Source organism: Qipengyuania zhejiangensis (assembly GCF_035607565.1).
GTDB lineage: Bacteria > Pseudomonadota > Alphaproteobacteria > Sphingomonadales > Sphingomonadaceae > Qipengyuania > Qipengyuania zhejiangensis.
On the sequence record NZ_JAYKGO010000001.1, the window covers coordinates 1141597 to 1197535 of the forward strand.

The 55939-nt window shown below is 61.9% G+C and carries 55 protein-coding genes and 1 tRNA gene (2 of these 56 running past the window's edge); 35 read left to right on the forward strand and 21 right to left on the reverse strand.

Annotated features, from left to right (window positions below; all coding sequences use genetic code 11):
- Positions 1-233, forward strand: the 3' portion of a protein-coding gene (gene rph, locus VR863_RS05460) for a ribonuclease PH (protein ID WP_324827420.1). The gene continues 484 nt to the left of window position 1, outside the view; only the last 233 of its 717 coding nucleotides appear in the window; its start codon lies off the left edge, out of view; the stop codon is at positions 231-233.
- Positions 230-856 (forward strand): RdgB/HAM1 family non-canonical purine NTP pyrophosphatase, encoded by a 627-nt coding sequence (gene rdgB, locus VR863_RS05465; RefSeq protein ID WP_324827421.1) that lies wholly within the window; start codon positions 230-232, stop codon positions 854-856. The genes rph and rdgB overlap by 4 nt, the downstream gene beginning before the upstream one ends.
- Before the next feature lie 4 nt (positions 857-860).
- Here rdgB and VR863_RS05470 read toward each other — a convergent pair whose 3' ends face one another.
- A complete protein-coding gene (locus tag VR863_RS05470) occupies positions 861-1409 on the reverse strand; it encodes a CAP domain-containing protein (protein ID WP_324827422.1) in 549 nt (182 codons plus the stop codon).
- Between the two features lie 46 nt (positions 1410-1455).
- Here VR863_RS05470 and hemW point away from each other — a divergent pair, with 46 nt between their 5' ends.
- Together hemW and VR863_RS05480 are read left to right on the forward strand one after the other, a co-directional pair.
- Entirely contained in the window at positions 1456-2613 is a 1158-nt protein-coding gene (hemW, locus tag VR863_RS05475) for a radical SAM family heme chaperone HemW (protein WP_324827423.1), read from the forward strand.
- The gene (locus tag VR863_RS05480; RefSeq protein WP_324827424.1) at positions 2610-3506 is read left to right on the forward strand and encodes a tyrosine recombinase XerC; all 897 of its coding nucleotides are present in this window, start codon (positions 2610-2612) and stop codon (positions 3504-3506) included. Before hemW ends, VR863_RS05480 begins: the two co-directional genes overlap by 4 nt.
- On the opposite strand, the gene gshB is transcribed toward VR863_RS05480, so the two are convergent.
- The 3 genes from gshB to rsmI are packed head-to-tail and all read right to left on the reverse strand — an operon-like array spanning position 3507 to position 5702.
- Positions 3507-4475 carry a glutathione synthase gene (gene gshB, locus VR863_RS05485; RefSeq protein ID WP_324827425.1) on the reverse strand — a complete coding sequence of 323 codons (969 nt, stop codon included), beginning with the start codon at positions 4473-4475 and terminating at the stop codon, positions 3507-3509.
- A 10-nt stretch (positions 4476-4485) separates the two neighbouring features.
- A complete protein-coding gene (locus VR863_RS05490; RefSeq protein ID WP_324827426.1) occupies positions 4486-4836 on the reverse strand; it encodes a YraN family protein in 351 nt (116 codons plus the stop codon).
- Positions 4833-5702: a 16S rRNA (cytidine(1402)-2'-O)-methyltransferase gene (gene rsmI, locus VR863_RS05495; RefSeq protein ID WP_324827427.1), complete on the reverse strand. Its 870-nt coding sequence runs from the start codon at positions 5700-5702 to the stop codon at positions 4833-4835. The genes VR863_RS05490 and rsmI overlap by 4 nt, the downstream gene beginning before the upstream one ends.
- Positions 5703-5721: 19 nt before the next feature.
- On the opposite strand from rsmI, the gene VR863_RS05500 reads away from it, so the two are divergent.
- Positions 5722-6882, forward strand: a complete 1161-nt coding sequence (locus VR863_RS05500; protein WP_324827428.1) for a penicillin-binding protein activator — start codon at positions 5722-5724, stop codon at positions 6880-6882.
- 64 nt (positions 6883-6946) lie between these two features.
- Positions 6947-8923, forward strand: a complete 1977-nt coding sequence (gene parE / locus VR863_RS05505) for a DNA topoisomerase IV subunit B (protein WP_324827429.1) — start codon at positions 6947-6949, stop codon at positions 8921-8923.
- Here the strand turns inward: parE and VR863_RS05510 are convergent.
- Both VR863_RS05510 and VR863_RS05515 read right to left on the reverse strand, forming a co-directional pair.
- On the reverse strand, positions 8920-9225 hold the full coding sequence (locus tag VR863_RS05510) for a putative quinol monooxygenase (protein WP_324827430.1): 306 nt from the start codon (positions 9223-9225) through the stop codon (positions 8920-8922). The two genes, parE and VR863_RS05510, sit on opposite strands and share 4 nt — an antisense overlap.
- Complete coding sequence (locus VR863_RS05515; RefSeq protein WP_324827431.1) at positions 9222-10442, reverse strand: bifunctional alpha/beta hydrolase/OsmC family protein; 1221 nt, start codon at positions 10440-10442, stop codon at positions 9222-9224. Before VR863_RS05515 ends, VR863_RS05510 begins: the two co-directional genes overlap by 4 nt.
- 66 nt (positions 10443-10508) lie before the next feature.
- Between VR863_RS05515 and VR863_RS05520 the strand changes: the two genes are divergently transcribed.
- From VR863_RS05520 to VR863_RS05530, 3 genes are all read left to right on the forward strand, one after another.
- Positions 10509-11036 carry an RNA polymerase sigma factor gene (locus VR863_RS05520; RefSeq protein WP_324827432.1) on the forward strand — a complete coding sequence of 176 codons (528 nt, stop codon included), beginning with the start codon at positions 10509-10511 and terminating at the stop codon, positions 11034-11036.
- Positions 11033-11605, forward strand: a complete 573-nt coding sequence (locus tag VR863_RS05525) for a hypothetical protein (protein WP_324827433.1) — start codon at positions 11033-11035, stop codon at positions 11603-11605. Before VR863_RS05520 ends, VR863_RS05525 begins: the two co-directional genes overlap by 4 nt.
- Before the next feature lie 99 nt (positions 11606-11704).
- A complete protein-coding gene (locus VR863_RS05530; protein WP_324827434.1) occupies positions 11705-12559 on the forward strand; it encodes an AAA family ATPase in 855 nt (284 codons plus the stop codon).
- A gap of 70 nt (positions 12560-12629) precedes the next feature.
- Here the strand turns inward: VR863_RS05530 and VR863_RS05535 are convergent, their stop codons facing one another.
- A complete protein-coding gene (locus VR863_RS05535) occupies positions 12630-14030 on the reverse strand; it encodes a methyl-accepting chemotaxis protein (protein ID WP_324827435.1) in 1401 nt (466 codons plus the stop codon).
- 129 nt (positions 14031-14159) lie between these two features.
- Here VR863_RS05535 and VR863_RS05540 point away from each other — a divergent pair, with 129 nt between their 5' ends.
- Together VR863_RS05540 and VR863_RS05545 are read left to right on the forward strand one after the other, a co-directional pair.
- Positions 14160-15341 (forward strand): vWA domain-containing protein, encoded by a 1182-nt coding sequence (locus VR863_RS05540; RefSeq protein ID WP_324827436.1) that lies wholly within the window; start codon positions 14160-14162, stop codon positions 15339-15341.
- 61 nt (positions 15342-15402) lie between these two features.
- Positions 15403-16287 carry a DUF817 domain-containing protein gene (locus tag VR863_RS05545; protein WP_324827437.1) on the forward strand — a complete coding sequence of 295 codons (885 nt, stop codon included), beginning with the start codon at positions 15403-15405 and terminating at the stop codon, positions 16285-16287.
- Here the strand turns inward: VR863_RS05545 and VR863_RS05550 are convergent.
- The 3 genes from VR863_RS05550 to VR863_RS05560 all read right to left on the reverse strand — a co-directional run bounded on the left by VR863_RS05550 (position 16284) and on the right by VR863_RS05560 (position 19436).
- Positions 16284-17573, reverse strand: a complete 1290-nt coding sequence (locus VR863_RS05550) for a spinster family MFS transporter (protein WP_324827438.1) — start codon at positions 17571-17573, stop codon at positions 16284-16286. The genes VR863_RS05545 and VR863_RS05550 overlap by 4 nt on opposite strands.
- 139 nt (positions 17574-17712) lie before the next feature.
- A complete protein-coding gene (locus tag VR863_RS05555; RefSeq protein WP_324827439.1) occupies positions 17713-18915 on the reverse strand; it encodes an exo-beta-N-acetylmuramidase NamZ family protein in 1203 nt (400 codons plus the stop codon).
- Between the two features lie 2 nt (positions 18916-18917).
- Positions 18918-19436 (reverse strand): DOMON domain-containing protein, encoded by a 519-nt coding sequence (locus VR863_RS05560; RefSeq protein WP_324827440.1) that lies wholly within the window; start codon positions 19434-19436, stop codon positions 18918-18920.
- 78 nt (positions 19437-19514) lie between these two features.
- Here VR863_RS05560 and tyrS point away from each other — a divergent pair, with 78 nt between their 5' ends.
- The 5 genes from tyrS (at position 19515) to VR863_RS05585 (ending at position 24187) form a co-directional block, all read left to right on the forward strand.
- The gene (tyrS, locus tag VR863_RS05565; RefSeq protein ID WP_324827441.1) at positions 19515-20744 is read left to right on the forward strand and encodes a tyrosine--tRNA ligase; all 1230 of its coding nucleotides are present in this window, start codon (positions 19515-19517) and stop codon (positions 20742-20744) included.
- A 112-nt stretch (positions 20745-20856) separates the two neighbouring features.
- Positions 20857-21195 carry a PilZ domain-containing protein gene (locus tag VR863_RS05570; protein ID WP_324827442.1) on the forward strand — a complete coding sequence of 113 codons (339 nt, stop codon included), beginning with the start codon at positions 20857-20859 and terminating at the stop codon, positions 21193-21195.
- A 63-nt stretch (positions 21196-21258) separates the two neighbouring features.
- Positions 21259-22578: an MFS transporter gene (locus tag VR863_RS05575; protein ID WP_324827443.1), complete on the forward strand. Its 1320-nt coding sequence runs from the start codon at positions 21259-21261 to the stop codon at positions 22576-22578.
- Positions 22575-23492 (forward strand): cysteine synthase A, encoded by a 918-nt coding sequence (gene cysK / locus VR863_RS05580; RefSeq protein WP_324827444.1) that lies wholly within the window; start codon positions 22575-22577, stop codon positions 23490-23492. The genes VR863_RS05575 and cysK overlap by 4 nt, the downstream gene beginning before the upstream one ends.
- Positions 23489-24187: a dienelactone hydrolase family protein gene (locus tag VR863_RS05585; protein ID WP_324827445.1), complete on the forward strand. Its 699-nt coding sequence runs from the start codon at positions 23489-23491 to the stop codon at positions 24185-24187. The genes cysK and VR863_RS05585 overlap by 4 nt, the downstream gene beginning before the upstream one ends.
- Before the next feature lie 93 nt (positions 24188-24280).
- On the opposite strand, the gene VR863_RS05590 is transcribed toward VR863_RS05585, so the two are convergent.
- From VR863_RS05590 to VR863_RS05605, 4 genes are all read right to left on the reverse strand, one after another.
- Positions 24281-26086: an acyl-CoA dehydrogenase C-terminal domain-containing protein gene (locus VR863_RS05590; protein WP_324827446.1), complete on the reverse strand. Its 1806-nt coding sequence runs from the start codon at positions 26084-26086 to the stop codon at positions 24281-24283.
- 46 nt (positions 26087-26132) lie between these two features.
- Positions 26133-26591 (reverse strand): MerR family transcriptional regulator, encoded by a 459-nt coding sequence (locus tag VR863_RS05595; protein WP_324827447.1) that lies wholly within the window; start codon positions 26589-26591, stop codon positions 26133-26135.
- A gap of 32 nt (positions 26592-26623) precedes the next feature.
- Complete coding sequence (gene hisI / locus VR863_RS05600; protein ID WP_324827448.1) at positions 26624-26995, reverse strand: phosphoribosyl-AMP cyclohydrolase; 372 nt, start codon at positions 26993-26995, stop codon at positions 26624-26626.
- A 351-nt stretch (positions 26996-27346) separates the two neighbouring features.
- Entirely contained in the window at positions 27347-28117 is a 771-nt protein-coding gene (locus VR863_RS05605) for a ComF family protein (RefSeq protein WP_324827449.1), read from the reverse strand.
- Positions 28118-28171: 54 nt separating this feature from the next.
- Here VR863_RS05605 and VR863_RS05610 point away from each other — a divergent pair, with 54 nt between their 5' ends.
- Positions 28172-28930: a class I SAM-dependent methyltransferase gene (locus tag VR863_RS05610; protein ID WP_324827450.1), complete on the forward strand. Its 759-nt coding sequence runs from the start codon at positions 28172-28174 to the stop codon at positions 28928-28930.
- On the opposite strand, the gene ppdK is transcribed toward VR863_RS05610, so the two are convergent.
- Genes ppdK through VR863_RS05625 form a run of 3 tightly spaced genes read right to left on the reverse strand, consistent with a single transcriptional unit; the run spans position 28927 to position 34729 of the window.
- Positions 28927-31593, reverse strand: coding sequence for a pyruvate, phosphate dikinase (ppdK, locus tag VR863_RS05615; RefSeq protein ID WP_324827451.1), 2667 nt, complete (start codon positions 31591-31593; stop codon positions 28927-28929). The two genes, VR863_RS05610 and ppdK, sit on opposite strands and share 4 nt — an antisense overlap.
- A 56-nt stretch (positions 31594-31649) precedes the next feature.
- On the reverse strand, positions 31650-33821 hold the full coding sequence (glyS, locus tag VR863_RS05620) for a glycine--tRNA ligase subunit beta (RefSeq protein WP_324827452.1): 2172 nt from the start codon (positions 33819-33821) through the stop codon (positions 31650-31652).
- Entirely contained in the window at positions 33818-34729 is a 912-nt protein-coding gene (locus VR863_RS05625) for a glycine--tRNA ligase subunit alpha (RefSeq protein ID WP_324827453.1), read from the reverse strand. The genes glyS and VR863_RS05625 overlap by 4 nt, the downstream gene beginning before the upstream one ends.
- Before the next feature lie 184 nt (positions 34730-34913).
- On the opposite strand from VR863_RS05625, the gene VR863_RS05630 reads away from it, so the two are divergent.
- The 5 genes from VR863_RS05630 to VR863_RS05650 all read left to right on the forward strand — a co-directional run bounded on the left by VR863_RS05630 (position 34914) and on the right by VR863_RS05650 (position 39138).
- Positions 34914-35840 (forward strand): TraB/GumN family protein, encoded by a 927-nt coding sequence (locus VR863_RS05630; protein ID WP_324827454.1) that lies wholly within the window; start codon positions 34914-34916, stop codon positions 35838-35840.
- A 70-nt stretch (positions 35841-35910) separates the two neighbouring features.
- Positions 35911-36786: a TraB/GumN family protein gene (locus VR863_RS05635; protein WP_324827456.1), complete on the forward strand. Its 876-nt coding sequence runs from the start codon at positions 35911-35913 to the stop codon at positions 36784-36786.
- A gap of 127 nt (positions 36787-36913) precedes the next feature.
- The gene (locus VR863_RS05640; RefSeq protein WP_324827457.1) at positions 36914-37609 is read left to right on the forward strand and encodes a 50S ribosomal protein L25/general stress protein Ctc; all 696 of its coding nucleotides are present in this window, start codon (positions 36914-36916) and stop codon (positions 37607-37609) included.
- Between the two features lie 90 nt (positions 37610-37699).
- Positions 37700-38269 (forward strand): aminoacyl-tRNA hydrolase, encoded by a 570-nt coding sequence (gene pth / locus VR863_RS05645; protein ID WP_324827458.1) that lies wholly within the window; start codon positions 37700-37702, stop codon positions 38267-38269.
- A gap of 149 nt (positions 38270-38418) precedes the next feature.
- Positions 38419-39138 (forward strand): cistern family PEP-CTERM protein, encoded by a 720-nt coding sequence (locus VR863_RS05650; RefSeq protein WP_324827459.1) that lies wholly within the window; start codon positions 38419-38421, stop codon positions 39136-39138.
- Positions 39139-39223: 85 nt separating this feature from the next.
- Here the strand turns inward: VR863_RS05650 and VR863_RS05655 are convergent, their stop codons facing one another.
- Positions 39224-40747, reverse strand: coding sequence for a tetratricopeptide repeat protein (locus VR863_RS05655; RefSeq protein ID WP_324827460.1), 1524 nt, complete (start codon positions 40745-40747; stop codon positions 39224-39226).
- Positions 40748-40872: 125 nt separating this feature from the next.
- Here VR863_RS05655 and VR863_RS05660 point away from each other — a divergent pair, with 125 nt between their 5' ends.
- From VR863_RS05660 to VR863_RS05680, 5 genes are all read left to right on the forward strand, one after another.
- Entirely contained in the window at positions 40873-41868 is a 996-nt protein-coding gene (locus tag VR863_RS05660; RefSeq protein WP_324827461.1) for an SDR family oxidoreductase, read from the forward strand.
- A 64-nt stretch (positions 41869-41932) separates the two neighbouring features.
- A complete protein-coding gene (gene ychF, locus VR863_RS05665) occupies positions 41933-43033 on the forward strand; it encodes a redox-regulated ATPase YchF (protein WP_324827462.1) in 1101 nt (366 codons plus the stop codon).
- A gap of 8 nt (positions 43034-43041) precedes the next feature.
- The gene (locus VR863_RS05670; RefSeq protein WP_324827463.1) at positions 43042-44304 is read left to right on the forward strand and encodes an alkaline phosphatase family protein; all 1263 of its coding nucleotides are present in this window, start codon (positions 43042-43044) and stop codon (positions 44302-44304) included.
- 59 nt (positions 44305-44363) lie between these two features.
- Complete coding sequence (locus VR863_RS05675) at positions 44364-45164, forward strand: DUF1206 domain-containing protein (protein WP_324827464.1); 801 nt, start codon at positions 44364-44366, stop codon at positions 45162-45164.
- Between the two features lie 51 nt (positions 45165-45215).
- Positions 45216-45680 (forward strand): MaoC family dehydratase, encoded by a 465-nt coding sequence (locus VR863_RS05680; RefSeq protein WP_324827465.1) that lies wholly within the window; start codon positions 45216-45218, stop codon positions 45678-45680.
- Between the two features lies 1 nt (position 45681).
- On the opposite strand, the gene VR863_RS05685 is transcribed toward VR863_RS05680, so the two are convergent.
- On the reverse strand, positions 45682-46167 hold the full coding sequence (locus VR863_RS05685) for a hypothetical protein (protein WP_324827466.1): 486 nt from the start codon (positions 46165-46167) through the stop codon (positions 45682-45684).
- Positions 46167-47969 (reverse strand): DNA mismatch repair endonuclease MutL, encoded by a 1803-nt coding sequence (mutL, locus tag VR863_RS05690; protein WP_324827467.1) that lies wholly within the window; start codon positions 47967-47969, stop codon positions 46167-46169. The genes VR863_RS05685 and mutL overlap by 1 nt, the downstream gene beginning before the upstream one ends.
- 194 nt (positions 47970-48163) lie before the next feature.
- Between mutL and VR863_RS05695 the strand changes: the two genes are divergently transcribed.
- The 5 genes from VR863_RS05695 to rodA are packed head-to-tail and all read left to right on the forward strand — an operon-like array spanning position 48164 to position 53910.
- Positions 48164-49207 carry a rod shape-determining protein gene (locus tag VR863_RS05695; RefSeq protein WP_324827469.1) on the forward strand — a complete coding sequence of 348 codons (1044 nt, stop codon included), beginning with the start codon at positions 48164-48166 and terminating at the stop codon, positions 49205-49207.
- Positions 49208-49221: 14 nt separating this feature from the next.
- Positions 49222-50112: a rod shape-determining protein MreC gene (locus tag VR863_RS05700; RefSeq protein WP_324827470.1), complete on the forward strand. Its 891-nt coding sequence runs from the start codon at positions 49222-49224 to the stop codon at positions 50110-50112.
- Between the two features lie 8 nt (positions 50113-50120).
- On the forward strand, positions 50121-50666 hold the full coding sequence (locus VR863_RS05705; protein WP_324827471.1) for a rod shape-determining protein MreD: 546 nt from the start codon (positions 50121-50123) through the stop codon (positions 50664-50666).
- The gene (gene mrdA, locus VR863_RS05710) at positions 50663-52795 is read left to right on the forward strand and encodes a penicillin-binding protein 2 (RefSeq protein ID WP_324827472.1); all 2133 of its coding nucleotides are present in this window, start codon (positions 50663-50665) and stop codon (positions 52793-52795) included. Before VR863_RS05705 ends, mrdA begins: the two co-directional genes overlap by 4 nt.
- Positions 52792-53910, forward strand: coding sequence for a rod shape-determining protein RodA (gene rodA / locus VR863_RS05715; RefSeq protein WP_324827473.1), 1119 nt, complete (start codon positions 52792-52794; stop codon positions 53908-53910). Before mrdA ends, rodA begins: the two co-directional genes overlap by 4 nt.
- A gap of 7 nt (positions 53911-53917) precedes the next feature.
- Here the strand turns inward: rodA and VR863_RS05720 are convergent, their stop codons facing one another.
- Positions 53918-54628, reverse strand: a complete 711-nt coding sequence (locus VR863_RS05720; RefSeq protein ID WP_324827474.1) for a helix-turn-helix transcriptional regulator — start codon at positions 54626-54628, stop codon at positions 53918-53920.
- 131 nt (positions 54629-54759) lie between these two features.
- Here VR863_RS05720 and VR863_RS05725 point away from each other — a divergent pair, with 131 nt between their 5' ends.
- The 3 genes from VR863_RS05725 to ribB all read left to right on the forward strand — a co-directional run.
- Positions 54760-55083 carry a hypothetical protein gene (locus tag VR863_RS05725; protein WP_324827475.1) on the forward strand — a complete coding sequence of 108 codons (324 nt, stop codon included), beginning with the start codon at positions 54760-54762 and terminating at the stop codon, positions 55081-55083.
- Positions 55084-55180: 97 nt separating this feature from the next.
- Positions 55181-55256: transfer RNA gene (locus tag VR863_RS05730), tRNA-Lys, on the forward strand.
- Between the two features lie 71 nt (positions 55257-55327).
- Positions 55328-55939: the 5' end (the start) of a 3,4-dihydroxy-2-butanone-4-phosphate synthase gene (ribB, locus tag VR863_RS05735; RefSeq protein ID WP_324827476.1), read on the forward strand. The gene runs 660 nt beyond the window's last position; 612 of the gene's 1272 nt are visible here — the first part of the coding sequence; the start codon lies at positions 55328-55330; its stop codon lies beyond the right edge, outside the window.

Sequence of the window (55939 nt, forward strand, 5' to 3'; positions counted from 1 at the left end):
TTTCCTGCGGTATCTACAAGGGCTCGCCAGTGCTCGACCTCGATTACCCGGAAGATTCGAACGCCGATGCCGATGCAAACTTCGTGCTGATCGAAGGCGGCAAGATTGCCGAAGCGCAGGCTACGGCGGAAGGCGCCCCTTACGACGAGGAAGGATTCCTGCGACTTCTGCGTCTGGCCCAGATCGGCTGCGCGCAGATCTTCAAGGCCCAGGAAGAGGCCACCCGTTCATGACGCGGCGGCTCGGGTCGGGATCACTGGTGATTGCCACGCATAACGCGGGCAAGCTGAAGGAGATTTCCGCATTGCTCGAGCCGTATGGGATCAAGTGCATCTCCGCAGGTTCGCTCGGCTTGCCGGAACCTGCGGAGACCGGCACCACCTTCGTCCAGAACGCGCTGATAAAGGCCCGCGCGGCGGCAGAAGCATCGGGGCTCGTTGCCCTCGCCGATGACAGCGGCCTGTCGGTCGCCGCACTCGGCGGACGTCCGGGCGTCTACACGGCCGACTGGGCCGAACGGCAATGGTTCGAGGGCGAACCCGGTCGTGACTGGTACATGGCCATGGGCAAGGTGGAAGGCATGCTCCAGCAAGAAGGCGCGGATGTCGACCGATCCTGCGCCTTCCATTGCGTGCTTGCCCTTGCCTGGCCCGATGGCGAATACGCCGTATACCAAGGGACCGCGCCGGGCAGCCTTACCTGGCCGCCGAAGGGGACGATGGGTTTCGGATACGATCCGGTGTTCGTGCCGGTCGGGCGATCAGAATCCTTTGCGGAACTTGATCCGGCCGAGAAACACGCGATCAGCCACCGCGCCGATGCGTTTGCCAAACTGGTTGCGGATCAGTTCGGCTGATCGATCAGTAGGCCTTGCGGCCCCACACATTGCCCGCTGGCCAGTACCGGCAAACCAGAACATCGTTGCCGCGCGCCGTCACCACCGCACAGCCGACTTCCTGCGTGTCGCGCCACACGATCTGGGTGTAATGCGCCACGTCGGCCCACTTGCCGGTACGCGAGATATCCGGGAAATTGCCGTGCCGGTAGTACTTGCGTTCATCGATGAAGAGGCCGACCATCGTCTCGATCGGCCATATCCCTGCCGTTCCCATCCACAGGTTCTCGCCCGTTCCGTTGCGGGTTTTTTTATCCGCATGCTCGATGCGACCCTTGCGGGAAAGCTCGTGCGCCCACCGTTCCGCTTCCCGTTCAAGATGGATGTTCCACTTGAGCGCGGGCAGCTTGAGCCGGTTGCGTTCGGCATTGTGAAGCTCGAGAATGCGCGCTGCCCTGTGCAGATCCGATGACTCGCGCGCCGACGTCTCGCTTGCGGCCATGCCGCCCAGCGTGGCACATAGCATTGCAACAGCGCCGACCAGCGGCGCGACCCGTTTTTTTGACCCGTCCATGGCTCGTTATTCTCGCCATGCGGCTTAATTTTTCCTGAAGGCTACCTTGGCACGCGCACTCTACATCCATTGGCCATTCTGCCTCGCGAAATGTCCTTACTGCGACTTCAACAGCCACGTGCGTGACGGTGCGGATATTGCGGCGTGGGAGGCTTCGCTGCTTGCCGACATGCGTCACGAAGCCGCTCACATCGGCACTCAGGAAAAGCTCGCAAGTATCTTTTTTGGTGGAGGAACTCCTTCACTCATGCCGCCCGCCCTAGTGGAAATCCTGCTTCGCGAAGCGCACACGCTTTGGGGCTTCGAGGACGGCATCGAGATTACGCTCGAAGCCAATCCTTCTTCCGTGGAAGCGGCCAATTTCGCCGCCCTGGCCCGGGCCGGGGTGAACCGCGTTTCGCTGGGTGTGCAAAGTTTGCGGGACGAAACGCTCCGTTTTCTCGGCAGGTTGCATGGCGCCGAAGAAGCGCTGCGCGCGATCGAGACGGCGCAAGCGCATTTCGGCCGGGTCTCGATCGACCTTATCTATGCGCGCCCGGGCCAGAATGATGCCCAGTGGCGCACCGAATTGGGCGAAGCCTTGAAGCTCGGCACCGATCACATGTCGCTTTATCAGCTCACCATCGAACCCGCGACGCGCTTCGCCACCGACGTGCGGCGCGGGGAATTCACCCCTCTCGATGATGATCGCGCCGCCGATCTGTTTGCCGTCACCCGCGAGATGACCGATCAGGCGGGCTTACCGGCATACGAAATCAGCAACCACGCCCGAGCCGGTCAGGAAAGCCGCCATAACCTTACCTACTGGCGCTATCAGGATTACCTCGGGATCGGTCCTGGCGCGCATGGACGGCGCGGCGGCTCCGCCACCGTCCGCCATCGCAAGCCGGAAAACTACCTCGCGGCGGTGGCCGATCACGCGCACGGCATTGCCGAAGAACGTTTGTTGCAATTGCGCGAGCAGGCGTCCGAAGCCCTGTTGATGGGTCTGAGGCTGGCAGAAGGAATTGACCTGCCGAGCCTGGCCAGCCGCTTTGGCGTCAACACCGAAGCTCTCATCGATGACCGTAAGCTGGCCCTGTATCGGGATCTCGGGCTGACGTGGCAGGATGGATCGGGCCGGATTGGCGTCACGCCGCAAGGAATGCCCTTGCTCGATGCGCTTCTGGGTGAATTGGTCAACGAGGACCTGGTTACGCCTTGACCAAGCACGACCTTCTGGAAGCATGGCACAATCACCTTGCGCTCGCGCAGCGCCGATCACCGCATACCGTGCGGGCCTATGGAAAGGCGGCGGAGCGGCTTCTGACGGGGATGAAACTGTCGCGATGGGATGACGTCGCCGACGTCACGGCAACTCGCCTGCGGACACATCTGGCGTCACGCCGGAGTGATGGTCTTTCGAACGCATCTGCCGCGCGTGAACTTTCTGCGCTGAAGGGTTTCATCGGTTTTGCCCGCGCCCAGGCAGGCCACGAGAAAACCGATGCGCCGCGTCTGCGTGGCCCCCGGATCAAGAAAGGTCTGCCCCGCCCCGTGACGCCTGACGACGCGCTGGGCCTCGCCGATACCGTGGAGGAATTGGCCGCGGCCGAATGGATTGGCGCGCGCGATCGGGCAGTTCTGTTGCTGCTCTACGGAGCCGGAATGCGAATTGCCGAGGCCCTCTCGCTGAAAAGCGGTGATGTGCCGCTGGGAGAACGGTTCACGGTTACGGGCAAAGGCGGGAAGCAGCGGGTCGTCCCCCTGCTACCCGTCGTGCGGGAAGCGGTGGCACAATACGCCGCGGTATGCCCGTGGACCCTGTCTGCAGACGATGCCCTATTTCGCGGAGCCAAGGGAGGCCCTCTGGGCCAGGGAGCCGTGCAAAAAGCCACCGCCAGGGCAAGGAAGGCCATGGGCCTCCCCGATACCGCCACCCCGCACGCCCTGCGCCACAGTTTCGCAACCCATTTGCTGGGCGCCGGGGCGGATTTGAGAAGCCTTCAGGAATTGCTTGGCCACGCCAGTCTCGGTTCGACGCAAATCTACACCAAGGTAGATGCTGCAACCCTGCTCGATACCTATCGCAGCGCCCACCCCCGCGAACGCAGCTGATTACATCGCCGCGTGGCGCCGTTCGATCGCATCCCAGATCAGGGATGGGGTATCGGTTCCGTTGAACTTGTCGATCGCCACGATGCCGGTGGGGCTGGTGACGTTGATTTCGGTCAGCCATTGGCCGCCGATCACGTCGATCCCCACGAACACCAGCCCCCGCCGTTTCAATTCGGGGCCCATCGCCGCGCAGATTTCCTCTTCGCGTTCGGTCAGGGTGGTCGGCTCGGCAAATCCGCCTTGGGCAAGGTTGGAACGAAACTCACCTTCGCCTGGGAAGCGATTGATTGCGCCGGCAAATTCCCCGTCGATCAACACGATCCGCTTGTCACCTTCCGCCACTTCGGGAAGGAAGGGCTGGACCATGTGCGGTTCGGGCCATGTCTGATTGAACACCTCGGACAAGGCGGAAAGATTGGTTCCATCGGCATCGATCCGGAAAATTGCCTTGCCGCCGTTTCCGTGGAGCGGCTTCACCACCACCGAACCGTGTTTGCGGTGGAACTGGCGAATATCCTCCAGTTCCCGGGCAACCAGCGTCGGGGGCATGTATTGCTGGTAATCCAGAACGAACATCTTTTCCGGCGCGTTCACCACCTCGCGCGGGTCGTTGACCACCAGGGTCGTGCCTTTCAAACGGTCCAGCAACAGCGCGGAACTGATATACCCCAGATGGAACGGGGGATCCTGACGCATCAGCACCACGTCGATAGCGCGGGCCAGATCGATCCGTCGCCGCTCACCGGTGGTGAAGTGATCACCGACCACCCGCTGAACCGTTACCGGTGCGGCATGGGCCGTAATCAGGCCATGCCGCGTGCCATCGCTTTCGTAGGCCAACGATGCCACGTCATAATGCCAGACCTCGTGCCCCCGGGCCTGAGCGGCAAGCATGAGCGCGAACGAGCTGTCGCCAGCGATATTGATGGATTCGAGCGGGTCCATCTGGACGGCGATGCGTAACGGCATGCGATACTCCTCAGGGCTGCCAGGCGTTGGCGATGTGGCGAGGGAACGCGCCGGGTGCAAGCAGGATCACGTCAATGCGGATATCTTCGCCCCCGGTTGCGAAACGGTGTGCCACCGCTTCGGCCGCTGCGGCCACCCGTGCGAGCCGGTGTTCGTCGATCGCGTGGTCCAGATCCTCTGCCTTGCGGCGCCATTTGACTTCGACGAACGCGACAAGATTGCCGCGCCTGGCAACAAGGTCGATTTCGCCGGCGGGTGTCCTGACCCGTTCGCCAAGAATGTGCCAGCCCTTGGCCCTCAGCCAGAACGCCGCCCGCCGCTCGCCGTCACGGCCGCTTTTCTCCGCCAACTGGCGCTTCATTCGCGGCGAAGTTCCATTGCGCGGGCGTAGAGTGCCTTACGGTCAAGCCCGGTCGCCTTGGCCACTTGCGCTGCCGCCTGCGACGTTTTCATGGTCTCGAGCGCCTCGAGCAGCATCGCATCGGCATCTTCCTCGCTGGCCGCGAAGGCGACGGGCGGACCGACCAGAAGCACTATTTCACCTCTCGGCGGATTGGCTTCGAAATAGGCTATCAATCCGTGCGGCAAGCCCCGCCGCAATTCTTCGTGCAGCTTCGTCAGTTCGCGCGCCACGGCGACTTCGCGATTGGGCAGGACTTCGGCGACGGCTTCGAGAGATTTCGTCAGGCGCGGAGATGTCTCGTAGAAGACCAGCGTCGTGTCGATCGCCGCCAATTCGGCCAGCATGTCCCGGCGGGCCTTGTCCTTGCTGGGCAGGAAGCCGGCAAACAGGAACCGATCGTTCGGAAGGCCCGACAACGTCAGGGCGGTGATGGCCGCACAGGGGCCCGGCAGGGCGGTGACCGGTATCCCTTCGGCCCGACAATCGTTGACCAACCGGTATCCCGGATCGCTGACCAGCGGCGTTCCGGCATCGCTGACCAGCGCCACGGCGCGGTCACGCATCGATTCCAGCAACCGCGTGCGATCCCGGTGTTCGCTGTGATCGTCATACCGCCACATGGGTTTTGAAATGCCCAGATGCTTGAGCAGCTTGCCCGTAACCCGTGTGTCCTCGCAGGCAATCCCGTCGCAGCGCGTCAGGATGTCTATCGCGCGCATGGTGATATCGCCAAGGTTGCCGATTGGGGTCGCAACGATATAGAGCCCCGGATTAAGGCATTTTTCGGGATGGGTGGTATCGTTCACCCTACCCCCATGAACCATGGATGAGGGACGCGGCAAGATGAAGCGCTGGACTATCGACCGTCGTGCAATCGTGACAGCGGTGCTTGCCGCCTTGCTGGCGGGGTGCGCGGTCATACCCAAGGGAGCCGATCGTCCGGCGCCGGTGGACACGGCACCGACCGCCGGCCCCAGCGACACTGCCCTGCCCGAAGACCAGACGCGTCACCGCGTGGCGTTGCTCGTCCCTATGTCGGGCGACAATGGTAACGTGGGTCAGGCAATCGCCAATGCCACCACCATGGCGCTGCTCGACACGAACGCCAGCAACCTGCGGATCACGACCTATGACACGGCAGACGGACCCGAAGCCGCCGCGCGCCGTGCAGTTGCCGAAGGCAACAAGCTCATCCTTGGCCCGCTTCTCGGCACCAACATTCCTTCGGTTCTTTCGATTGCAAGGCCGGCGGACGTTCCGGTAATTTCGTTTTCCAACGACACCAACGCCTCGGGCCCCGATGTCTTCATCATGGGCCATGTGCCCGAACAATCGATCATGCGGACGGTTGAATATGCGCGCGCACGCGGGTCGCAGAATTTCGCGGTTATCGCACCCGACGGGGATTATGGCACCCGCGCCGAGGAAGCGATGCGCCGCGCCACGGCAACCTACGGCGGCAGCGTGGTCTGGACCGAACGGTACTCCCGCGGGAACACATCCATCGTCAGCGCGGCCGAACGGCTGAAGGCGCACGGTGGATACGATACCGTCCTGATCGCCGAAGGGGCCCGTCTGTCGGCGCAGGCGGCCGGTATTCTCAAACCGAACGGCACGGGCACGGCAAAGCTTCTCGGCACAGAATTGTGGAGCGGGGAAAGCTCCATCACGCGGGCCTCGGCCATGCGGGGGGCGTGGTTTTCCGCTGTATCCGATCTGCGATACAAACGGTTTGTCGACAGTTACGAAGCCCGCTTCGGAAGTCAGCCTTACCGCATCGCCACACTTGGTTACGATGCCGTTCTCCTGACCTTGCGTGTCGCGCGTGACTGGAAGGTGGGCCGCAATTTCCCGCTGAACCAATTGCGCAGCGAGGACGGGTTCCTGGGTCTGGACGGCGCCTTCAGGTTCGCTCGCAGCGGGGTTGTCGAACGGGCGTTCGAAGTCCGCGAGGTCCGCAACAACGAGATCGTCGTGGTGGACAACGCGCCCGCCGGCTTCTGAGCAAGGCGGATAACCTTGCGCCTGCGCTTGTAAGCGATCCTTCCAGCGCGATATTGGCAGATCCATGTCCGACGATCTTTTCGAGAACACGCCCGCATCGAGCGGCGATTACGACGCATCATCGATTGAAGTCCTCGAGGGGCTCGAACCGGTGCGCCGTCGGCCGGGCATGTATATCGGCGGGACCGACGACCGTGCGTTGCACCATCTGGTCGCCGAAGTGCTCGACAACGCGATGGACGAAGCGGTTGCCGGACACGCCACGCGCATCGAAATCCGTGTGGACGAAGGCAACCGAATTACCATAGCCGACAACGGTCGTGGGATACCCGTTGCCGAGCACCCGAAATATCCGGGCAAGTCGACGCTGGAGGTCATCCTCACCACGCTCCACTCTGGCGGCAAATTCTCGGGCAAGGCCTATGCGACCAGCGGCGGACTTCACGGCGTCGGCGTAAGCGTGGTGAACGCGCTGTCCGACGAGACGCGCGTCGAAGTTGCGCGCGATCGGCAGTTGTACGCCCAGGAATTTTCACGAGGTGTAGCAACCGGGCCGCTGCAGGAATTGGGCCCCACGCCAAACCGCCGCGGCACCACCGTCAGCTTCCGGCCGGACGAAGAAATTTTCGGGGATCGCAAGTTCAGCCCCAAACGGCTGTTCAAGCTTGCCCGGTCGAAGGCCTATCTTTTTGCCGGCGTAGAAATCCGCTGGAAATGCGCGCCTGCGCTGGCGAGCGATGACATTCCCGAAGAGGCCGTGTTCAAATTTCCGGGTGGCCTCGCCGACCATCTGGCCGAACAGTTGAACGGACGCGAATGCGTCACCTCTCAACCGTTCGCCGGGAGCCAGGATTTTCCGGACGAACAGGGGCGCGTCGAATGGGCCATCGCCTGGCCCCTGTTTTCGGACGGTTCGACCAGCTGGTATTGCAACACCGTACCCACCCCCGATGGCGGTACGCATGAACAAGGCTTGCGCGCTGCGCTCACCAAGGGGCTGCGCGCATTCGGCGAACTCACCAGTACGAAAAAGGCGAAGGATCTTTCAGCCGACGACGTGATGGTCGGCGCGGAAGTCATGTTGAGCGTGTTCATCCGTGACCCCCAGTTCCAGAGCCAGACCAAGGACCGCCTCACCAGCCCCGAGGCCGCCCGCCTGGTGGAAAACGCGGTGCGCGATCATTTCGACCACTTCCTGACCGACAACATGGACCGCGGCAAGGCGCTGCTGGGCCAGGTGATGGAGCGCATGGACGAACGCCTGCGCCGCAAGCAGGAACGCGAGGTCAAACGCAAGACCGCGACCAACGCCAAGAAGCTGCGCCTGCCCGGCAAGCTGACCGATTGTTCGGGTGAAGGCGATGGCGAAACCGAACTGTTCATCGTCGAAGGCGATTCCGCCGGCGGCAGCGCCAAACAGGCGCGCAACCGGAAGACGCAAGCCATTTTGCCGATCCGCGGCAAGATCCTCAACGTTGCCAGCGCCACCGCTGACAAGATCCGCGCCAACAGCGAAATCGCCGATCTGACGCTGGCGATGGGCTGCGGCACCCGCAAGGATTGCGACCCGGAAGCGCTGCGGTACGACCGTATCGTCATCATGACCGACGCGGACGTCGACGGTGCCCACATCGCGACCTTGCTGATGACGTTTTTCTTCCAGGAAATGCCTGACGTCGTGCGCGGTGGGCATCTCTATCTCGCCCAGCCCCCGCTCTATCGCCTCACTGCCGGCAAGGAGAGCCGCTACGCACGTGACGATGCCCATCGCAAGGAACTGGAGGAAACGGTTTTCAAGGGCAGGAAGGTCGATGTGGGACGCTTCAAGGGCCTTGGCGAAATGAACCCGGCGCAGCTGCGCGAGACCACGATGAACCCGGCAAGTCGCAGTCTGATCCGCATCACGCTGCCGCAGGAGTTCGAGCAGCGTGCTGTCGTGAAAGAGCTGGTCGATCAGCTGATGGGGCGCAATCCGGAACACCGGTTCAATTTCATTCAGAACAACGCCGGTGAATTCGACCGCGAGAAGATCGACGCCTAGCCTGCGGCAGGATCGATCGGTTCAGCCGCGAAAATCTCGATCTTGGGCGGGGCTGCCGTCATCTTGCCGATGTCGCGGATGAAAGCGCCCGATTCAGGAACCGCAAAATGCGCGCGCACCGCGTCCGCATCGATCCACTTTTCGAAGAAGTGCATACGCGTGGGCGTTTCGCCATCGATATAGCAATTGTGCGCGATGCATCCGGGCTCGCTGCGCGAGCGCGCCGAATGTTCGCAGCCGAGACGGATGGCCTCATCGCGATGATCGGGAAGCAAATCAGCCGAACCGGTGATGATGATCATTTTTCTTCCCTTGTGTGAATGTGAAGCTGCCCCTCCAACGTTCGGTGGATAGGGCATTTGTCCGCAATTTCGAGGAGCCGGACACGCTGATCGTTGTCCAGCAGATCGCCCGACACGGTGATGACGCGATTGAGAGCCTGCATGGGCTTGCCCTCGTGCATTGCGGTAACGTGGTCGCAAGCTGCGTCATGTTCGCGCTCGTGCGTTACGTGGACCGCAACACCTTCCAGCGGCCAACCCTTGCGGTCGGCGTACATCTTCATCGTCATCGCCGTGCACGTACCCAGCGCCGCGTTCAAAAGATCGTAAGGTGTCGGTCCGCTGTCGTCCCCGCCGTCGCTGCGGGGTTCGTCCGCGATGAAGCGATGGGTCCTGGTGTGAACCTCGGTGCCGAACTTCCCATGACCGGTCATTGCAACAACCCCGTCTGCGGGCATCGGCCAATCGTCGCGCAGCGGCAAATAGCGGGCCGCCCACGTGGCGATCATGGATGCTGCGAAACGCGCATCGCCTTCATCCAGCAGAAGATGATCGGCGCCTTCAAGACTCACGAAGCTCTTGGGGTGCTTAGCCGCCCGGAAAAGAACGCTCGCATGGTCAATCCCGACGACGCTGTCCGTCGGTGAATGCAGGAACAGCATCGGCTTGCGAAGGCGGGCAACCTCGGCGAGCAGATCGGTGTTCTCCACCTTCTCGATGAATTCCTTGCTGATGCGAAATTCGCGCCCCGCGATGCGGACAGGTCCGGTCCCGTCAGTCCGAATTGTATCGATGTCACCTTCGATGCTGCCCAGGACATGGGGCACATCGCTCGGTGCGCCGATGGTCGCGATGGCGGCGACGTTTGCAGCCCCCAGATCGTCCGCGGCTGCCAGCACGGCGGCCCCGCCCAAGCTGTGCCCCACCATCAGGATCGGTTGGGAAAAACGTTCGATGAGTAGCTGAGCCGCATCGACCAGGTCGTCTACATCGGTTGCAAAGCCGGCCCGACCGAATTCGCCCTCGCTTCCCCCCAGACCGGTAAAGTCGAACCGAAGGGTGGCGATGCCTTCTGCGGCGAGCGCGCGCGCGACCGCCACGGCCGCGCGGCTCTGCTTCGTGCAGGTGAAGCAATGCGCGAACAAGGCTGCGCCGAGCACCAGCCCGGTCGGCATCTCCAGCGATCCTTCAAGCCGGTGCCCTGCCCTGGTCGTGATCGAAAGAGTCTCTGTCGGCATCGTTACTCCGCATTTTTTTTCTGCATGTGTGTGTAAGGAATACCGTCCTCGGCGGACTAAGGGGCCATGGAAAGCAAAAAACAGCACTCGCTTTACGAGGAAGCAGGGGTGATTTTCGCGCCGGCCATCGCCCGCCTGGCCCGGGCGATGGAACATAACCCCGAAAAATCGAGAGATCTGGAACAGGACATACATTGCGAACTGTTTCGCAGTTTCGCGCGGTTCGATGGGCGCTGCTCGCTGAAAACATGGGTGTACCGCGTTTCGCACAATGTCTGTGCGGAACACCGGCTTCGGGCCGCGCGCGGGCCAAAGCCGGTACCCCTCGACCAGATCGAACATCTCCCGCAACCCGGCGATGCCGAAACGCGGGCTGCCGAAAACCACGCCGTGGCACAGGCACACGCCCTGATCCGGCAGCTACCGACGCTGGATGCACAGGTAATGCTGCTGTGGCTTGAAGGGGAAGCGGGCAAGGACATCGCGGACGTTACCGGTCTCGGCACTGCCGCGGTCACGACCCGCATTCACCGCATCAAGGCCCTCATTTCCGAAGCTTTCGCAACCCCAGTCTCCGGAGGAGAATCCGCATGACCGATACCCACACCACATTCTGGACCGGGCGCGAACAGGACGCCGCATTCAGTTCGCCAGCAGCCTGCGAAAGCCGTGCGACCCGCTTCGAACGAACGATCCGCAGGCGCAACATTCTGGAATATGCCGCGGCCGCATTGATGATACCGTGCTTTGCCGGGCTGGCCGGTGTTGCTGCGTGGCATGCCGAATGGATGTTCGCGGGCGCTTCCCTGGCCTGCCTTGCCGCAATCGTCTTCGTGGTGGCCAAGCTGATGCGCGATGGCGCAAACCTGGAACGCAAACCCGAGGTCAGTTGCCGCGATCACTTGCGTATTCAGTACAAGCGCCAGCGCGATTTGCTGCGTTCCGTGCCCCGGTGGTATCTGGGCCCGCTGGGTTTCGGCATCGCCAGCTTCTTCGCGGTCGTGGTGTCCAAGGTGGCCGAAGAACGAGGCATCGGCCCCGCCCTCGACGGTATCTGGGTCCCGCTGGGGGGCACGATCATCTTCTTCCTCTTCGTTGGTTTGATCAACCTGTGGGCGGCGCGCATGCTCGATCGGCAAATCCAGCAGCTTGACAGCGTGTGAGATAATCTTGCTCCGGATGGCAAGCAAACCTTGCCATCCGGCGCTTGCCCTTGGCCGCGTCTGCCCCTAACGCAAACGTAAAGTTGCAAGGGAAAACCGATGTCCGACCAGAGCCGTTTCGAAGGTACCAAGTCCTACATCGCGACCGAAGATCTGAAGGTCGCCGTCAATGCCGCAGTCACGCTGCGCCGCCCGCTGTTGGTCAAGGGCGAGCCCGGCACCGGCAAGACCGTGCTGGCGCACGAAATCTCCAAGGCGCTGAACGCACCGCTGATCGAATGGAACGTCAAGTCGACGACCAAGGCGCAGCAGGGCCTCTATGAATACGACGCGGTGGCCCGCCTTCGAGACGGACAGCTGGGCGACGAACGCGTTCACGACATTTCGAATTACATCAAGAAGGGCAAGCTATGGGAAGCCTTCACCGCTCCGCAGCTGCCCGTCCTGCTGATCGACGAGATCGACAAGGCCGACATCGAATTCCCGAACGATCTGTTGCAGGAACTCGATCGCATGAGCTTCGACGTGTACGAAACGCACACGCGGATCGAAGCGAAGGATCGGCCCATCGTGGTCATCACGTCGAACAACGAGAAGGAACTGCCTGACGCGTTCCTGCGGCGCTGTTTCTTCCACTACATCAAGTTCCCCGACCGCGAAACGATGCGCGACATCATCGAGGTCCACTTCCCCGGAATCCAGAAAACTCTCGTCAGCAAGGCGATGGAGATTTTCTACGAAATCCGCGAAGTGCCCGGTCTGAAGAAAAAGCCGAGCACGAGCGAACTGCTCGACTGGCTCAAGCTGCTCCTGAACGAGGACATGCCGCTCGACGTGCTTCAGGACAGCAATCCCAATGCAGCGATCCCGCCGCTGCACGGGGCACTGTTGAAGAACGAACAGGACGTCATGATGTTCGAACGCCTGGCGTTCATGGCGCGCCGCCAGAGCTGATTGCCTCCGGACAACAAGAAGGGGCGCGTTCCGGTGCGGAACGCGCCCCTTTTTTGTGGCCCTATGCGGCTCAGTTGAACGTGTAGGCGAGTTCGAAGTCACCCCAGCGCCGGCCGTTTATGTAGACGGGCACATAGACGTTGCGCACGACGATGTAGTTCTTGCCGTCACCTTCCTGGCGGTAAACCGCCATCGTGTAGGGATCGCTGCTTTTCTTCGCGGCGAAATCCACGCCTTCGAGGATGATGCGGCCGTTGCGGCAATATTTGGTGTCATGCGCGATTTCACCGATCGGCTTGCGCGAATGTGCGGTCACGTGGGTCGGAAGGAATCCGTTCATGTCCGCCTGCGAACACATGATGATATGGCCACCCTCGCCCACGACGCGGTCGTTGATCGGCCGCCAGTTCGCATCAGCCCAATCGCTCAGGCTGGTGCGGAAGAGCTTCGGGTTGGTCCCTGCAATAAGCCGGTAATCCTGGTCGTAAAGTTGCCGCTCGGTAACCTCGCCATTCGCCAGGGCCTTCTCGGTGCTCTCGACGAGCATCTGGGCGAACCCTTGCGCCTTTTCGACCATCGCGCTGTCTTCCGGTGAAAGTCCGGCCTTCACAAGGCGATCGAACATCTCGCTCGCGGTGAGTTCGAGTTCTTCCATCCGGCCATGCGCCGTGGCGAGCTTGGCTTCGTTCTCGCTGACGGCTCCGTCGAAATCGCCCAGAACATCCTGCACGCGGTGAACGTGATCGGAAATCGTCGCGGTGTTGCGGGCGATCTGGTCCTGCTGCGCATCGACTTCGCCGATCAGTTCCGTAACACCCATCAACGTGTGTTCGATGGCCGAGACCGAGCTTTTCGCCTCGGCGCTTGCGGTTGCGCCGACCTGGATCTTCTCGATGACCTGTTCGGCCTCGGCGCCGAGGGTGTCGATGGTGCGCCCGATTTCCTCGGTCGCCTTGCGCGTCTCGCTGGCGAGGGTTTTCACCTCGTTCGCGACGACGGCGAAAGTGCGGCCCTGTTCGCCGGCCCGCATGGCTTCGATGGTGGCGTTGAGCGCCAGAATATTGGTGGTTTCGGCGATCTGGTCGATTTCCTGCGAGCTGCGGCGGACCTGATCCATCGCCGCGGCAAAGCCGGTCACGTGTTCCGTCAATGTTTCCACCAGGCCGAGCAGGTTGCCGATCTGACCCAGCGAGTTCCCGATCAGTTCGGACCCTTGGGCAAGCCGTTCAATCGCGCGTTGCGACAGTAGGCGCGCTTCGTCACTGGCTTCCAGAACCTTGCGCTGGTCTTCGTCGAGCGCGGAAACGGTGCCCTGCAATTCGACATATTCGGTCCGCAAATGTGCAAAGGAATCGATTACGCCCTGCACGATCCCGGCGACATCCGTGCAACCCACGGTAACCTTGCCGCAGCTTTCGGGTATCTGGCTAAGGCTCACTGCGCCCTTCGCATCGATTGCGCTGAGTTCCATGTGCGGTTCGTTCCCTGTTTCGATCGTTCAACCCGCGTCATCCCCTAGGGCACAATGGTTATTGGCGGGTTAAGGGAGTGCCCCGATTTTCGCTTCGCCTACGCCGCCACTTTCGCTAAGATCGCCGTCATGTTCTTCAATTTCGTAGACGAGCTCAGGGCCGCGGGCATTCCCGCCAGCTTCAAGGAACACCTCACGCTGCTCGAGGCGCTCGAGAAGGACGTGATCGAACAGACGCCCGAAGCCTTCTATTATCTCAGCCGCGCTACCTTCGTGAAAGACGAAGGGCTGATCGACAAGTTCGACCAGGTATTCGCCAAGGTGTTCAAGGGCATTATGTCCGATTACGGGCAAAACCCGGTCGACATTCCCGAAGACTGGCTGAAGGCCGTCGCGGAGAAGTTTCTTTCCGAAGAGGAAATGGAAAAGATCAAGAGCCTGGGCGACTGGGACGAGATCATGGAGACGCTCAAGATGCGCCTCGAGGAACAGGAAAAGCGCCACCAGGGCGGCAACAAGTGGATCGGTACGGGCGGGACATCGCCGTTCGGCAATGCAGGCTACAACCCCGAAGGCGTGCGCATCGGCGGCGAAAGCAAGCACAAGCGCGCGATGAAGGTCTGGGACAAGCGGGAATTCAAGAACCTCGACAGCACGAAGGAACTGGGTACCCGCAACATCAAGATGGCCCTGCGCCGCTTGCGCCGCTTTGCGCGTGAAGGGGCCGCGGACGAACTTGATCTGGACGCAACAATCGACGGCACGGCGAAGCAGGGCTGGCTCGATATTCGCATGCGGCCCGAGCGGCACAACGCGGTAAAGCTGCTCCTTTTCCTCGATGTCGGCGGATCGATGGATCCCTTCATCAAGCTTTGCGAGGAATTGTTCAGCGCGGCTACGGCCGAATTCAAGAACCTGGAATTCTTCTACTTCCACAATTGCCTCTACGAAGGCGTTTGGAAGGACAACCGGCGGCGTTGGCAGGAACGCACCAAGACCTGGGACGTCCTCCATAAATACGGCCATGATTACAAGGTGATATTCGTCGGCGATGCGGCGATGAGCCCGTACGAAATCACCCATCCCGGCGGCAGCGTTGAACACATGAACGAAGAAGCGGGCGCCACCTGGATGCAGCGCGTGGTGAACACCTATCCTGCTACGGTGTGGCTCAACCCGGTGCCTGAAAAGCAATGGAGCTATTCCCAGTCCACCAAGGTCATGAAGCAGATCGTGAACGACCGCATGTTCCCCTTGTCACTCGACGGGCTGGACGATGCGATGCGTGAATTGAGCCGTAAACAGGGATAGGGTCGGCACCGATCAAGGCAGGAATGCAGCGCCAGCGGTGCCTGTTGCCGACGTTCGTTCGATGCCGCAGCGTCCCTTCCAGAGTGATCTGTTGACCCGAGAATTATCCCACAGCCGTTTCGAGATCGTTCGGCTGCAGCTCGAAGCCTTCGACCCCGGTCAAGGCTGGCGGTTGTGGCTCTACGAATTCATCCTGTTCGGCTTCAAACAGGGGTGGGCATGCCTGTTTGGCGCGTTGATGCTGGCGTTATTGCTGCTGACGCACGTGTTCTACCCTGACGATGCACCGCTGCACCGGTATGATTTTCTCACCCTGTCCGCTGTCGCGATTCAGGCGGGAATGCTGCTGTTCCGTCTGGAAACATGGTCGGAGGCGAAGGTTATCCTGATCTTCCACATCGTCGGGACGGTCATGGAATTGTTCAAGACCGCCGCCGGATCCTGGATCTACCCGGAAGACAGCATTTTTCACATCGGCGCCGTGCCACTGTTTTCCGGCTTCATGTATGCCGCTGTCGGAAGCTACATTGCTCGGGTCTGGCGGATTTTCGATTTTCAGTACTCGGCCTATCCGCCGCGGTGGGCCACCTACCTGCTTGCGGTTGCGGTCTATGTGAACTTCTTCTCCCACCACTGGCTGCCGGATATCCGCTCGATCCTGTTCCTGGCTACATTCGCCTTGTTCTGGCGGACGCGGGTTCATTTCCGCAATTGGCGCGCCCATCGGTGGATGCCTCTGGTAATCGGGTTCGCCCTCGTGGCCCTGTTTATCTGGGGAGCGGAAAATATCGGCACCTTTGCCCGCGCGTGGACGTATCCCGGCCAAGAGGATGGATGGGAACCCGTATCGCTTGCGAAACTCGGCAGCTGGTTCCTGTTGATGCTGATCAGCTTCGTCCTGGTCAGCCTCGTCAATCCGGTGCGCGAACCGGATCGGGGTGATTAGCCCTTCTGGTCCAACTCGGTGTTGAGGTGGAGGCTGCACCGCCAGAAGAAGAACGCCGGGATCAGCCCGAGGAAGGCAGCGCCGTAAAGCACGTACCGAACGCTTTCGTCTCCATATTCCGGGCGCAGGAAATCGGACAGCATCCCGAAGAATAGCGGCCCCAGTCCCAGCCCGATCAGGTTCTGGAAGAACAATAGGGCCGCCGCGGCAATCGCCCTCGCCCGTATCGGCACAAGGCCCTGGGCTGCCGAATATGTCGGGCCGTAGTACAGCGAGTTGCACAGCGTCGGGATGAACAGAAGCGCAAGCGCCATCGGCCAGCTCGACGCCTGATAGGCCAGGAACGCCAACGGCGCTGCGACGACCATTCCGATCGCCGGTGCAGTCAGGACGTGCCGCCGGTTCGTGGCCCCGAAGCGGTCCGCTATGTACCCGCCGAGCAAGGTCCCCAGGATGCCTGCCGCGCCGTTGATCAATCCGAACCACAATCCGACTTCGCCCGGCGTAAGGCCATGGGTCCGCTGCAGGAAAATCGTGGTCCACGTCGTCTTGCCATAAGACAGGAAGGCCGCCGCCGAACCTGCGGCGAGCAGGAGGACAAAGGCACGCGATCCCATCACCGTTTTCAGCGCTTTGCCCATCGGCAAGGTATCGCGGCTCTGTTGTTGCAAGGCTTCTGCCGTTTGCGACTGGCGCGGATCCTTGAGGACGAACCATACCAGAAAAGCCAGGCCCACTCCAGGAAGCCCGACAATCAGGAACGCCATTCGCCATCCGAAAAGGTCGGCCAGAACACCACCGATCAGCATACCCAGCAGCGTGCCGATTGGAATGCCAAGCGCGTAAAAGGCCAAGGCAGAACTGCGCCGTTCGGGCGGTACGATATCGGCAATGAGCGAGTGGGCGGGAGGTGTGCAGCCCGCTTCACCGACGCCCACACCGATCCGTGCCAGCAGCAACTGCACGAAATTCTGCGCCATGCCGCACAGCGCGGTCATCAACGACCAGGTCGCCAGCGCCACAGCGATCAGACGCGGCCTGATGGTGGTCGGGCGGTCGGAATAGCGGGCAATCGGCAGGCCGAGGGCCGTGTAGAACAGAGCGAAGGCCAGCCCGGTCATCAGGCCGATCTGCGTGTCGCTAAGGCCGAGATCCTGTGCGATCGGTTCCGCCAGAATATTGACGATCTGCCGGTCGATGAAATTGAAAATGTAAACAATGAGCAGCAACCAAAGAGTTACGCGCACAGACGTTGTTCGCGTAGAATCGCTCGCGATCGATGCCATTATTCTCTCCCTCAATGCCAGCAAAGGTCTGCGAGACATCGCCCGGCGTCAAGCCATTGTCGCCCAATCGAGTTGATTCGATGGGGGAATACGCAGGCTTGCGCCCGGCACGCGTCCCATCACCCGCTGCGGCAAGGGCTCAACTGTAAATCAGATGGCTCTTGATCGTGCGGCGCCACTCGGTCTCGTCCGCTTCAGCCAGCGTATCGAGATCGCCCGGTTCGGCCTCCGCATCGTCGACCCATTCCCGCAAGCTCGGTCCGCCGTTGATCACGTCGATCGCCAACCGGTCGAATTCGTACTCGTATGGGAAATCGCGCCACAGGGGATAGTCCCCGTACAGCGCCCTGATCGCCTTGAACGCGAGCGCCTGGAGCCGCCAGGGGCGAAATTCGTGGTGATCGTAGAACCGGCCTTCTGCATGGATCATCAGCGAACTGCACAGCGTCCCAGCGTGCTTGTGAAAGGTTGGCTCGAACCAGTTTTCACGCACGGCGCAACCGCGCAGCCAGCTGGGCGCGAGGCGCTGCATTTCCTTGAGCACCGCGCCTGCATCGATGTCGGGCGCGCCGAACAGGACTTCGAGCGGGCGCGTTGTCCCCCGCCCCTCGCTCAGCGTCGTACCTTCCAGCATGACCGTGCCGGCATAGGCGCGCGCCATGTTCACATTGGCTGCGTTCGGGCTCGGGTTGATCCAGACACGGCCTTCGGGCCACCCGAAGCCGGGGGCATGGCCGGGTTGCCAGCCAACCATTTCGACAACCTTGTAGTCCAGATCGAGTCCGAAGTGAGCGCGGAACCACGACCCCATCTCGCCCATCGTAATGCCGTGGCGCATGGGCATCGGCCCTGCGCCCACGAAGCTTTCCTGTCCGGGAACGAGCAGGCTCCCTTCCACCGGTCCGCCCGCCGGGTTGGGCCGGTCCAGCACCCAGACTTCCTTGCCTGCCCTTGCCGCCTCTTCCATCAGGTAGAGAAGGGTCGTGACGAAGGTGTAGATGCGGCAACCCAGATCCTGCAGGTCGAACAGGAACACGTCTGCGCTCGACATCATCTGGCCCGAAGGACGCCGAACTTCTCCATACAGGCTGTAAATCGGGATGCCGTATTTCGGATCCGTTTCATCAGCCGTCTCGACCATGTTGTCCTGCTTGTCGCCCTTGAGCCCGTGTTGCGGACCAAAGGCGCTGGTGACGTTCACCCCGCGCGCGATCAGGGCATCGAGAGAATGTTCAAGCTGCGCGGTCACCGATGCGGGATGCGCGACCAGGGCCACGCGCTTGCCCTGCAAGGGCGCGCGCAATTCTTCCTCGGTCAGCAACCGGTCTATGCCGAAGCGCACGCTCACAGCCGGCCCGCCAGATGAAGCGCACGGCAAACCGTGGAGTGGAATTCCGGCTTCCCGTCTTCGAAGGCCAGCGCCCAGAACTGGATGTTCCCGCTCTTATCTTCGACAATGGCGTTGAGCGCCACGGCTGCCGGTACCGGCAATTGCGAATGCACGGTCGCCTCCAGCACCAATTCCGTCGCATCGTGGCGACAGGTTATGTCCACCTTCGCGGGCGCATCGCGGCTGTTCAGCCGGAATGCGTCGAAATCATAACACGCCCAGCGGCGGGAGGGTGACAGGTTGAATTCGCGATAATATTCGCCGCCTTCGGGCTGCCAGAATATTTCAAAACATGTGGTCTTCCACAGATTGTCCATCCTCTCGGGCTCTGATTCCTCGGGAACGAGGATTCGGGCGATATCGCCGATAAGCCGGAAACTGGCGGAACAACCGTCCGCAGTCGGCTCGATCGCGCCTTCAACCGATTCGATCGGTCCGGCGGCACAGTGGGGGTGAAGCACGAGGTTTTTCATGACGCCGCTATTGCCCAGCACAAAAGGCTCCGCAACCCACTTGGGAAGCGCGCCCGGCGCTGCTAGGGGCGGCAAACCATGAGCACCTACCAATCCGACCTCCTGCGCCTGCTCGAAGAGCGTGGCTACATCCACCAGATCACCGATCCGCAGGGGCTCGACGCGCTTGCCGTGAAACAGGTGATACCGGGGTATATCGGTTTCGATGCCACCGCCCCGTCGCTGCACATCGGCAGCCTGGTCCAGATCATGATGCTGCGCCGCCTGCAGCAGGCGGGTCACAAACCGATCGTGGTCATGGGGGGCGGCACCACCAAGGTCGGCGACCCCAGCGGCAAGGATGAAAGCCGCAAGATGCTGACCGATGCCGATATCGATGCGAACATCGCCGGTATCCGCACGGTCTTCGAAAGGCTGCTGACATTCGGCGATGGCCCGACGGATGCCGTCATGGTCAACAACGACGAATGGCTGAGCGAGCTGGGTTACATCGAACTGCTGCGCAATGTCGGCCCGCATTTCACGATCAACCGAATGCTGACCTTCGATTCGGTGAAATTGCGGCTGGAACGCGAACAGCCGCTAACGTTCCTCGAATTCAATTACATGATCCTCCAGGCCTACGATTTTCGGGAACTGGCCCAGCGATACGACTGCCGGCTCCAGCTTGGCGGAAGCGATCAGTGGGGCAATATCGTCAATGGGATGGAACTCGGCCGCCGGATGGATGGTCGCGAATTGTTCGGCCTGACCACGCCGCTCCTGACCACCGCGGACGGATCGAAGATGGGCAAAACGGCCGCCGGGGCCGTGTGGTTGAATGAAGACCAATTGCCCAGCTACGATTTCTGGCAATACTGGCGCAACGTCGATGATCGCGACGTGGGCCGGTTCCTGCGACTGTTCACCGATCTGCCGCTGGACGAGATCGCGCGCCTCGAATCGCTCGAGGGCGCTGAAATCAACATGGCAAAGACGGTTCTTGCCAACGAAGTAACCAAACTTGTTCGCGGTGAAGACGCCGCCGCCCTGGCCGAACGCACTGCGGCGGATACCTTCACCGGCGGCGGGGTTGGTTCGGACCTTCCGACATTGTCTGTCGGACCCGAAGGCATGCGGATCGGTGCCGCGCTGACCGAGCTTGGATTTACCGCTTCCAACGGAGAGGCGAAGCGCAAGCTGGCCGAAGGCGCAGTCAGGCTGGACGACACGCCGATCACCGATCCCGGACACCTCATAACGCTTGAAGATGGCGCCCAGGCGAAGCTGAGCCTGGGCAAGAAGAAGCACGCCATCCTGCTGCCCTGACGCACGACGGAACGGTAGAAAACTGCGCCATCCGGCCTGGCGAGTTTACCAAATTTAAGCCTTTTTCATCCATATCTCTTCTGGTCGTATCACTAGAAGGGATCGTCATCCGATGAGTGCCGGAGCACAACTCAGCGTAACCGACCAGCGGCGCATGGCGCGCCACCCGGTCGATCATCCTGTTATTGCCGAGCATTTCGGCAAGGGCGACCTGCGCCTGCACATCGCCAACATTTCGGCGAACGGGTTCATGGTGGACAACGCCGAAGGGCTGAATCGCGGCGAACGCGTGATTATCCGGCTCCCTGTTATCGGTCGGATCGAATCCTACGTTATCTGGCAGCGTGACAACCGCGCCGGGTTCCAGTTTGAGCGCATCATCCGCGTGGACGACTTTCTTGCGCTGATCGATACGCTCCAGCCAAATCCCCGACTGCGCAAGCTGCGCTAACAGCAAACATCTGTTTCCAGTTCACGAAGCAAGCGCGTCTTCACAAGCGAAGGCGCGCCTGCCATGCGTCGCCTTGTGAGCGATGCTGCCTTATCCCCTGACGCCTCCCCTCTTCGCATAGCGAACTTCCGGGCCTATTGGATTTCCCGGCTGTCGATGACGCTGGCTCAATACGCCATGATGCTCATCATCGGGTGGCAGACCTACAACATCGCCCGCGATTCCGGCATGGGTGTACCTGCCGCATCGGGCCAACTAGCCCTCATCGGCCTCCTTCAGTTTCTGCCGCTCTTCGTTCTGACACCGTTTTCCGGATGGGCTGCCGACCATTTCGACCGGCGGAATATCGCACGGATTACCGTTCTGGCTCAGTTGGGTTGCGCCGGCACTCTGGCATGGTTCACGTGGGACGGCGCGGTGTCGCTGGGGGCGCTCTACGCCGTTGCGGTGGTCCTCGGGGTGGTGCGGGCCTTCAACGGCCCTGCCCTGTCCGCCCTGGCACCCAATCTTGTGCCCAAGGCAATCCTTCCGAACGCCATCGCCTTGTCCAGCATCGCCTGGCAGGCGGGAATGATCGTTGGCCCCGCAATCGGCGGCTATACCTATGCCATCATCCCTGCCCTTCCCTATGCCGTGGCCGTCGTGCTGTTCGCCGTATCGCTCGTCGCCCTGTCGTTCATCGGCCGAGTGCCGCAGCCACCGCGCGCCGCGAACAAACGGCCGATCCATCAGATGGTCGAGGGGCTTCGCTATGTGGTGCACAACAAGATGGTTCTTGGCGCCATCACGCTCGATCTGTTTGCAGTGTTCCTGGCCGGGGCAACGGCACTTTTCCCGGTTTATGCTCGTGACATCCTGCAGGTAGGCGAAACGGGGCTGGCGCAATTGGCGATGGCCCCTGCGGTCGGTGCCGCGCTGACGGCGCTGTGGTTCTCGTTCCGACCGCTCAGGAACAATGTCGGACCAAAGATGCTATGGGCTGTCGGCATATTTGGCGTGGCCACGGTGGTTTTCGGCCTGTCCACATCCATGCCGCTCAGCCTGGCGATGCTGTTCATCGTGGGCGCAGCGGACATGTTCAGCGTGTATATCCGCCAGTCGTTGATCCAGTTGCACACTCCCGACGACAAGCGCGGGCGTGTTTCTTCGGTCAGCCTGCTGACGATCAGCGCCTCGAACGAATTCGGCGACTTCTTTTCGGGCAGCCTCGCATACGCGCTGGGTCCGGTGATCGCCGTTGTCGGAGGAGGGGCAGGCGCGATCGTGACGGTTCTGGTATGGAGCCGGATATTCCCCGTGCTGCGAACCACCCGGACCTTTGACCCGCCCGAAGAATTCCTAGATCATAGCGATCACGAAAAAATTCAGGAGAAGACGCCATGAAAGCCGATTCCGTCCTCGCCACAATCGGCGGCACCCCCCACATCCGCCTTTCGCGCATGTTCCCCGACCACGAAGTCTGGGTGAAGAGCGAGCGCGCCAACCCCGGCGGATCGATCAAGGACCGAATCGGCCTGGCCATGATCGAAGACGCCGAAAGGTCGGGCAAGCTGAAACCCGGCGGCATCATCGTGGAGCCGACGAGCGGGAACACCGGCATCGGTCTTGCGATGACCGCGGCGGTCAAAGGCTACAAACTTGTCCTGGTCATGCCCGAAAGCATGAGCATCGAGCGCCGCCGCCTGATGCTTGCGTATGGCGCGACATTCGACCTTACGCCCAAGGAAAAAGGCATGAAGGGTGCGATCGAACGCGCCCAGGAAATCGTGTCGCAAACCGAAGGTGCGTGGATGCCCAGCCAGTTCGACAACGAATCCAACTGGAAGGTCCACGCACGCACGACAGCCGAGGAAATCCTGGCCGATTTCGCCGACACACCCATCGATGTCATGATCACGGGCGTCGGCACCGGCGGGCACCTGACGGGCTGCGCCGAAAAGCTCAAGCAAACATGGCCCGCGATGAAGGCCTTCGCTGTCGAACCCACCCTCTCTCCGGTTATCAGCGGGGGCCAGCCCGGCCCTCACACCATCCAGGGGATCGGCGCAGGCTTCGTGCCTGAAAACCTTCACACCCAGGCGATCGACGGGGCTATCCAGGTTGATCCCGAAGACGCCAAGGAAATGGCGCGCCAGTGCGCCACGCGGGAAGGCTTGCTCGTGGGCATATCCAGCGGCGCGACCTTGGCCGCCATCGCCAAGAAATTGCCCGATCTGCCTTCTGGCAGCCGTATTCTCGGTTTCAATTACGATACCGGCGAGCGTTACCTGTCGGTGCCGGATTTCCTGCCTGAATGACCGAGCTGACGCCCGTATCCTACCGCGACGGCGCGGTCGATCTGACCGCGCTGCACGGGCGGCCCGCTGGAACGGTTAGGGGCGCAGTCGCGATTTTCCCGACCTTCATGAACTCGACCCCCGGCGTCGAGGCAAAGGCGCGTGCGCTGATCGCGGAAGGTTTCGCAGTACTGATCGCCGATTTCTACGGGCCGCAGGCGCCCAGGGATTTCGAGCAGGCTTTTGCTGCCATGAGGCACCTGCGGTCCGATCCTTGCGCGATGCGCGCCAGGTTGCACGCGTCCATCGACCTGATGCGCCGTCTTGAACCCGATCTGCCCCAATTGGCCATCGGCTTCTGCCTTGGCGGGATGGCGGTGCTCGAATTGGCACGCGACGGCGCCGATCTGCTTCTCGTTGCCAGCTTCCACGGCTTACTGGAAACGCCGCTGCCCGCCGAAAAGCCGATTTCTGCGCGCATCCTGGTATGCCATGGTGACGCGGATGCTCTGGTGCCGCGCGGCCACGTTCTGGAGTTTTGGGAAGAGATGGACGGGATTAATGCCGACTGGCATTTCCACAGCTATTCCGGGGTCGAACACGGGTTCACCAACCCCGCAATGCTCGATGGATCACCCAATCCTGCCTATGACGCCAGTGCCGACCGTCAAAGCTGGTCCGCGCTTTTGTCTCTTCTCGATGAAATGATCGGCTGATCGCACAGAGTGATCTTTCTCTTCCAGGCAAGCAATGAAAAAGGGCGCCTCCCCCAAAGGGAAGCGCCCTAATTCATTCAACTATGACGCCGATCACGCGGCCGTGGCGAACGCCTCTTCGCCAAGGGCCATCATGCTGTCGGCGCCCGCTTCCAGTTTCCGGCGCAGTGCGCCGGCATCGGGAAGGTAGCGATCCATGTAATAGCGCGCAGTGGCGAGCTTTGCCTCGTAGAAGGCCTTGTCATCAGCGCCTTCGGCCAGTTTCGCCTTCGCGACCTTGGCCATGCGAAGCCACATCAGACCAAGCGAAACGATACCCATGATGTGCATGTAGTGGTGGGCACCCGCCCCAAGGTGATTGGGGTTGGCCATCGCGTTCTGCATGAACCACATCGTTGCCGCCTGCTGCTGGGCAACGGCCTTTTCAAGCTGCTCCGCCATCGGGGCAAGCGCTTCGTCCGCCTTTGCCGCGGCGATATCCTCGGCAGCCATCTTGAAGAACGCCTGGATCGCCGCGCCACCATTCTGCGCCAGCTTGCGGCCGCACAGGTCCATGGCCTGAACACCATTCGTGCCTTCGTAGATCTGGGCAATCCGGGCATCGCGGACGAATTGGCTCATGCCCCATTCCTCGATGTAACCGTGGCCGCCATAGACCTGCTGCATGTTCGTAGCGACTTCGTAGCCCTTGTCGGTGCCGTAACCCTTGATGACCGGCGTAAGCAGTCCGATCATCGCGTCGGCTTCGGCGCGCTCTTCCTCGGTCGCGGCCTTGTGGCTCAGGTCCACCAGAAGCGCACCCCACAGGCACAGCAAGCGCATGCCTTCGGTAAAGGCCTTGGCGTCCATCAGCATGCGGCGCACGTCGGGGTGGACGAAAATCGGATCGGCCTGCGCCTCGGGTTCCGCAGGGCCCGTGAGGGCGCGGCCCTGACGCCGGTCGAGGGCATAAGTCACGCCGTTCTGATAGGCCGCTTCCGCCTGTGCGAGGCCCTGAATACCAACCCCGAGCCGCGCCGCGTTCATCATGATGAACATGGCGGCAAGCCCCTTGTTTTCGTCCCCGACGAGCCAACCCTTGGCGCCATCGTAATTGAGCACGCAGGTCGCGTTGCCGTGGATGCCCATCTTGTGTTCGATCGAACCGCAGACGACGCCGTTGCGATCGCCCAGGCTGCCATCGTCGTTTACGATGAACTTGGGCACGACGAACAGCGAAATCCCCTTGGTGGAATCGGGCGCGCCCGGTGTTTTGGCAAGAATCAGGTGGATGATGTTCTCCGCCATGTCGTGTTCGCCAGCGGATATGAAAATCTTGGTGCCGGTAATCGCATAGCTGCCATCGGCCTGCGGTTCGGCCTTGGTGCGGATCATGCCGAGATCCGTGCCGCAATGCGGCTCGGTCAGGTTCATGGTGCCCGTCCACTCGTTGGAGATCATCTTGGGCAGATATTTCTCTTTCTGCTCCTGCGAACCCTTCGCGAGCAGGGCCGACACCGCACCGTTGGTCAGGCCGGGGTACATGCCGAACGCCTGGTTGGAAGAAGCGATGAATTCCTCGATCACGAAACCCATTACGTGCGGCATTCCCTGGCCGCCGAATTCCTCCGGATGACCGAGCGTGCCCCAACCTGCTTCGCGAAACTGGTCGAACGCTTCCTTGAAGCCCTTGGGAGTCGTCACGGAACCATCGGCGTGGCGCGTGCAGCCTTCCTGATCGCCAGACTGGTTGAGCGGAGCAAGAACCTGCGCACAAAACTTGCCGCCTTCATCGATCACGGCGTCGGTGACGTCGGTCGTCGCCATCTCGAAGCCAGGCAATTCGCCATAGCTGGCGAGATCGAGAACTTCGTTGATGATGAAACGGGTGTCGCGTGTGGGCGCGGTATAGGTGGGCATCTGCGTGTCCTTGGTAGGGGGTTGTGGTGGGCTTTCGCCCAGCTCGTCAGTCCTGGTCCAGCGTCTCGATGTGGCTGATGAATTCGGTCAGTTCCTTGATCGAACTGTCGATATCAGCGCGCTGAGCCTTGAGCTTGGCGACATGAGTTTTGCACTTTTCGACCGTGACCCGGCGCTGCTCCACGCGCCCGTCACCCAGATCGTAAAGGTCGATCATCTCACGGATTTCCGTGAGCGAGAAGCCAACGTTCTTGGCGCGCATGATCCATGCAAGTCGGGCACGATCGCGGGTCGAATAGATCCGCGTCAGGCCAACGCGCGAGGGGGCGATTAGCCCTTCATCCTCGTAAAATCGCAAGGCCCGCGCGGTGCAATCGAACTCGCTGGTCAAATCCGAAATGGAGAATTGTTCGCGGTCGAGCTTGTCCGGTCGTTCAAGATGGGCACCGGCATGGCGCCTGTCCTTGTCCGTCGTCACGTGCTCTCTACTCAGCGGCTGGGTCATGCCACCCGTTTACCCGAACGTTTACGTAAGCGTCAAGTCCTTACGGGCCGGAGAGCATCCCCATCCAACTCGCGGTAGAAGCAACTCGTTGCGCCCGTATGGCACGTCGGCCCCGCCGGTGTGCAGCGCAGGATCAACGCGTCCTGATCGCAATCGACCAGGATGGCATCAACGTTCAGAACATTGCCCGAGCTTTCGCCCTTCATCCACAATTCCCCCCTCGATCGGGAATGGAAGTGGGCGCGGCCGCTGCGTCTGGTGGCCGCCAGCGCTTCCTCGTCCATGAATGCGACCATGAGGATGGCGTCCGATCCGGAATCGACCACCACGGCAGTCAACAAGCCCCGATCGTCGAACTTGGGCATGAAGGCGAAACCTTCTTCCCTGTTTTTCGCGTCCGACATTACGGTTTGTTCCTGAGTTCAATTGTAGGAATGCGACGTTCTTGTTGCACGATAACCACAAACTCCTTCCAAAATCGAGCGTGAAAGCAAAACCATATTCCCTGAATGCTCAACTTCGTGAACATTCCGATCCGCGGGTTGTTGTGGCCCGCCCACCGGAGCATCGGTGCCATTAGAGCGCCAGGTTCATGGGGGTCCCGGATCCGCTGCCGCGATGAGGGTTTTCGCGGCGCATCCGGAAACGATGAGGGATGGACCAGGTGCTACTGGGGGGTTGCACCGCTGCCGCAAGGCAGGTCCGGTATTATTCGTCACGTGGCGCCCGGGTCCGAAAGGACCCGGGCGTTTCGTTTATCCGCCCTGCCCGCGCGCACTCCCGATAGCTTCATCGAGAACTCTCGAAGCGCACCCGACAATCACGGTTCGCGCTCCGGCTTTCTTGAGTGCCTTGACGCATGCCGTGCTGGTTGCGCCGCTGGTCAGGACATCGTCGACCAGGATAACATCGGACCCGGCAATACGGTTTTGCCGCTTGCGGTTTGGCTCGATCGCTCCGGCGAGTGCTTTGCGGCGGGCACCAGCCCCCAAACCGCCAAGCGATGGTGTCGCGCGCCTTCGCACGAGCCCGTCCACCAGCAGATGGCCATGCCCGTTCTTCGCCAGTTCGCGCGCGAGCAGCCCCGCCTGATTGTACCCCCGCGTCCATAAGCGCCCGCGGTGCAGCGGGACCGGTACGATCACCCGGTCGGTATTTTTTCCCGCTATGCGCGCAGCGATAAGCTTGGCCAACATCGGTGCAAGCGCGATGCGCCCGCCGTGTTTCAGCGCCAACACCAGCTTGCGGGACGTCTCGGTGTACAGCGTGCCGGCGGCGATTCCGTCGTGGAGCGGAGGATCTGCCAGACACGGCGCGCACATAGCTCCATGTGCCGGGCCAGTCTGGCCGAAGGGCCGCTGGCACGTCTTGCAGCACGGTTCAGACGGAATGACGAGATCATCCCAACAGGCGGCGCATAGTCCACCCTGCTCGCCCAGCCCCGCTCCGCAGGCCGGACATCTGGGCGGGTATATGAAGTCGATCACCGGAGCGAGACTTTCGAAGAGGACGCGCCTTGTCGACATCTGAACGTGCTGCACCGCTTGCGCGCGGCTTGCAAGCGCGGCAGGGCGCGGCTGATGACTGGCGCCGCACCACCCCGTATTTTCGATCGTGATCGGCGTATTTCCGGACTTCGGCGGGCGCTGGTCCGGCAATCGCAGCGCGATGCCGCCAGATACATCCTCGACGACATGGTCGAAGATGTTCTCGAACGGCTGGAGTTCATGCGGCTTGAGCCGGATCGCGTGCTAGTGATCGGGGATTGGACCGGGACACTCGCCCTTTCGTTGGGTGGACGCGGCGCGGCGGTTACGGAAGCCGACGTTCGCACCATAGACGAAGAGCAGCCGCTCGATGGCGGCCCGTATAACCTGATCGTTAGCCTGGCATCGGTTGAGCGAGTCAACGACCTGCCCGGCGCGCTGCTTCACTTGCACATGGCGTTGGCCCCGGGCGGCATAATGATCGCGAGCGTCGTGGGTGCAGGAAGCCTGCCAAATCTACGACGGGCGATGATCGCGGCCGAACCCGATCGACCTGCGGCGCGCATGCATCCCCTGATCGACAACCGCGCCGCTTCGGCCCTGCTCCAGCGTGCCATGTTTGGCCGGCAGGTCGTGGATAGCCGGACGCTGACCGTGGCCTATCGGTCTCTGGACAAACTTGTCTCGGACCTTCGGGACCAGGGGCTCGGCAATTGCCTTACCAGCGCGGCACCCCCCCTGGATAAGGAGGCGGTGGCGCGCGCAAGGTCAGCGTTCATGCAAACGGCGAACAAGCAAGGCCGGGTCCTCGAAGATTTCGAGATCATGACCCTTACCGGTTGGAAAGCCTAGCGCAGGCTTGCCTGTGCAGCCGCCAGACGGGCGATCGGCACGCGGTACGGTGACGCGCTGACATAATCCAGGCCCGTTTCCTCGCAGAAGGCGATGCTTGCCGGATCTCCGCCATGTTCGCCGCAGATGCCAAGCTTGATATCGGGCCGCGTCGCCCTGCCCCGTTCCGCAGCCAGTCCAACGAGCTGGCCAACCCCGTCGATATCGAGGCTGACGAAGGGATCACGGGCGAAAATGCCCTTGTCGACATAGGTCGTCAGGAACCGGCCCGCATCGTCTCGGCTTACGCCAAGCGTAGTCTGCGTAAGATCGTTCGTGCCGAAGCTGAAGAATTCTCCAACCTCCGCGATTTCGCCCGCCATCAGCGCCGCGCGGGGCAGTTCGATCATGGTCCCGACAAGGTATTCGACCCGGCACCCTGCGGCTGCGAACACTTCTTCGGCCACACGGTCGACAACATTCTTGAGCAATTCCAGTTCGCGGCGCGTGGCCACCAACGGGATCATCACCTCGGGAACAGGAGCTTCGCCACTTGCCTGCGCGACCTGGCACGCGGCCTCGAAAATGGCGCGCGCCTGCATTTCGTAAATTTCGGGATAGGTGATCCCGAGGCGGCACCCACGGTGACCCAGCATGGGGTTGAATTCATGCAATTCCCCAGCCCGGCGCCGAAGCTGGTCGACGCTGAAGCCGGTGGCTTCGGCCAGATCGTCGAAGTCGGCGTCATTGTGCGGGAGGAATTCGTGAAGCGGCGGATCGAGCAGCCGGATGGTGCATGGCAGGCCGACCATCACATCGAAAATCTTGACGAAATCGCTGCGCTGTTCGGGCAGCAATTGGTCGAGAGCGGCGCGGCGTCCCGTTTCATCCTGGGCGAGGATCATCTGGCGAACCAAGCTGATCCGGTCTGCGTCGAAGAACATGTGTTCTGTCCGGCACAGGCCAATCCCTTCGGCGCCGAACTGACGCGCCATCCGACAATCGTTTTCGGTTTCGGCATTCGTGCGCACGCGCATCCGGCGGTGCTTGTCCGCCCATTCCATCAGAATGCCGAAATCACCGGCAAGTTCGGGTTCTATCGTGCGGACTTCGCCGGCCATGACCTGGCCGTTGGAGCCATCGATCGTGATCGTATCGCCTTCCTTCAGCTCGCGCGTCCCGATCGTTAGGGTGCGGCCTTCGCGCGCGATGGATACCTGCGAAGCACCCGACACACACGGCCGTCCCATGCCGCGCGCCACCACGGCCGCGTGGCTGGTCATCCCGCCACGAGCGGTCAGGATGCCCGTGGCAGCGTGCATCCCATGAATATCCTCTGGGCTGGTCTCGACGCGGACGAGGATCACCTTTTCCCCACGGTTCGACCAGAGTTCCGCAGTATCGGCATCGAGGACGATCTTGCCGCTTGCCGCCCCCGGCGATGCGGGCAGGCCAGCGGTCAGCACGTCACGCGGCGCATCCGGATCGAGCGTGGGGTGGAGCAACTGGTCGAGCGCCATAGGATCGACCCGCAGGATCGCGGTCTTTTCATCGACCAGACCTTCGCCAACCATGTCGACGGCCATCTTGAGCGCGGCCTTCGCCGTGCGCTTGCCGTTGCGGGTCTGGAGCAGCCAGAGCTTGCCCTGCTGAACGGTGAACTCGATATCCTGCATATCGCGGTAATGCCGTTCGAGCAGGTCGAACAGATGCGCCAGTTCGGCATAGGCATCGGGCATGGCTTCTTCCATGCTGGCCCGTTCCGCCCCCGCCCGTTCGCGCGCAGCCTTGGTGAGGTATTGCGGAGTGCGGATGCCGGCCACCACGTCTTCGCCCTGGGCGTTGACCAGCCATTCGCCGTAATAGGCTTTCTCGCCAGTCGACGGATCGCGGGTAAAGGCGACGCCGGTGGCACTGGTATCGCCCATATTGCCGAACACCATCGCCTGCACGTTGACCGCGGTGCCCATGTCGTGCGGGATATCGTTGAGGCGGCGATAGACCTTGGCCCGTTCGCTGTCCCAGCTGTCGAACACCGCGCGGATGGCACCCCACAATTGCACATGGGGGTCCTGTGGGAACGGTTCGTCCTGCTGTTCGGAAACGATCCGCTTGTATTCCCCGACCAGCATTTTCCAATCGTCCGCGCTCATTTCGGTGTCGGCGTAATAGTCCGCGTCTTCCTTGGCGATTTCGAGGGCTTCCTCGAACAGCCCGTGATCGAGGCCAAGGACGACGTCCGAATACATCTGGATGAAGCGGCGATAGCTGTCCCACGCGAAGCGTTCATCGCCCGACGCGGCGGCAAGGCCCTGGACCGTTTCGTCGTTCAGGCCGAGGTTGAGGACGGTATCCATCATGCCCGGCATCGACACGGCGGCCCCCGAACGAACCGACACCAGCAGCGGATCGGCCGGATCGCCGAAATCCTTGCCCACGGTGCGTTCGATATGGGTCAACGCCTCGGCCACCGAAGCGCGCAGGGCATCGGAGAAATCCGCACCATGCGCCAGATACTCAAGGCATTCTTCGGTCGCGATGGTGAAGCCCGGGGGGACCGGCAAACCGATGCTGGCCATTTCGGCCAGGTTCGCGCCCTTGCCGCCCGTGACGGTCTTGTCCTTCTGCCGCGCATTCGAATGCGGAGCGTTGCCGCCGAAGGTGAAGACCGTGTCGTTACTCATCAAGGCAATTCCTACTGGATGGGACGCACGGAGCACAGTCCATGCGCATGTATCGCTCAGCCTTCGATGCGACTGAAGTCCGCGACTTTGTGCACTGCAGCACGAAAACGCGCAAGCAGGTCGAGGCGATGTGCCCGCTTGTTTTCTTCATCAGCGTTTACTGTGACTTCATCGAAAAACCGGTCGATGGGCGATCGCAAACTGGCAAGCGCCGCCATTGCGCCCGAGAAGTTTTCAGCTTCGATAGCCTTGGCCGCTGCCGGTTGCGCCGTTTCGAGAGCATCCATCAGCGCCTTTTCAGCCGCCTCGGGTTCGTAGGATAGTTCCTTCGCATGGCGCTCGGCCATCTTGGCGTCGATCACCGCCTTCATGTCGGGATCGTCGACCAGCGCCAGCGGATCTTCCTCGCCGGTGCGGGCGATTTCGCCTTCCGCGCCGTGCCAGTCTTCCTTCTTGAGGATGTTGGCGGCGCGCTTGTAACCAGCGAGCAGGTTGGTGCCGTCTTCGGTGTCGAGGAAAGCTGCCAGCGCCCTCGCTCTCGCTTCGACACGATCAACACGTCCATCAGTTTCGCTTCCCGCACTCCAGCTACGGGAAGCGTCAATGAAGTCGTGGCGCACACCTTCATCGCGGAGCTGAACACCTAGGCGCTGAAAAAGGAAATCGGCAACGCGCAGGCCGAGGCTGCCTTCGCTGTCATTCTCTGACCAAGCTTGAGCAAGCACCGATAGGTCGGCTTTGATATCGTTTTTCTGAGCGATTTGGAGGTATCCCAACGCAGCACGACGCAGCGCGAATGGGTCCTTCGAACCGGTAGGCAACAAGTCGATTTTGAAGAAGCTGAAGAGGTTATCCAGCTTATCTGCCAGTGACACCGCCACCGTAACAGGAGAAGTCGGCACATCATCACCCTGTCCGACCGGCTTGTAGTGATCGCGAATGGCGTCGGCGAGAGCATCAGGCAAACCCTCGGCGCGGGCGTAATAGGCGCCCATCAGGCCCTGAAGTTCGGGAAATTCACCGACCATTTCGGTGACGAGATCGGCCTTGCAGAGGCGCGCAGCCTGTTCGGCCATGTCCGGATCGGCGTCCTTGACGAAGCCTTCCTCGACCAGCCAGCGGGCCAGCTTGGCCACGCGGTCGACCTTGTCTGCGACGGTGCCCAGCTTTTCGTGGAAGGTAATCCGCCCCAGCCCCTTGGCGTGCTCTGCGAGGGTCTTCTTGCGGTCGACGTCCCAGAAGAAGCGCGCGTCGGACAGGCGGGCGGCGAGGACCTTGCGGTTGCCGTCGACCACGCGCGCGCCGCCGTCTTCCGCCTCGATATTGGCGGTGCAAATGAAGGCGTTGGCGAGCTTTCCTGCCGCGTCCTCGCAGACGAAATACTTCTGGTTCACGCGGGCGGTCAGCTGGATCGTTTCGGGCGGGACCTCGAGGAAGTCCTCCTCGAACCGGCCGAGCAACGGGACAGGCCATTCGGTAAGACCGGCGTTCTCGATCACCAGCCCTTCGTCCTCGACCAGGTTGAGACCGGCTTCGGATGCGACCCAGGCCGCGCCCGAGCGAATGATGTCCTGCCGTTCGGCATGGTCCACGATCACATGGCCTGCGCGCAGCTTCACCGCGTAATCGTCGGCGCTGCCGATGGTGATGTCACCCGAATGGTGGAAGCGATGGCCCAGCGTCACCGCGCCCGAGGTGACGCCATGCACTTCGCAATCGATCACATCATCGCCCAGCAGCGCGACGATGCCCGACAGCGGGCGCACCCAGCGGAGGCTTTCCGTGCTGACCGAATCCGCGCCCCAGCGCATCGACTTGGGCCAGCTGAAATCGCGGATGATCGCCGGAATGGAGCCAGCAAGCAGGTCCTTCACCGCCATTCCCGGCTTTTCGATCACCGCGAACCAGGTGTTGCGCCCCTTTACGTCGCGCAGTTCCAACTGGTCGCGGGTGACGCCGTTCTTGCGGCAGAACCCGTCGATTGCCTGATCGGGCGCACCTTCGGGCGGACCCTTGGCTTCTTCGCTGACGGCCTCAGTTGCCTGCGGAAGGCCTCGCGCGATCAGCGCAAGGCGGCGCGGGGTCGACCAGACGGTGATTTCGCCAACCGAAACGCCAGCGGCATCCATCTCGCGGCGGAACAGCTTTTCAAGCTCGGTCCGCGCGCCAGCCTGCATCCGGGCGGGAATCTCTTCGCTACGCAGTTCGAGGAGGAAATCGGTGCTCATGCCGACCACTCCGGATATTTCTCGGCCCATCCATCGGCTTCCTTGGCCATGTGCGCCTCGCAGGAACCGCGTGCCAGATCACGGACACGGCCCATGTAGCTGGCGCGTTCCTGCACGCTGATCACGCCGCGCGCCTGGAGAAGGTTGAAGATGTGGCTGGCCTCGACCGCTTGTTCGTAAGCGGCGATGGGAACATCGTTGGCGAGCGCGTTGCGGCACTCGGCCTCGGCCTTGTTGAACAGATCGAACAGTGCGTCGGTATCGGCGACTTCGAAGTTCCACTTCGACATCTGCTTTTCGTTCTCGAGGAACACGTCCCCGTAGCTGACGCCGCGGCCGTTGAAGTCGAGGTCGTACACGTTGTCGACGCCCTGGATATACATCGCCAGGCGTTCGAGCCCGTAGGTCAGCTCGCCCGCGACCGGCTTGCAATCGAAGCCGCCCATCTGCTGGAAATAGGTGAACTGGGTGACTTCCATCCCGTCACACCAGACTTCCCAACCCAGTCCCCATGCGCCCAGCGTCGGGCTTTCCCAATCGTCTTCCACGAAGCGGATGTCGTGTTTGAGCGGATCGATGCCAATCACGCGCAGGCTTTCCAGGTAAAGGTCCTGGATATCCGGCGGACTCGGCTTCAGGATCACCTGGTACTGGTAATAGTGCTGCAACCGGTTCGGGTTTTCACCGTAACGGCCATCGGTGGGGCGGCGGCAGGGCTGGACAAAAGCCGCGTTCCACGGTTCCGGCCCCAGCGCGCGCAGTGTGGTGGCGGTGTGAAACGTGCCCGCCCCCATGCGCATGTCATATGGTTGAAGGATGAGGCACCCTTGCGCGCTCCAGAAATCATGGAGCGCGAGGATCATGTCCTGGAAGGATTTTGCCGGTTGTCTTTCGGGCACGCGGGTCATGCGCGGCGCTTTGGCGGAAGCGTCTGGACCGGTCAATGCCGCAGCGTTTCCCGCACGCGAAACAGCACGATTGTCCAAATCATGTCGGGTCGTGCTGACACGGGCGCAAATTCGCGACATAGGGAGAGGTGAACACGGCGAACCGAGCCGGCAAACACGCTGCCAAAGACAGGGACCTGACAGAATGCGACGCAACCTTCTCACCATAGGCACGGTGGCCGCCCTTTCCCTGCAAGGATGCACCACTTACGCAGCCGAGCCTGCCGCCGCCATTCCGGTTCTCGAACCTGCATCCGATGCGCAGGTCAGCGCCGGACCGGCCCTGTGGAAGGTGGCCGACGAGGACACGACGATTTATCTGTTCGGGACGGTCCATGCGCTGCCGCAGGATGTGGAATGGTTCAACGGGCCAATCGCCACTGCGCTGGGGTCGGCAGGAACTCTGGTCACCGAGATACCGGCGTCGGCCACCAGCGACCCTGCCGCCCAGCAAAGGGTTGCGATGCAGGCGATGTTGCCCGCGGACCAGTCTTTGCGAACCATCCTCAGCGAAGAGGACCGTGCCAGCTATGAAGGAGCGTTGACCGCGCTCGGCCTGCCGGTTGCCGCGTTTGACCGCTTCGAACCGTGGTTCGCCGGAATGACGCTGGCTGTGCTGCCATTGATGAAGAGCGGGTGGAGCGCCGAAAGCGGGGTGGAGAAGACCGTCGAGGTCAAGGCGAGCGCCGAAGTCCAACGCGATGCGCTCGAAACACTCGATTACCAGATCGCCCTGTTCGACAGCCTGCCGCTGGAATCGCAGATCGCCTTCCTGATGGCGTCGGCCGACAATATCGATGCGATCGTGCCGCTGATGGACCAGATGGTGGCGGAATGGCTGGAAGGCGACGCCGATGGGCTGGCGGAACTGATGAACCAGGGCCTCACCGACCCCACCCTGGCCAAGGCACTTCTGTACGACCGCAACGCCAATTGGGCTGGCTGGATCGATGACCGGATGGATGCGCCGGGCACCGTGTTCATCGCGGTTGGCGCCGGCCATCTTGCCGGCAAGCAGAGCGTTCAGGACTACCTGACCGAACGGGGCTTCGTGGTCGCGCGCGTTCAGTAGCGCCTTCGGGCCCTGGTTCAGAAGAAGACGGGGACTTGCATTGAGCCACAGCGTCGCCACAGGAGGCTGCGTGATTGCCCGCATCCTCTCCGGTCTCGTCATGATGACACTGCTGGCGGCCTGCCAGCCCGAACCCGCGCCCGTTCCCGACAGCTATCCCGCCTTGTGGGAAATTTCGCAGCCGGGTGGCGAGGTCGAAGGATGGCTGTTCGGCACCATTCACGCCCTGCCCGACGATGTGGTCTGGCGTTCGCCGCGGCTCGACCGGTCGATCGGTTCGGCCGATGCGCTCGTGGTCGAAGTCGCCAATCTTGAGGACGGCGCGAAGCTGTCCGGCTTGTTCGAGAAGATGGCGTATGATCGCCCGTCCCCGCCGATCCGCCAGCGCATTGCCCCGCAATTGCGCGATGAATTCGATGCCCTGCTGATGAAGGGCGGAGTGCAGCGCAGCTACTTCGACCGGATGGAAAGCTGGGCCGCCGCACTGGCACTGGCCCAGATCGCGCAGGATGGCGATTCGGAAAACGGGGTCGATCGCGCCCTGATCGGCGAATTCGAGGGACGTCGGGTCATCGAACTGGAAGGCGCCGCAAACCAGTTGAGCATTTTCGATTCCCTTCCCGAAGCCGAACAGCGCGATTTGCTGGCCGCCGTGTTGGCCGAAACATCGGATGCGGCCAACAAAACAGGCGATCTGGCATCCATCTGGCAAAGCGGCGATCTGGAACGATTGGGCGAAATTACCGGGCGCGGGATACTGGCCGATCCGGAATTGAAGGCCGCGCTTCTCGACACGCGGAATATCGCGTGGGCCGCCCGGATTGAAACATTGCTTGCCGCACCCGAAAGGCCCCTGATCGCAGTGGGTGCCGGGCACCTTCTGGGTGCGGGCGGATTGCCTGCCCTGCTCGAACGGCGCGGATATACGGTGCGCCGCATCGACTGAGCCGGGGTGCCTTCATGCTTGCGTTTCGCGCCGTGGCTGCTAAGGGCCCGCGCTTCGGCGTCATGGTCATCCCTGGAGGCGTGGCGGACCGAATGGTAATTCAAAAGCAATTCGAAAGGTAAGCGACATGAGCGATGCTCTGACACTTCCGGCCGAGACGCGCGAACGGGCAGGCAAGGGAGCCTCCCGTGCACTGCGTCGCGAAGGCCGCGTCCCTGCCGTAATCTATGGCGGCAAGGAAGAAGCCGTATTGATCCACATCGAGGAGAAGGAACTGCGTCGCCAGCTTGGCAGCGGTCACTTCATGAACTCGATCGTCGAGATCGAGCTTGGCGGAAAGAAGATCCGCACACTTCCCAAGGACGTGTCGCTGCACCCCGTCAACGATCGCCCCGAACATGCCGATTTCCTGCGCATGACCAAGGGCGGCAAGATCGAAGTCTCGGTTCCCGTCGTGTTCCTCAACGAGGAAGCTTCGCCCGGTTTGAAGAAGGGCGGCGTTCTGAACGTGGTCCGTCACGAACTCGAACTGATCTGCGAAAACGACAAGATCCCCGGCGAAATCGAAGTCGATGTCACCGGCAAGGATGTTGGCGATTCGATCCACATCAGCGAAGTGAAGCTGCCTGCGGGTAGCGAAAGCGCGATCACCGATCGCGACTTCACCATCGCAACGCTTGTCGCTCCGTCCGCTCTCAAGAAGAGCGAAGGCGCAGCAGGCGACGACGCGACCGGCGAAGGCATGGCAGCTGGCGAAACGGCCGCGACCGAACAGGGCGTGGACGAAGACGCAGCCGAGGAACAGGAAGACAAGGGCGAATAAGCCTTCTTCCTTTCACCGTATTCAAGGCGCCGGGCTTCTTCGTGAAGTCCGGCGTTTTGCTTTTGCGCGACGCACGGCTAGAGGGCGCGGATGCAAATCTGGACAGGCCTTGGAAATCCCGGACCGCAATATGCGATGCACCGACATAACGTCGGTTTCATGGCGTGCGACGTCATCGCCGACATGCACGGCTTCGGGCCGGTCCAGAAGAAGTTCTCCGGCTGGGTCCAGGAAGGGCGGATCGGAACGCAGAAGGTGCTGTTGCTCAAGCCGGCAACCTACATGAACGAAAGCGGCCGCGCCGTGGGCGAAGCGCTGCGCTTCTACAAGCTCGAGCCTGACGCGCTGACGGTGTTCCATGACGAACTGGATCTCGCCCCGTTCAAGGTAAAAGTCCGCACCGGAGGCGGCCTTGCCGGCCACAATGGCCTGCGGTCGATCAACCAGCATGTGGGCCCCGATTTCCGCCGTGTCCGCATCGGCATCGGGCACCCGGGGCACAAGGACCGCGTGACCGGTCATGTCCTGGGCAATTATGCCAAGTCGGAAATGGATGATCTGGCGGCTATGCTGGGGGCCATTTCCGCCGAAGCCGAATGGCTGGCAAAAGGCGATGATGCGCGTTTCATGAGCGAGTTCGCCCTTCGCATGCAGGAATAACCCGATCGGCGATTTTGCAATCCTTGGCGGCTTGCAAAAACAGTGTGTCCATTTGAGACAGGCTGATTTGCCGGATCGCTAACGCAAAGGATTGCTGACAGGGATGAGGCACTTGGATAACGCACTATTTACCAGTTTCGGGGGTTACTATGAATTGGCGCGCACTCATCGTTAAGGCGGCTGCCGTTTTCGGCCTGGCTTTTGCAGCCCCGGCTGCGGCCGAGCCGATCATGCTCGATTCCGCTTCGGTCGGTGACAGCTTCACAGTCGGCTTCGACGGATTTGTCGATGGCGGATCGTCGCTCGAAGGTCTGAGCAGCGAAATCACGCTAACGCTCGATAGCATCGTGAACGGTGTCTATAATTTCTCCTATTCGGTCACGAACACCGGTTCGACGACCGACGGCGTCAGTTCGCGGGTTTCCAGCTTCGCGTTCAACACCAATCCCGACATCACCGGTGCCAGCAGCACCGGAACCTATGCCTTCACCAACACCGATTCGAACTATCCGAACGGCATCGGACGCGTCGACGTATGCTTCCAGGGCACCAACACCGGAAGCTGCGCTGGTGGCGGTTCGGCAGGCCTGTTCGACGGCGAAACCGGCACCGGTACGCTCAGCCTCGACTTCGGAACGGCTCCGGCCAGCCTGACGCTCGACGATTTCTATGTCCGCTACCAGTCGGTTTCGGGCCTGGGTGACGTGACCTCGGCAAGCGGACGCCAGACGTCGACTTCGGGCGGCACCGATGTCCCTGCCCCGGGCATGATGCTGCTGTTCGCTCTTGCCACGCTGGCGCTGTTTGCCGGAACGCGTCGTCGCCGGTTTGCGATGCCGCAGACGGCCCCGGCACTGGCTTACGCCTGACGCTAATTTTCCCGGTATTGCTGCCGGACGAAAAAAGGCGGCGCGCAGAACCTGCGCGCCGCCTTTTTCATGCCTGACGCCCAAGTCAGTCCGCGGTTGCTTCCGAAAGATGGCGGGCAATAGCGGTGTTGTCGGGATCGAGCCGAGCGGCGCGCCTGAGCATTTCGGTTCCGCGCTGACGCGATCCGGACTGGACCAGCAGCCAACCCGCCGTGTCCAGAATTGACGGGTAGTCCGGCTCCAGCTTGACCGCCTCAAGCGCCAGCTTCAGCGCTTCGTCATCCTGGCCCAACTGGGTTTTCACGTAAGACAGATTGTTCAGGACCATCGCGTTCGACGACCCCGTCCTGTCCAGAATGGCCTGATATTGCGTTTCCGCCTCGCGCCATTGGCTGTTTCGCAGCGCACTATCGGCCTTCGCCAACGCCCCGCCGAGCCATTGCGGCGACGGCCTTTGGGCCCGCCGTGCGAATTCGGCAGCCGATCCGCTGCCCGCCGCCCGTGCAGCCGCAGCAGCTATGTCCAGCTCGTTCTTGTTTGCATCGGGGCGTGTTGCAACCGGGCGGATCATTTCCAATGCGCCCGCAGCATTGCCGTCCGCCAGACGCGCGCGCGCCACCAGCGTTCGCAATTCGCGCGAACCGGACTGGCGGACCTGCGCCGGTTCCAGCCAGCTTAGCGCGAGCGAAGGGCGATCCAGTTCCAACAGCGCTTCGCCGTATCGGGCAACGGCCAGCGGACTGTCGCGCAGTTCATTTTCCAGCGGCTGCAGGATAGTGCGGACCTGCGTCCAATCGCCCTTGCCCGCCGCAACGCGAGCGCGCACCGCAGCCACCTTGAGGGCTCTTGGCGAATCGTTGCCGAGTGCGTCGGCGATTTTCTCCGCCTCGTCGAACCGGCCAAGCCGGGCGAGGACATCGGCCTTTCCGAGCAAGGCGTCGAAGTTCGCGGCATGCAGGCCCAGCGCGCCATCGTAGGCATCCAAGGCCTCGGGAAGTTTGTTTATCGCCGCGAGGATTTCGCCCCTGACCAGAAAGCCTTCCACCAGCTTGCCATCAGCGGCGAGCGCCGCGTCGATCAACTCCTGAGCGTGTTCAACCGCGCCGCGCGCCAGTTCGAACCGCGCATAGGCTGACAGCAAGGGGGGGTGGACGTCATCCCGGCCAGCACCGGCCTCGAACGCTCTCGCGGCCTCGGCAAATTCCCTGCGACCGATATGGGCCAGCGCCCTAACGCGGTCAGCCGCGCCGGTCTGTTGCGTTTCCACCAGCGTCAGCGCTTCGTCGTAGCGACCCCGCAGAACTTGCGCTTCGGCGCGCAACACGGTGGCTTCCGCACCCTTCAGCACTTCTGCCGGAAGTTCGTCCAGCGTGGCCCCTGCACCATCCCCGTCGCCCAGTGCGATCTGGGTTCGGGCCAGCAGCAGCCGCATCGCGAGTTCGCCAGGCTGTTCGCGCAGTCCCGCAATCAGGGCGACGCGCGCGCCACGAAAATCGTTGGCCGCAAACGCCGCGCGCCCGTCGGCAAAGCTGGTTTCAGGATCGGGAGAACAGCCGGCCAGTGCCACGGCAAGGACCAGTGTCGAACAGATATTTCGGATCGATTTCATGATCCGGGCATAGCACGCAATCTTGAAATTTTCGTGAAGCCGGTAGCCCTTTTCCACCCTGGATGGGGGCACGTTCAAACCTCGCGATTTCCGTGTTATGGCCCGCAGCACACAGGAGATTGTCCATGCCCTCGATTACCCGCCGATCCTTGCTTGCCGGCGCAGCCGCTACCGGGGTGCTCGCCGCGAACGCCCGAAGCGCTCTGGCGCAAACCGTTCCGATGACGCCGAACCTTGCAGGGAAGAGCGTGTTCATAACGGGCTGCTCTTCCGGTTTCGGGCGCCTTGGCGCGGAAACCTACGCCAGGCTCGGGGCGCGTGTTTTCGCGACCATGCGCAACCTGCCGCGCCCCGAAGCGGACGAATTGCGCCAACTGGCTCTCGACGCCAAGCTCGACCTGTATGTGCTCCCCCTCGACGTTCTGCGGGATGACGAGGTGGACGCTGCCGTTGCCGAAGCGGAACGGATCAACGGCGGACCGATGGACGTGCTGGTCAACAACGCCGGGATCGGGATCAGTTCGCCCGTCGAATTGCAGGACATGGAAGCGACCAGGCTGATCTTCGACACGAACGTCCTGGGGTGTCACCGCGTGGCGCGCGCAGTACTGCCGGGAATGCGGAGCAAGGGCGCAGGCCAGATTTTCCAGATATCCAGCCAACTTGGCCGCGTTATCGTGCCGTATTCGGGCCATTACTCGGCCACGAAATTCGCACTCGAAGCGATGAGCGAGCAGATGGCTTACGAGCTGGTGCCGCATAATATCGATGTCACGATCATCCAGCCCGGCGGATATCCGACCAAGGTGTGGGTGAATCGCAACGTCAATTCGGCGGCTTTGAAAGAACGCGTCACGGCGGTTCATGCCGATGGCTACCGCGCCCAGTTCGAACGGATGGGCACCGAAGACGGATCGGGCCGCAGCGCCAATCCGCAGGACGTGCCCGATGCGATCGCCCGCACCATTGCCATGCCGCCCGGGACCCGCCCGCTGCGGATACCGGTCCACCCCGGACCCAAACCGCAGGTGGTGATCAACGAGGTTAGCGCGCGTGTCCAGACCGAATGGCTGGGCGGCTCGGGCTATGGCCCGCTGATCAAAGCGGTCCATAACGCCTGAACCTATGGCATTCGGCGGCGCAGCGGTCTAAGGGCGCGGCCAAACACTATTTCCGGAGTTATCGATGGGTTTCCGCTGCGGGATCGTCGGCCTGCCGAATGTCGGCAAGTCCACCCTTTTCAACGCCCTTACTGAAACGCAGGCCGCACAGGCCGCGAATTACCCGTTCTGCACGATCGAGCCGAACGTGGGCCAGGTTGCCGTGCCTGACGAACGGCTGGACAAGATCGCCGCGATTGGCGGCTCGGCCAAGATCGTCCCGACCCAGCTTGCCTTCGTGGACATTGCCGGACTGGTGAAAGGCGCGAGCAAGGGCGAAGGATTGGGCAACCAGTTCCTCGGCAACATCCGTGAAGTGGATGCCGTGGTCCATGTGCTGCGGTGTTTCGAAGACGACGACATCCAGCACGTGGCCAACAAGGTCGATCCCATTGCCGATGCCGAGGTGGTCGAAACCGAACTGATGCTGGCCGATCTGGAAAGCCTCGAAAAGCGCGTTCCGGCAGCTGCCAAGAAAGCGACCGGCGGCGACAAGGAAGCAAAGATCATGGCGTCCGTCCTGGGACAGGCGCTGGAACTGCTGCGCGAAGGCAAGCCAGCCCGGCTGACCGAGCCCAAGGATGACGAAGAAGCGCGCGTCTTCAGCCAGGCGCAGCTGCTCACCGCGAAGCCTGTCCTCTACGTGTGCAACGTGGGCGAAGAAGATGCGGCCAAGGGCAACGCCCTTTCCGATCTCGTTTTTGCCAAGGCCGCTGCCGAAGGCGCGCAGGCGGTTGTCGTTTCGGCCGCTATCGAAAGCGAACTTGTCTCGATGCCCGCGGAAGAACGCGCCGAATACCTCGCGGAACTCGGGCTGGAAGAAAGCGGCCTGAGCCGGGTCATCCGTGCCGGTTACACGCTGCTCGGTCTCAAGACCTTCTTCACCGTGGGGCCGAAGGAAGCCCGTGCGTGGACCTTCCCCCAGGGCGCCCGCGCTCCGCAGGCCGCTGGCGAGATCCACACCGATTTCGAACGCGGCTTCATCCGCGCCGAAACCATCGCCTATGACGACTTTGTCGCGCTTGGCGGGGAAAGCGGTGCCAAGGAAGCCGGCAAACTTCGCCAGGAAGGCAAGGAGTATGTCGTCCAGGATGGCGACATCATGATGTTCAAGTTCAACGTCTGAGGACAGACATGAAGCAGTTCGCAGCCGCCCTCGCCTTCGCGCTCGCCTCGTTTGCGGGGGGATGCGCGACGGTGCCCGACCCGGCAGCGTCTTCGGCAATCCGCGAAATTCGCGAACCGGTAACCATTCTCGTATCGATTGACGGGTTTCGCGCCGATTATCTCGACAGGGGGCTGACGCCGACGCTGTCAGGACTGGCGGATGACGGTGTGCGCGCCAGCATGCAATCGTCCTTCCCGACCAAGACTTTCCCCAACCACTGGACGCTGGTCACCGGCCTCGTGCCCGATCACAACGGTATCACCGCCAACAGGATGGAAGACCCGCGCCGCCCCGGCGAAGTTTTCACCATGGCAAATGTCGATCCGTTCTGGTGGTCGGACGCGAAACCGATCTGGGTCGAAGCGGAAGAAGCCGGTATCCGAACGGCGGCCATGTTCTGGCCCGGTTCCGCGGTTCCATGGGGCGGCACGGCAAAACGCTATGGTCCGGTGGACGACGGGATACTTCCGCAGGATTGGCAGCAATTCTCGATGCAGGTGACCAACCGTCAGCGCGTGAACAGCGTGCTGGACTGGTTGCGCCGGCCGGCCGAAATGCGGCCAGCTTTCGTCACCCTTTATTTCGACACGCTCGATTCCGCCGGGCACGATGCCGGGCCCGACAGCGCCGAGGTGGACGGAAGCCTCAAGGATATCGACAACCACATCGCGATGCTGCGGGCCGGTCTTGCCGAACTGGGTCAGCCCGCCAATCTCGTGATCGTGGCCGATCACGGAATGGCGCAGACCAGTTCGAGCCGGGTCATCGCGCTCGATGAAATCACCGATCCATCGCTGTACCGCATCGTCGAGAATGGCCCTTACGCCACCTTCGAAGCGACAAGCGGCAACGAAGCCGCCTTCGAAGCCGCAATCCTCGCGGACCATCCTCATATGGATTGCTGGCGCAAGGGGGATATCCCGGCCCGCTTCGCTTATGGCACGCACCCGCGCATACCGCCCTATCTCTGCCTGGCAGACACGGGGTGGAGCATCCTGCCGAGCCGGTCACAGGCAACATGGACCGGCGGAACCCACGGTTACGATCCTGCCGTACCCGAAATGGCGGCGCTGTTCCTTGCCAATGGCCCTGCCTTCCGCAGCAATGTTACCGCGCAAGGGCTGGTCAACACCGCAGTGGCGCCCCTGCTGCGCGAATTGCTGGGCTTGCCGCGGGCAAGCCGCTCCGACGGTTCGCTCGACGCCTTGCGTCCAGCCTTGCACGATTGATTTCAGGAACGCTTGTGACCCCATCGCCGTTGCACCCCTGAACAACAGGGAGTTACCGCGTGGTCGACAAGTCCGAAAAATTTAACTGGTTCGTGAGGCTGGGCTATTTCAGCCGCGCGATTCTGTATTCCGTGCTGGGCCTGATCGCGCTGACCAGCGCGGGCAAGATCGCGCAAGGCACCAACGGTATTTTCCAGGCGGTGAAGGAGTTTCCTCTGGGAACGGCCGTGCTTTGGCTGATGGTCGTGGGCCTGCTTGCCTATGCGCTTTTCCGGTTTGCATCGACGTTCTTCGACATCGAAAATCAGGGGAGCGACGCAAAAGGATGGGCGAAACGCCTGGGCCATGCAGGCAGCGCAATCGGTCATCTTGCGCTGGCATTCTCGGCTTACAAATTCGCTTCCAGCGGATCGGGCGGCAGCGGGGACGGCGCACAAAAGGCGGCATCGGGCGTCCTGTCGATGGAATTCGGCGGCGTTTTGGTCGGCATCCTCGGCATCGCGTTTTTCGTCGCCGCGGTATTCCAGGCCAAGAAGGGCCTGACCGGAGAATTCATGCATCGCATCTCTGGCGCCGCACCGTCCTATACCCGCCAGATTGGCGGGGCCGGTTACGTGGCACGCGCAGTGGTCTTCCTCATCATCGGCTGGTCGCTCATCAAGGCCGGCTTGCTGTCTGCTGGCAGCGAGCAAGTAAAGACACTTGGCGACGCCGTGGCATCGCTTGCCGGTGAAGGCATCGTCTTTACCCTGGTAGCCATCGGCCTGCTGCTGTTCGGGATTTTCAGTTTCATTCTGGCGCGATACAAGATCATTCCGGATATGGGCGCGAACGGCCGGGTCCCGATCTTCCGGGCCTGAACTCCAAGATTGATATTGCCTCGCCGGACTGCCTGCGGCATCCGGCGGGGCATGGTCTTTTTCGAAGATATCGTTGTCGGCTCCAGCCAGACGTTCGGACGCTACGAAGTCACGCGTGACGAAGTTATGGATTTCGCACGCAAGTACGATCCGCAACCCTTCCACCTTGATGACGATGCCGCCGCGCAAACCCATTTCGGCCGCCTTTCGGCCAGCGGATGGCACACCTGCTCCATGACAATGGCGATGCTGGTCGAAAACCTCACCGCCAACAGGCAGGCAGGCCTGGGTTCGCCCGGCGTGGACCAGCTGCGTTGGGTAAAACCAGTCTATCCCGGTGATACCCTACGCTGCGAAAGCACCGTTATCGAAAAGCGCCGCAGCAGGTCACGGCGCGAAATGGGTATTTTCAAAAGCCGGATAACAACGTTCAATCAGCACGATGAACCGGTGCTCGACATGGTCAGCAACGGCCTTATCCGCGTTCGCGATATCGACGCGCCGATCGAAGATTAACTCACGCGCCGCATTGGGCCAGGCCCTTGGACGAATAGACCACGCGATCCTTCCCATCGCGAACGGTCAGTTCGGCGGAATAGTCGCTCGTATCTTCACCGCTTCGCTGGCCGCTATCGGCGTCCAGGTCCAGCGTGAACGACACATCCTTGCCGTCGTACTTGCGCCGCGCGAGGTAGGGCAATTCATCGCTTCCCTTGTCTGCCGCAAATTGCAGGATTTCCCCCCTGCGCTTCATGTACCCCTCGTCGGCCATGGCCAGTGCGATCGCACCCATCCCGCCGCCATCGGGTACGAAGCTGCATCCAGCCCCGTAGAGGTTGTTCTTCTCGATATCGGGATAAAGAATGGCCTCGGGCACCAGCAATTCGACGGGCGCTTCCTGATGCGCCTCCACCTCGGCCACGGCGGCGCGCCGCTCATCCTCACTGGGTTCTTCGGAACAGGCTGCAAGCATCAGCAATGTCAGGGCAAATCCGATCCGCATCAGTGTCTCCCAAACAGTTTTTCGACGTCTTCCATCGACAGCTTTACCCATGTCGGGCGGCCATGGTTGCATTGCCCGGACCGCGGCGTGCGTTCCATTTCCCTGAGCAGGGCATTCATTTCCTCGACCCTAAGGACCCGCCCCGCCCTGACCGAACCGTGGCAAGCCATGGTCGCCAGCACCAGGTCCAGTCTTTCACCAAGGAGCAGGGCTTCGCCGTTGAGGGCGAGATCGTCGTCGATATCGCGGAGAAGTTTTTCCGGGTCGGTCTTGGCCAGGGCATGCGGCAAGCTGCGGACCAGCATGGCGGATGGGCCGAAACGTTCCATCGACAGACCAAGTCCCGCCAACTGGGGCGCGGCATCTTCCAGCCTGTCGCACGAGGTTTCTTCAAGCTCGACCACGGCGGGGATCAGCAGGGCCTGTTCGCGGGCGACGGCATCTTCCGCCCCTGCGGCGCGCAATCGTTCCAGCACCAGTCGTTCGTGCGCGGCGTGCTGGTCGACCAGCACCAGGCCGTCCTTCGCCTCGGCCACGATATAGGTGTTTGCCACTTGTCCGCGCGCCACGCCCAAGGGGAAGTCCGCGTCCTCGGCCGAGATTGGCGCCGCTTCTTCGGCACGTCCGCGCGGTTGGGCCATCACGTCGGCTTCGATGCCGCGCCACGGCGTCCCGGCATCGGCGACGCGCGATTGCGGCCCAGTCCAGTCACGACCGGAGAAGATCGACCGGAGCGCGGGTGCCGCATCGTCGCGCACCGGTTCGGATTGCCAACGGCCCATCGCTGCGGCGTCGGGCGATTGCGCGCTGCGCCGGTCGCCAGTCGCCAGGGCCTGGCGAAGTCCGGAAACGATGAAGCCGCGTACTGCCTGCGCGTCACGGAACCGCACTTCCGTCTTGGCCGGGTGAACATTGACGTCGACATCTTCGGGCGGAAGATCGAGGAACAGCGCCAGCACCGCGTGCCGATCGCGCGCCAGCATATCGGCGTAGGCACCGCGCACGGCACCGGTCAGCAGGCGATCCTTGACCGGACGACCGTTGACGAAGAGGTACTGGTGATCGGCCACGCCGCGGTTGTACGTTGGCAGGCCCGCCACACCGGACAACCGCATGCCCCCGCGTTCGAGCGCGATCTCGACCCCGTTTTCCTTGAGTTCGCGTGCGACGATCTGTGCGACGCGATTGGCCAGCCCTTCCCCGCCCTGCAGGCCAAGGATGCGCCGATCCCCATGATCCAGCGTTATCGCCACGTCGGGCCGCGCCATTGCCAGGCGGCGCACCACATCGAGACATGCTGCGTATTCGCTGCGCGGGGTACGCAGGAATTTGCGCCGCGCAGGGATCTTGCCGAACAGGTTTTCCACCCTAACCCGTGTTCCGGGCGGCAGCGCGGCCGGACCTTCGGCGGTCACATCGCCATGATCGACAACGCGCTTCCAGCCCTGCTCGGCCCCGGTGGGGCGGCTCTCCAGGGTGAACCGCGCAACACTCGCGATGCTGGGCAAGGCTTCGCCGCGAAAGCCGAGCGTCATGACCTGTTCGATCGCCTCGTCAGGCAGTTTGGAGGTAGCGTGCCGCTCCAGCGCGAGGGCCATTTCGTCCGGCGTCATTCCGCAACCGTCATCGGTGACTTCGAGGCTGGTCAGCCCGCCATCGATCAGTTTCACACCGATGCGGGCCGCGCCTGCATCGATTGCATTTTCGACCAGCTCCTTCAGCGCGGAAGACGGGCGTTCGACCACCTCACCGGCAGCAATGCGGTTGACGAGATTTTCGGGCAAGCGGCGTATTTCAGGCATCGCGAGGCAAGGTAGCGACGAATCGCCGCGAATCCGAGGTCAGACGTGCGGATTTCCCCCAATCCCGGTGCGGAAATTTTTGGCCTTTTGCGCACAGGGTCGCTAAGGACCGGCCACCAATCCCACACGGGGTGTTGCCCGGGTCGCTCCTCCAGCCCGCTGCACACCGCCATCAGACGGAAAATCGAGTTACAATGGGCTTCTGGAACAATCTCTTCAAATTCGGATCGCAGAACATGGCGATCGACCTCGGCACCGCCAACACGCTTGTTTACGTGCAGGATCAGGGCATTGTCCTGAACGAACCGAGCGTCGTTGCGATCGAGACGATCAACGGCGTCAAGCGGGTCAAGGCCGTGGGCGACGATGCGAAGATGATGATGGGCAAGACTCCCGACAGCATCGAGGCGATCCGCCCGCTTCGTGACGGCGTTATCGCCGACATCGAAATCGCCGAAGAGATGATCAAGCACTTCATCCGCAAGGTGCACGGCCGCAAGAGCCTGCTGCGCTATCCGGAAATCACGATCTGCGTTCCGTCGGGTTCGACCTCGGTGGAACGCCGCGCGATCCGCGATGCGGCCTCGAACGCCGGCGCGAGCCAGGTTTACCTTATCCTTGAACCCATGGCCGCCGCAATCGGTGCCGACATGCCGGTCACCGAACCGGTCGGATCCATGGTTGTCGACATCGGCGGCGGCACCACGGAAGTCGCGGTGCTTTCGCTTCGCGGGCTTGCCTACACCACCTCGGTCCGCACCGGGGGCGACAAGATGGACGAAGCCATCGTTTCCTATGTCCGACGACACCATAACCTGCTGATCGGGGAATCCACAGCAGAACGGATCAAGAAGGATTATGGAATCGCCCGTGCGCCCGAAGATGGCATCGGCGAACAGATTACCCTGAAGGGCCGCGACCTCGTGAACGGCGTCCCCAAGGAAATCACGATCAACCAGGGCCACATCGCAGAAGCCCTCTCCGAACCGATCGGAGCGATCGTGGAAGGTGTGCGGATCGCACTCGAAAACACCGCCCCTGAACTTGCCGCCGATATTGTCGATCAGGGCATCGTCCTGACCGGTGGCGGCGCGCTGATCCAGGGTCTCGACGAATATCTGCGCGAAGAAACCGGCCTGCCGGTCACCATCGCGGAAGACCCGCTTTCCTGTGTTGCGATTGGAACCGGTCGGGCCATGGAAGACCCGATCTATCGCGGCGTGCTGATGACAGCCTGAGGAAGGATTAGGTAATGGCGCCGACAGGCCAACGGCGCTCGAGCTATTCTCGCAGGGCGCAGTACAATCTGTTTACCGGCTACATTATCGCCGGCGTCGGCGCTCTCGTCGGTGCGATCCTGCTTGCGCTTTCCTTCTTCCAGCCCAGCCTTTTTGGCGGGCTGCGCGGGGCTGCTCACGACAGCATCTCACCCGCCACGCAGTCCGCGGCGACCGTGCGCACTGGCGGCAAGGGGTTATGGGATTCGATCAGTGGTTATTACCGCGCCGGATCGATGAACGCCGAGCTGAAACGGGAAATGGAAATCGCCCGGATAAGGCTGGCCGAAGCGCAGGCGGTGAAGCAGGAAAACGTACGCCTCAAAGGGCTGCTCGGTCTTCAGGACGACGTGATCAAACCGGTCGCCGTGGCGCGTCTGGTCGGCTCCACCTCCGCCAGCACCCGGCGCTTTGCGTATCTGGGTGCGGGCCAGGATCAAGGGGTCACCGTCGGTATGCCGGTCCGCTCGCCCCGCGGCGTGGTCGGACGGATACTCGAAGTCGGCGGCAAGAATTCCCGCGTACTTCTGCTGACCGACAGTGAAAGCGTGCTGCCCGTGCGCCGGGCAAAGGATGAAGTCGTCGCTTTCGCGGAAGGACGCGGAGACGGGCTGCTGCGCATCCGGCTGATCAATCTGGGCATCAACCCGCTGCAACCCGGCGACCTGTTCGTGACCAGCGGCGCAGGCGGATATTACCGCCCCGGCATCGCGGTCGCCATCCTCACCGAAAAGACCGACGACGGCGGCCTCGCCCGGTTGGTAAGCGACCCTGCGGCAACGGATTTCGTGGCGATAGAACCGATCTTCGAGCCTGAAGCGGCCGCAGCCGTCGACACACCGATCGAAGACGAACTGGGCGACTGATGGAGCGGATGAACCCGCAGTCGCGTAGCGACGCCTACGGAAGCCGGATCAACCGCTCGCATTCCAGCCTGCTGGCCAACGCCATTCCCTGGATTTCGATTGCGCTCGCATCGATCCTTACGGTGTTCCCGATCGCTGCCGCCTTGCCGATGGTTCCGCCGTTGGGCTTTCTGATGCTGCTGGGATGGCGCCTCGTTCGGCCCGGCCTGCTTCCGGTCTGGGCGGGCATCCCGCTTGGGCTGTTCGCCGATCTGTTCAGCGGTCAGCCGTTCGGCTTTGGCATGATGACATGGTCGCTGGCCCTGATCGGCATCGAAATCGTGGAAACACGGTTTCCATGGCGCGGGTTCTGGCAAGACTGGTTCACGGGCGGTATAATGACGATCGCGTATATCGTTGCCGGCTGGCTCCTTTCGGGAGCGCCTCCGACCTTCCCTTCGCTTGTAGCTCTTGGACCACAAGCCGTGTTTTCGATCCTGCTGATCCCGCTGTTCGCCCGCCTCGTTGCGCGCCTTGACCGGTTCCGCCTTACGCGCTGGTGGACCGTGGCATGAGGCGGTTGGGCAAGAACCGGCAACGCGACATCGTCAGCCAGACCACGCTGGACAACGCGTTCGACCGGCGTACCTTCACCATCGGCACTGCGATGGGCGGCATCGGTGTGCTGCTGGCGACACGGATGGCGTATATCGCCATTGCAGAGAACGAGAAGTACGAGCTTGAATCGGAAAGCAACCGGGTAAACCTGTCGTTGATCCCGCCGCGCCGGGGCTGGATTCTGGACCGCAACGGCGCCCCGCTTGCTTCAAACCGGGCCGATTTTCGTGTCGACATCATTCCCGATCGCACCCCCGATGCCGAAAGCACGATTGCGACCCTGACCGGCATTCTTGGCCTGGACGAAAACCAGGCCGCCGACGTCATGAAACGCATCGAGGATTCGCCCGGGTTTCAACCCGTCGAGGTGGCGTCCGGTCTGGCGTATGAAAAATTCGCCGCTGTCAGCGTCCGCCTGCCGGACCTTCCGGGCGTGGTGCCGCAACGCGGCTTTTCCCGGTTCTACCCAACCGGTCCATCGGTCGGGCACCTTGTTGGCTATGTCGGCCCAGCGTCGGCGGAAGAATACGAACAGGACCGCAACGCCCTGCTGATTACGCCGGGGTACAAGATCGGCAAGGACGGTCTCGAAAAGGTCTTCGAGCAGAAGCTTCGCGGCGTGCCGGGTGCCCGGCGGGTCGAAGTGACCGCTTCGGGACGGATCATCCGCGATCTGGAAACGCGCGAGGACACGCAAGGCAATCCCATTCACCTGACCATCGACGGGCCGCTTCAGGATTATGCGGCGCGCCGCATCGGGTTGGAAAGCGGTTCGGTCGTGGTCATGGACTGCGAAACGGGCGACCTGATGTGCATGGCTTCCATGCCCAGCTTCGATCCGAACAGTTTCTCGTCGGGCATTGGCCGGGTCGAATATTCCATGCTGCGCGACGACGAACGCGTGCCGCTCAGGAACAAGGTTCTCAAGGGCCTCTATCCGCCCGGATCGACGGTAAAACCGATGGTGTCGATGTCCTTCCTGCGCGAAGGACTGGACCCGGAAGAAACCGTATTCTGCGGTGGGGGCCTGCGCGTCGGCAACCGCGTTTTCGGGTGCTGGAACCGGCGTGGCCACGGTCAGGTCAACATGGCCAAGGGCATTTACCAGTCGTGCGACGTGTATTTCTATCACTTCGCCCAGCGCATCGGGATGGACCCCATCGCCTTGATGGCGCGGCGCTGCGGGATGGGCCAGGAATTCGACCTGCCCGTTATCAGCCAATTCTACGGCACGGTGCCCGACCCTGCGTGGAAAAAGGAAAAATACGGCAGCGACTGGCAGGCGTATGACACGGTCAACGCAACCATCGGTCAGGGATACATGCTGGCCAACCCACTCCAGCTGGCCGTTATGGCCGGTCGGCTTGCGACGGGACGCCATGTCGAACCACGGCTGCTGAAGACCACCCCGATCAAGGGCTTCGAGAACGTCGATTTTCCGGAGGAGCATGTGAAATACGTGCGCCAGGCGATGAGCGACGTGGTCAACGGGCCCGGCACGGCGGGACGCGGGCGGCTGCCGTTCGAAGACATCAAGATAGCCGGAAAAACCGGCACCGCGCAGGTCGTCAGCCTGAGCAAGTCCAACGGCAAGACCGGTCCGTGGAAATATCGTGACCATGGCCTCTTCATCTTCTTCGCGCCGTTCGACAAACCGAAATACGCGGGCGCGGTGGTTATCGAACATGGCGGCGGTTCGGGTGCGGCATACCCCATCGCGCGCGACGTGATGACGTTCCTGTTCGACCCTGCAAAGGGCATGGAAGCCTTGCGCGCCCTCGAATCGCAATGGGGCGGAACGGCTCAGCAGCGTCTCGATGCCAAGTACCGATCCTACGCGGCGGCGGCCGGCGAAGCGGTGGAACCGGTCCCCGCGCGCGAGGAAGAGATTTTCGACCGGGTCGAAGCCGAAGCGCGGGTCGAGGCCCGGCAGACCGAAGAACTGGCCGACGACGTGGTTCGCCCCCGGATCGACACGTCAACGTCTCCTGGCGAACCGCCTCCCGGATCGCGGGTCACCCCTGCCCCATCCCCAACCGCGACGCCTTCTCCGGCGCCAGCTTCAACCCCGGCGACACCTCAATGAGCGGCGTCATTCCGGCACCTGTTGCGCGCCAGCCATGGCAAATGCTGCTGCCGCTGTTCACGCTGATCGGCTTTGGCGCATTGGTGCTGTATTCTGCTGCCGGCGGATCGTGGGACACCTATGCGATGTCGCATCTCGTCCGGTTCGTGGTCTTTCTCGGCATGGCCGCCGTGATGAGCCAGTTCAGCCGCGAAATGGCGATCTTTTTCGCCTTCCCGATCTATGGCGTGATCATCGTGATGCTGGCGGCTGTGGAAGCCATCGGTTTCGTCGGCGGGGGAAGCCAGCGCTGGCTGAACCTTGGCTTCATGCAGTTGCAGCCGTCCGAGCTTATGAAACCGGCGATCGTGCTAGTTCTGGCCCGCTTTTACACCACCTTGCCCGTGGGGTTGATCCCGACCTGGCGATCGGTCGTCCCGGCGGGAGCGCTTATCGCCCTGCCCGTGGCGATGGTTCTGCTTCAGCCTGACCTCGGCACATCGCTGGCCATCGCATTCGGTGGCGCGGTAATCATGTTCGTCGCCGGCCTGCCCTTGCGGTGGTTCATCGGTGCCGCAATCGCGGCGGCGGTCCTTGCGCCGGTGGCGTTTTTCTTCGGGCTTCAACCCTATCAGCAGAAACGCGTATTCACCTTCCTCGACCCGGAAAGCGATCCGTTGGGCGATGGGTACCACATTACCCAATCCAAAATTGCCATCGGGTCGGGTGGCCTCACCGGCAAGGGGTTCAACGAAGGTTCGCAGAGCCACCTCAACTATCTACCCGAACCGCACACCGACTTCATCTTTGCCACCATGGCGGAAGAATGGGGCTTTCTTGGCGGGGTCGTCGTTCTCGGGGCCTTCGCTTTCATCCTTGGGTGGGGCCTGTCGGTCGCACGGCAAAGCAGCGACCGATTTGGAAAACTGATCGCAACCGGAATGACGGCGACGATCTTCTTCTATGTCGCCATCAACCTGATGATGGTTATGGGGCTTGCCCCGGTCGTGGGCATCCCCCTGCCCTTCATGAGCCATGGTGGCAGTTCGATGATGACCAATATGATCTGCATCGGCTCGCTCATGATGGTGAATCGCTGGAACCGCCTGGCGCCGCGCGCCGGCCTTACGCTGTAACGTCGGTCTAGAACCGCACGAGGTTCAGCTTCAGGGCCCGTACGATTGCACCGATCCGGTTGTGGGTGCCCATTTTCTCGTAAACCCGCTTGGAATAGGTTCGCACGGTTTCCGGCGAGAGGCCGAGGATAGTACCGATTTCCCCCACCGATTTGCCGCGAACGATCCATCCCAGAACCTGAAGTTCGCGTTCTGACAGGCTTGGCCTGGTGTTCAGACGGATAAGCAAGCGACTGACGCGCATCTGCGCGGCTTGCGAGACCGCGATGATCGCGCTCCTGTCCGAACTGGCGACTTCGGCGGGCGGCAGGTCGAAGTCCATGCTTGCATAGGCTTCACGCCCGCCAGAACCGAACAGCGGAATCCCGAAACCGTGGATCAATCCATGCTCGCGCATCGATGCGAAGCATTCTTGCTGCGCCGATGTATTGGGCGCCAGTGCCATCGCATCGGCCCAGCTGATTGCTTCGCCATGGCGCATGGTGCGTTCGGGAATGGGGTCGTTCAGCCGGAACGATTTCTCGTTATAAAGGGCCAGCCATTCGTCCGGGAAGCCTTCGGAATAGATCACGGTCCTTGCCGAAATCGGCGATTCCATGACCGGGGTGAAATGGTAGCTCTGTCGCTTTACCCCGAGATCGCGCGCAAAATCCCTTACCAACATCAGCACCTCACCGATATCCTCAAGACCTTGTATTCGCTCGAACTCGCTTTCCATGCCGGCTCCGTCGGTACGGGTTAGCTGTCCCCAAATCGGGCTACTGGCTGCGATCCACTGGCAAGCCTAAGGAAGGATCCGGAACCGATCAAGGCGGACAGTCCCGCCGATTCGGCAAGAGGTCGCTCTCTATGGAAAACGGGATATCGTCCCCCGCCCCGGTCGGGGTACGCGAGGATGTGGACTGCGAATGCCTGCGCGGGCTGTCTTCGGATGCCGCCGGAGATCAGGTTCTGGTGGCGGTGTGCCGTGCAGCCCAAAACGGTAACCGCCTGACAATCTGGGATCTTCCCAAGGTTATCGACCTCGATCTGGCCGAAATCTTTGCGGCGGTGAGGGTGCTCGAAATGGGGAAATTCGTACACGTGGGCGACAATCCCGCCGATCCGTTCGGGGCCACTGTCGAACTTGGCGATGGAACAATCCAGCGGTTGCGTACGCCGCGTGCGGGATGATCGGCAAAAACCCCTTTTAATCCACGCAGGGGCGTTTATATGAGCGCCTCCCCCGATTCGGGGCGCCCGGAAACGGGCACGCGGCAAGCCGCAGTGTGGACGCATAGCTCAGTTGGTAGAGCAGCTGACTCTTAATCAGCGGGTCCTAGGTTCGAGCCCTAGTGCGTCCACCATTTTCCCGATATCCCATTTTGATGTTGCGGCTGATTTGCCGATCACATTACGATGTGATAGCGGGCGCATCATGGCTACTGACACCATCACCCGAGTCCGGACCCTCGTTGCCGAAGGTTCGATGACCCGCGCAGGCCTGGCCCGCGCCGCCGGTCTTCATGCAAACACGCTTCGCGATTGCGGGGAAGACGGCTGGAACCCCACCGCCGATACCCTCGGCAAGCTTGAACGTTTCCTTGAGGCGAACGACGAGACCCCGGTTCTCGTCCCGATCGAGGAAATCATCGAAGAAGCGCGGAACGGGCGCATGTTCGTCCTCGTCGATGACGAAGATCGCGAGAACGAAGGCGATCTCGTTATCCCTGCTCAGATGGCAACGCCCGATGCGGTCAACTTCATGGCCACGCACGGACGCGGCCTCATCTGCCTGACCTTGACCCGTGAACGCACCCAGCAGCTCGGTCTGGAACTGATGAGCCGTTCAAACGGCACACGGCATGAAACCGCCTTCACCGTCTCGATCGAAGCGCGCGAGGGCGTCACGACAGGTATTTCGGCTGCCGATCGCGCCCGCACCGTTTCCGTTGCGATCGACCCCAACCGCAACACGCAGGATATCGTCACGCCGGGTCACGTCTTCCCGCTCATCGCACGCGACGGCGGCGTATTGGTTCGCGCCGGC

Excerpts from the sequence above, each read along its gene's own strand:
- VR863_RS05670 (WP_324827463.1), top strand. The coding sequence starts at position 43,042 with ATGAAGCAGTTCGCAGCCGCCCTCGCCTTCGCGCTCGCCTCGTTTGCG.
- VR863_RS05510 (WP_324827430.1), bottom strand. The coding sequence starts at position 9,225 with ATGATCATCATCACCGGTTCGGCTGATTTGCTTCCCGATCATCGCGAT.
- rodA (WP_324827473.1), top strand. The coding sequence starts at position 52,792 with ATGAGCGGCGTCATTCCGGCACCTGTTGCGCGCCAGCCATGGCAAATG.
- tyrS (WP_324827441.1), top strand. The coding sequence starts at position 19,515 with ATGAGCACCTACCAATCCGACCTCCTGCGCCTGCTCGAAGAGCGTGGC.
- VR863_RS05560 (WP_324827440.1), bottom strand. The coding sequence starts at position 19,436 with ATGAAAAACCTCGTGCTTCACCCCCACTGTGCCGCCGGACCGATCGAA.
- VR863_RS05705 (WP_324827471.1), top strand. The coding sequence starts at position 50,121 with ATGAACCCGCAGTCGCGTAGCGACGCCTACGGAAGCCGGATCAACCGC.
- VR863_RS05470 (WP_324827422.1), bottom strand. The coding sequence starts at position 1,409 with ATGGACGGGTCAAAAAAACGGGTCGCGCCGCTGGTCGGCGCTGTTGCA.
- VR863_RS05585 (WP_324827445.1), top strand. The coding sequence starts at position 23,489 with ATGACCGAGCTGACGCCCGTATCCTACCGCGACGGCGCGGTCGATCTG.
- ppdK (WP_324827451.1), bottom strand. The coding sequence starts at position 31,593 with ATGAGTAACGACACGGTCTTCACCTTCGGCGGCAACGCTCCGCATTCG.
- VR863_RS05500 (WP_324827428.1), top strand. The coding sequence starts at position 5,722 with ATGAAGCGCTGGACTATCGACCGTCGTGCAATCGTGACAGCGGTGCTT.
- VR863_RS05695 (WP_324827469.1), top strand. The coding sequence starts at position 48,164 with ATGGGCTTCTGGAACAATCTCTTCAAATTCGGATCGCAGAACATGGCG.
- VR863_RS05540 (WP_324827436.1), top strand. The coding sequence starts at position 14,160 with ATGTTCTTCAATTTCGTAGACGAGCTCAGGGCCGCGGGCATTCCCGCC.
- pth (WP_324827458.1), top strand. The coding sequence starts at position 37,700 with ATGCAAATCTGGACAGGCCTTGGAAATCCCGGACCGCAATATGCGATG.
- VR863_RS05655 (WP_324827460.1), bottom strand. The coding sequence starts at position 40,747 with ATGAAATCGATCCGAAATATCTGTTCGACACTGGTCCTTGCCGTGGCA.
- mutL (WP_324827467.1), bottom strand. The coding sequence starts at position 47,969 with ATGCCTGAAATACGCCGCTTGCCCGAAAATCTCGTCAACCGCATTGCT.
- hisI (WP_324827448.1), bottom strand. The coding sequence starts at position 26,995 with ATGTCGGACGCGAAAAACAGGGAAGAAGGTTTCGCCTTCATGCCCAAG.
- VR863_RS05595 (WP_324827447.1), bottom strand. The coding sequence starts at position 26,591 with ATGACCCAGCCGCTGAGTAGAGAGCACGTGACGACGGACAAGGACAGG.
- ychF (WP_324827462.1), top strand. The coding sequence starts at position 41,933 with ATGGGTTTCCGCTGCGGGATCGTCGGCCTGCCGAATGTCGGCAAGTCC.
- VR863_RS05590 (WP_324827446.1), bottom strand. The coding sequence starts at position 26,086 with ATGCCCACCTATACCGCGCCCACACGCGACACCCGTTTCATCATCAAC.
- cysK (WP_324827444.1), top strand. The coding sequence starts at position 22,575 with ATGAAAGCCGATTCCGTCCTCGCCACAATCGGCGGCACCCCCCACATC.
- VR863_RS05700 (WP_324827470.1), top strand. The coding sequence starts at position 49,222 with ATGGCGCCGACAGGCCAACGGCGCTCGAGCTATTCTCGCAGGGCGCAG.
- VR863_RS05625 (WP_324827453.1), bottom strand. The coding sequence starts at position 34,729 with ATGACCCGCGTGCCCGAAAGACAACCGGCAAAATCCTTCCAGGACATG.
- VR863_RS05720 (WP_324827474.1), bottom strand. The coding sequence starts at position 54,628 with ATGGAAAGCGAGTTCGAGCGAATACAAGGTCTTGAGGATATCGGTGAG.
- VR863_RS05630 (WP_324827454.1), top strand. The coding sequence starts at position 34,914 with ATGCGACGCAACCTTCTCACCATAGGCACGGTGGCCGCCCTTTCCCTG.
- VR863_RS05650 (WP_324827459.1), top strand. The coding sequence starts at position 38,419 with ATGAATTGGCGCGCACTCATCGTTAAGGCGGCTGCCGTTTTCGGCCTG.
- glyS (WP_324827452.1), bottom strand. The coding sequence starts at position 33,821 with ATGAGCACCGATTTCCTCCTCGAACTGCGTAGCGAAGAGATTCCCGCC.
- VR863_RS05490 (WP_324827426.1), bottom strand. The coding sequence starts at position 4,836 with ATGAAGCGCCAGTTGGCGGAGAAAAGCGGCCGTGACGGCGAGCGGCGG.
- mrdA (WP_324827472.1), top strand. The coding sequence starts at position 50,663 with ATGAGGCGGTTGGGCAAGAACCGGCAACGCGACATCGTCAGCCAGACC.
- rsmI (WP_324827427.1), bottom strand. The coding sequence starts at position 5,702 with ATGGTTCATGGGGGTAGGGTGAACGATACCACCCATCCCGAAAAATGC.
- VR863_RS05545 (WP_324827437.1), top strand. The coding sequence starts at position 15,403 with ATGCCGCAGCGTCCCTTCCAGAGTGATCTGTTGACCCGAGAATTATCC.
- VR863_RS05575 (WP_324827443.1), top strand. The coding sequence starts at position 21,259 with ATGCGTCGCCTTGTGAGCGATGCTGCCTTATCCCCTGACGCCTCCCCT.
- VR863_RS05605 (WP_324827449.1), bottom strand. The coding sequence starts at position 28,117 with ATGTCGACAAGGCGCGTCCTCTTCGAAAGTCTCGCTCCGGTGATCGAC.
- VR863_RS05610 (WP_324827450.1), top strand. The coding sequence starts at position 28,172 with ATGACTGGCGCCGCACCACCCCGTATTTTCGATCGTGATCGGCGTATT.
- VR863_RS05530 (WP_324827434.1), top strand. The coding sequence starts at position 11,705 with ATGTCCGACCAGAGCCGTTTCGAAGGTACCAAGTCCTACATCGCGACC.
- VR863_RS05550 (WP_324827438.1), bottom strand. The coding sequence starts at position 17,573 with ATGGCATCGATCGCGAGCGATTCTACGCGAACAACGTCTGTGCGCGTA.
- VR863_RS05535 (WP_324827435.1), bottom strand. The coding sequence starts at position 14,030 with ATGGAACTCAGCGCAATCGATGCGAAGGGCGCAGTGAGCCTTAGCCAG.
- VR863_RS05525 (WP_324827433.1), top strand. The coding sequence starts at position 11,033 with ATGACCGATACCCACACCACATTCTGGACCGGGCGCGAACAGGACGCC.
- VR863_RS05660 (WP_324827461.1), top strand. The coding sequence starts at position 40,873 with ATGCCCTCGATTACCCGCCGATCCTTGCTTGCCGGCGCAGCCGCTACC.
- VR863_RS05640 (WP_324827457.1), top strand. The coding sequence starts at position 36,914 with ATGAGCGATGCTCTGACACTTCCGGCCGAGACGCGCGAACGGGCAGGC.
- VR863_RS05520 (WP_324827432.1), top strand. The coding sequence starts at position 10,509 with ATGGAAAGCAAAAAACAGCACTCGCTTTACGAGGAAGCAGGGGTGATT.
- VR863_RS05685 (WP_324827466.1), bottom strand. The coding sequence starts at position 46,167 with ATGCGGATCGGATTTGCCCTGACATTGCTGATGCTTGCAGCCTGTTCC.
- parE (WP_324827429.1), top strand. The coding sequence starts at position 6,947 with ATGTCCGACGATCTTTTCGAGAACACGCCCGCATCGAGCGGCGATTAC.
- VR863_RS05725 (WP_324827475.1), top strand. The coding sequence starts at position 54,760 with ATGGAAAACGGGATATCGTCCCCCGCCCCGGTCGGGGTACGCGAGGAT.
- VR863_RS05680 (WP_324827465.1), top strand. The coding sequence starts at position 45,216 with ATGGTCTTTTTCGAAGATATCGTTGTCGGCTCCAGCCAGACGTTCGGA.
- gshB (WP_324827425.1), bottom strand. The coding sequence starts at position 4,475 with ATGCCGTTACGCATCGCCGTCCAGATGGACCCGCTCGAATCCATCAAT.
- rdgB (WP_324827421.1), top strand. The coding sequence starts at position 230 with ATGACGCGGCGGCTCGGGTCGGGATCACTGGTGATTGCCACGCATAAC.
- VR863_RS05515 (WP_324827431.1), bottom strand. The coding sequence starts at position 10,442 with ATGCCGACAGAGACTCTTTCGATCACGACCAGGGCAGGGCACCGGCTT.
- VR863_RS05570 (WP_324827442.1), top strand. The coding sequence starts at position 20,857 with ATGAGTGCCGGAGCACAACTCAGCGTAACCGACCAGCGGCGCATGGCG.